Raw genomic sequence first — 57,671 nt, 5'->3', positions numbered from 1 at the left:
CCACGGCAGTCTCCGCCATCCCTGAGCTGATCATTCCCGGCAAGACGGGCGTGCTGGTGCCGCCGGCCGATCCGAAAGCCCTTGGTGTGGAACTCGGCAAGCTGATTGCTTCTCCTGCCGAACGCGAGCGCATGGGCAAAGCTGCTGCTCACCACGTGCGTTGCCACTTTGCCACCGAACCGGGGCTTGACCATCTGGCGGAAAAGTTCAGAAAGGTTCTGTGACCCACGGACCCCGCTCATGAAAATCTCCTTCACAGCGCCGATGAAGCCGCTCGATCATCCGGTCCCCTCTGGAGACCGGACCATGGGACGGCTGATAGTTCGGGCTCTGGAAAGCGCTGGGCATGATGTGCGGATCGCCTCCAGCTTTCGCAGCTGGACAAAGACTGGCGACGAAAATGCCCAACGCGCCATTCGGGCCAATGCCCTTGAAGAAGCGGACAGGATCGACGCGCATTGGCAGGATGAGGGCTACAGACCGGACATTTTCCTGACCTATCACCTCTACCACAAGGCCCCGGACTGGATCGGCCCCACACTTGCGGACCGTTTCGACCTTCCCTACGCCATTCTGGAAGCGAGCCGCGCGCCGAAGCGAAAAACAGGCGACTGGGCCTTCGGTTTTGCAGAAGCCGACAAAGCCCTCCAGAGAGCCGATATGGTCGGCGCCCTTCACAATGCCGACGCCGGTTGCCTGAAACCTGTCCTGCCGCAAAACAGGCTTTCCGTCATCCTGCCCTTTATCGACGCGGCACCCTATCAGACCGTCGAGAGCCGTCCGCCCCCTTCCATTCCACTGAAGCTGCTGACTGTGGGCATGATGCGCGCGGGCGACAAGACCCGCTCCTACCGGGTGCTTGCACAGGCCCTTGCCGAGGTGTCGGACCTCCCCTGGCACCTGACCATCATCGGAGATGGCGAGGCACGAGATGAGGTTCTGGCCCTCTTCCCGAAAGCCCGCCTTACATGGCTCGGCGCATTGGCGATGGAAGAGCTGCCCGCGCACTATGCCGCCCATGACCTGTTCGTATGGCCCGCCATTCGCGAGGCATTCGGCCTTGTGTTTCTGGAAGCACAGGCCAGCGGACTGACGGTTATTGCCGGAGACACGTTTGGTGTACCCGATATCGTGAAAGATCAGGTCACAGGACTGCTGTCAGCGGAAGGAGATGCGGTTTCCTTTGCCGGAAACCTCCGCAAGATGCTAGAGAATCCGGCACTGACCCAAACAATGGGACAAGCAGCCGCCCGTCACATTTCAGCCAATCATACCCTCCAAGCCGGAGCACGGCGGCTGGATGACTTCCTTGCCCGTGCCATTGCAAATCACAAGAGCCGGACCACATCCTGATCATGTCTTTCAACGTTTTCATTCATGTCCAGCACCTCTTGGGCACCGGCCACGCGGTGAGAGCCGCAAGTATCGGCAAGGCATTGATGGAACGCGGCGCCAGGGTCACCCTTGCGACCGGCAATATGTTGCCGCCAACGCTGGATACGGGTGATCTCAAGATCGTCCAGCTGCCGGCAGTGCGCAGCCCCGATGCCGTCTTCAACCGCCTTGTGACGTTGGACAATGAAGATATTGACGATGCTTGGAAAAAGTCCCGTCTTGAATCAACACTTGAAGCCTATCAGGCAGAGCCATTCGACCTTCTGCTGACTGAAACCTACCCCTTTGGGCGCCGTCAGTTCGAGTTTGAACTGAGCGAATTGCTCAAGCTTGCCAAGGCCCGTTCGCAACCTCCGCTGATCGCAACGTCAATCCGCGATATCCTCGTGCGCAAGCAGGAGCTCTGGAAAGAGGAATGGATGGCCGATCAGGCGCTGACCCACTATGACCGGGTCCTTGTTCATTCCGACCCGGACTTTGTGCAGCTTGGCGACAGTTTCCCCTTCGCAGACCGGGTGGAGCACCTTGTGCGCTACACGGGCTATGTCGGTGGCGGAGAGCGTCCGGAGCCCCCGGAGGGTGTGGGCGAAGACGAAGTAATTATCTCCTGTGGCGGAGGTGCTGTTGCGGAAAACCTGCTTTCGGCAGCCCTTGAGGCCCGCCCACTATCCCGACGGGCGGATGACGTTACGTGGCGCATTCTGGTCGGCCATGACGTTTCGGAACAGGCCTTCCAGATCCTGAGGAAAAGCGCCACAGAAGGCCTGATTGTCGAGCGGGCGCGCAAGGATTTCCCGGGCCTGCTGAAGCGGGCGCGGTTGTCGGTCAGTCAGGCCGGTTACAACACGGTGCTGGATATCCTCATTGCCAGCGTGCCTGCCGTCTTTGTGCCCTTTGCACAGGTAAAGGAAACCGAACAGGCACAACGCGCAGATGCCCTTGCCGCTCATGGCCGTGCCGTGGTGACGCCAGAAAAGGATCTAACCCCGGAACGGCTTGCCGCGGCCATCGACGATGCCCTCGCGCTTCCCCGCTCCGGCCACAAGGTGATGCTGGGCGGCGCAGAAAAAAGCGCGGACATCCTGATGAACGACCTCAAGGAGCGGGCCGCATGAGCTATGACCTTGCCCGCTTCCGCAAAGAGCTGACCGAACACCTCGACTGGTTTGCCGAGCGCGGCCGCAAGGTCCGCTTCTGGTGGCGCGATGATGACGCCGTCGAACCGACGGAAGATCTCGACCGGTTGCTGGCCATCGCCAACGCCCATCAGGTGGATGTCGCCCTCGCCGTGATCCCGAAAGATGCGACCGAGGCGCTTGCAGAGCGTCTGAAGAACGAACCGCACGCGCTTGTCCTCCAGCATGGCTGGCAACACAGGAATTTCCAGCGCAAGGATCTTGGCGAAAAGGCAGCCGAACTCGGCACGCGCCGCGACGCCGACGAACTGATGGACCAGCTGGCACAAGGCAAGGCGCGGCTGATCGAATTGTTTGGCGAGAAATTCGTGCCGGCCATGGTGCCGCCATGGAACCGGATTGCGCCGGAAATCTCCCGCCGCCTGCCCGGCATTGGCATCACCGGGCTTTCCACCTTCACATGGTTGAATTTCCCTCGCCCAGGACAGGTTCAGTCGCATGTGGACATGATCAAGTGGAAGAAGGACCGCCGTTTCATCGGCTGGGAAAGCGCCCGCGCACGGCTCGACCTGCAGCTCTGCCGCCGCCGCACAAACCCGTCAGAACCGCTCGGCATCCTTTCCCATCACCTTGCACATGACGATGGCTGCTTCGCGTTTCTCGACGAACTCCTGACCATCGCCGCCCACCACGAAGGCGCGGAATGGCCACGGGTGAAATCGCTATTCTCCTGATTGTCTCCCTCATCGGATCTGAGTGAAAATGACCGACACGCTCTACATTCTCGACAACACTTTTGCCGACCCTGCCCATGGCGGGAAGGTTTTTTATTGCGAGCATTGCATCATCATGGAAGGCCTGCTTGCCGCCTATCCGCAGCTTGCTGAAAAACTGACCGTTCGCCGGATAGACTGGCCACGCCCGCGCAAGGAGATTGTCGAGCTTCTGGGCGAGGAAAACCAGAACCTGCCCGTTCTGGTGCTCGCCGAAGGGGGCTTCATCAACACCAAGGATGACATCCTGAAAGCCCTGAGCGAGCGCCACGGCATTCCGCTTCCTCATCCATGATCGCTTTCGAGCTCTGGTTTCGCGGACCTAAAGCATTTCCAGGCGAAGTGGATACCGGTTCGCCGTCAGGAAATGCGCCAAATCAGATATTTAGAGCACGTCGAGTGATTCAGTGAATGCGAGACGTGCTCTAACTGCCGATCAGCTCCACCTGCTTAAGCTCGCTGGCAAACGCGTAGCGGTTCTTTCCCTGTGCCTTGGCTAGATACATGGCCGAATCCGCAAGTTTCAAGAGGTTGGTTACTTTGGTTGCATCTTCGGGAAAAACAGCGATCCCGATGCTGACGCCGAGACGGATCGGGTGTCCGTCCTGACCAAATGGCAAACCCAACGACGAAATCAACGCGTTCGCGGTCTCAGCAGGCTTCCGCTCGCCCTGCCTGTGCTGCAGAACAATCAGAAACTCGTCACCGCCCAACCGGGCCAGGAAGTCATTCTCATCGAGGCAGCTCTTGAACCGCTTGCCGATCGTCTTGAGAACTTCATCTCCAAAGTCGTGACCCAGCTTGTCATTTGCCTGTTTGAAGCCGTCCAGATCACAGAACAGGATTGAGACTTCCCTACCCTCCCCCTCCCGTGCCTCGGCAACTGCCTGCCCGATATGGGTGAGAGCAGATTGGCGATTGGGAAGGTCCGTAAGCCCGTCATGGTTGGCCATGTAGAACAATTGTTGACGCAATTGCTCCCGATCTGTCGCAAATTCCTTCAGGTTGATCAACGCCCGTGCCATCAGCCCCACTTCATCCTTGCGATCGCTGACAGCGACATTGGTGCTCAGATCATTTGCGGCCAACCTCTGCATGGTTCGCACCATCGACATGATCGGCGACGAGAGGTCGGTTGCCAGCAAATATCCCAGAACTGCAATAAGGAGGCCGAGCGCAACACCAATCACCCCCAGATACCGGCTGAGCTGACCGACCGGCTCCACAACCTCCGCCTCGTCGATCTCTGCCAGAACGGCCCACCGAACGCCCATGACATCCAGCGGTTTGTAGGCGGAATAGACCGAAATACCTCGATAATCGGGGGTGATATGGACCCCTTCTTCGCCACCGAGCGCAGCCCGCACCGATGCGGTATCAACGGTGCGCCGCAGGATGCTGTTTGAAACAAAACGGGAGTCGCTACGCATGAGTTTGCCAGGGCCAACCAGATAGGTCTCCCCGGATTCTCCCATCCCCGCCGTCACATGCATGATGGAATTGATCAGGTCGATGGAAATCTGGAATGCCAGAACTCCGAGAAGCTCACCCTTCTCATCAAAGACAGCTTTGGAAATGAACCCAGCCGGTTCGTTGCCGCTCGGTGCATAGGGCAGGAAGTCGGAGAACGACGGCTCCAGATTGTTCTGGCGTTCAATCGCCAACTTGAAGGCTATGCCAAGGCCCGTCGGCCGGTCCGTTTCCAGAACATTTGTCGCGAAATCGTTTTCCTTTAATGCCGTGTATACAATGTTACCTTCCACATCGATAAGAAAGATGTCGTAGAAGTTCGCGGTAACGATCAATGTATTGAAAATCGGGTGGTATTTTCTGTGAACGTTGCTATAGGCAGAACCATCAACCGCCGAAAGGTATTTGTTCTTCTGTCCGGCGGAAAACGGATTATCCGTGATGTATTTCTTCTGCAGATACTGCGAACGATTTCCTTCAATATCCTTCCAGGCAACATTGAAGTCATTGAAGGACGACCGGATCAGCGGGCTCTGCGCATGGAAAATCAACTCGCTTTCCACGTCACCAAAATACCTGGCAAGGGTTTGCTCGCGAGACTCTAACAGAGCATAGAGATGAGATTTGGCTCCGTCATAAAGAGCTGACGTTGCCTGAAGATATGCAACGGTTCCGGTAACCAGCGCTGCAAGAAGCGCAAAACAGATCATCACTAGAGGAAATTTAAGTGTGATCCTGACATCTCTCAGCATGAACACATTATCCCAACTCTACTGCCGTCAATTCGGCTCTCGCCACCTGTTTCAAGCGACTTAAGGTTTGTTTCCAGAACGAAAAACAAAAGCTCAAAAAAACCCACTACCGGAGGACAAAAACGCGAGGACAAATGCAATCATTAATAGAAATGATTACAAGGAAGGACTAAAAAAGCAATATTTTCAGAGGATTTTGAGCAACCAACAATCGCAAAAAATCGGGAATAACTTTGAATATTTCAAGTGCATCTACGTAATTTACAATTCAGGATTGTCCTACATGTTCTGTGAACTGCTTTCTGAGAAGAGTGAGTTTAGGGTCGATATAGGTCTGGCAGAACGGTCGTTCGGCGTTTTTCTCGCGGTAGTTCTGAAATCGCTCGTCAGAAGCGCGAAAGCCGCGATGCTCCAGAACCTGCGTGACCAGCGGCTCGTCAAACCCCTCCTGAAGCCTCGCCAAAATGCGCTGCACCTCGGCTGACTGGTCCTCATCAAAGACATAGACCGCGCTGCGATATTTGCCGCGCATTTTGTGATTGGATGTGGAGGCGTGAGTGCGCAGGTGAATCTCGGTCAGAACCTCCAGTGGAATGATCCCGGGATCGAAAATCACGCCAACCGCCTCCGACCAGCTGTCATGCGGTGCGTCGGACATCATGAAACCCTGATCGACCTGGCTCACGCCGGATAGCGCCTGAAACACAGCTTCGGTACACCAGTGGCATCCGCCGCCAAATCCGATTTTCTGAAGCCTTTTCATTGCCCTGCCCCATGCTTTGAGGTTTCAGATTTGTGATCTCGCAGCGGCCTTGGCAAGGGCAGGTCAAAACAACTCTTCATCACCGGGAGTTGACAGGAGGAATAGTTCCGAATTGAAACACTTAGCAACCATTCTCGTTCCCAAAGGTCCCGCATCAAGTGCGGGACGGCACCTTGCAAATCCGCCCCACCGTCCCGGCCTTAGCGCCGGGACCTCCACCTTGGATGTACGCACCCAAATGCGCTTCAATCCAATAACCCACTTGGATCATCGGCAAATCACCGTAAGATCAGCCCTCTGTGTTTTTTGTGCAATTTTCAGGAGCTCCCATGTCGCACGATCATGACCACGATCATTCCGAGCTTTCGGAAATCGAATTGCGTGTCCGGGCGCTGGAAACGCTGCTGACGGACAAGGGCTACATTGATCCACCTGCACTGGACGAGCTGATCGAGACCTACGAGACACGCATCGGACCGAAGAACGGCGCGCGGGTGGTGGCCCGTTCCTGGATTGATCCCGAGTATCGGCAACGCCTCATGAGCGATGCGACAGCGGCCATTGCGGAATTCGGTTTCACCGGCCGTCAGGGCGAGCACATGGTGGCGGTGGAAAATACGCCCGACACCCACAACATGGTCGTTTGCACCTTGTGCTCCTGTTATCCGTGGACCGTGCTCGGCTTGCCCCCTGTCTGGTACAAATCCGCCCCTTACCGCTCCCGCACCGTGCGCGATCCGCGCGGCGTTCTCGCCGAATTTGGCGTCACCTTGCCGAAAGAGACCCAGATCAAGGTCTGGGACTCAACGGCGGAAGTCCGCTATCTGGTCGTGCCAATGCGCCCGGCGGGAACAGACGGCTGGAGCGAGGACAAGCTTGCCGAGCTTGTGGTGCGCGACAGCATGATCGGCACCGCCCTCGCCCTTGATCCAGCCAAACTGGAGACAGCGGCATGAATGGCGCACAGGATCTCGGCGGCCAGATGGGCTTCGGTCCCATCGAAATCGAGGAAAACGAGCCGAACTTTCATGCCAAATGGGAAGAGCGCGCCTTCGCCCTCACCCTTGCCATGGGTATGACCAGCAGCTGGAACATTGATACCTCCCGCCATGCCCGCGAGACGCTGCATCCGGTCGATTATCTTTCTTCCAGTTATTACGAAATCTGGACCAAGGGTCTGGAAAAGCTGCTGCTGAACGCGGGGCTGGTTTCAGCGGAAGAACTGAAGGCCGGAGCGGCGCTTGGCCCGGCAGCTCCGGTCAAGCGCATCGCCAAGGCGGAAGACGTTGCCACGATCCTCGCCAAGGGGGGGCCTGCTGACCGCCCGCAAACCCAACCGGCGCGCTTCAAGGTGGGCGATAAGGTACGCACCAAACGCATGCATCCGGAAGGCCACACCCGCCTTCCGCGATATGCCCGTGACTGCATTGGCGTGATCGAGGCCGTTCACGGTGTTCATGTCTTTCCGGACAGCAATGCAGCCGGAAAAGGCGAAGCTCCGACCTGGCTCTACAACGTCACCTTCAGGGGAACGGACGTCTGGGGCGAGGACAGCGACCCGACACTGACCCTCCAGATTGACCTGTGGGAGCCCTATCTTGACCTCGCCTGACCTTCTCGCCGCCCTGCCCGCCATTCCGAAAGATGACGGCGGCCCGGTTTTTGCCGCGCCGTGGGAAGCCCGTGTCTTTGCCATGACCATAAAGGCTCATGAGGCAGGCCTCTTCAGCTGGAACGAGTGGGCGGAGACCCTTGGTGCCGAGTTGCACAAGGACGATGACCTGCCTTTGGGCACAGCCGCCCCCGGCTATTACGATCACTGGCTCGCCGCGTTCGAAAAACTGCTGACCGCAAAAGGCGTTGCAACAGGGTCAGTCTTGTCGGATCTCAAATCCGCATGGGACAATGCAGCCAAATCCACACCGCATGGTCAACCGATTGTGTTGGAGCGATAAGTTCGATGCGGCGTCGGGCCCCCCCCCATATTTCCTGAAAATTTCATCCCGGCTAAGCAAAGCGCGAGCCGGGATCGGGGGGCCCGGATCTCAGCAACATCAGTCCACCTGACTGGATTTGGAAATATTTAGATTTTCACTGCCAATTTCTCTGGCAGCATGTCTGAAGGCCCAATCCGGAATATCTGGCGCTTCCTCAGCGGCATTATTGAGCTCGATTTTAATCGAATTTATTTTTTCCAAAATTACTGCTGTCAAATTAAGGTCACCATCGACCGCGAGCACCTCAAGCTTGATCTGCTTCGCGTCACGCCTGACGCGAATATATTTATTCGCTGCCACACGATGTCTTTGTGACCTCAGACTCCAATTGATCGCCGCATTGAGCAGACTGAGCACCAGCCCTCCAAACGCGATAACCTGAGTAAGAGGAACGATGATTGAAGAACCAAGACCAAGATAGTCAGTCAGTCCCTTCAGAGACTCAAGGCCGAGTGAGGCCGTCAGAGCCGTTGATACAACCAAAGGGTAGGTTACGAAGTAGTCTTGACGCTTTGCGAAAACATCTGACGCATAAAAATGACACGTCAAAGACCACCGACAATCGTTAATATGCTCATCCAGCTCCAGCAGGAGCTTCTCTTTTGCGAGCGTGTATTTTGGAATGCTTCCTGACAACCAAGAAAGCACCTCTTTGGCAGCGCTGACTGACCGAAAAACATACGGGTTCGCCGAAAAATCATGGTCGTCAAACTCGACTATAATTGAGACATGATAAAGTTCGACTAAGGCCTGCGCTATGTCCCTCCGGGGGCACTGCCTTATGAATTCGAAAACCGCACTTTCAGTGGATCTATACACAATACCTTTCTCGTCGAGACGCGAGAAAATGCTTCGTCGCACGCTTATCCAAAGCAACGAAATGCACGACCGATAGTCGCCTTGGCGTTCGGCGTTTAGCGCAGCCTGCAAATAGGCATTGATCTCAGGCTTCAGCATATTCAGTTCGCCCAGAAATAACGTTCTTTACAAATGCTGTATCCGCACGAGCGTACTTGGACCGCTTTATAGGTGTGCAAGTAACTAGCCGACCTTCTTGAATGGATAGATCCAGAAGCGTACCGGAGAGCATCTCTATAACAAAAAGTGGCGATACCTCATCATCGGTCAGGACGGCAAGGTCAACGTCGTTCTCTGAAATCTCGAAAACGAAAACTTCGACATTCAAATTTTTTAGATGACGCACGATCTCGCGGCTGAGGCGTGAGCCAACGCCACCCCCCGCAGCTTCGGCGGAGTTCTCACCATCAGTCATGTTGTCGAGCCCCAATTGTCATGCAACAGATACGGATAGTCACCACGTTTGACAATTCCCTTACCAGCCTAAAACGCCCCGCCTTGTAGGTAATTAATGTGATACAACGTTAGGAAGTATGGCCCCAGCCCGCATCGTGGCTCACCGATCCCGCGTCAAGCGCGGGATGACGAAAAAGCAGTTGGGAAAGTCCTACCTCACCGGCTTTACAAGCCGCATGCGCCAGGTGACGTTTTTCTTGTCGGAGGTCAGGCGGTAGTCGTCGAGAACGTCCCACTTTGTCTCGTCGTCCGTCGACTCCCAAAGCTTGGCAATCAGCTTGTTTGCTCCGGAGGTTGGCTTGTTCGGCGCGTACATGGAAAAGGCGATGACGCCGTCTTCCTTGAGGAACGGCACGTAACGGGCAACAACCGCGCCGGGATCTTCGGCAAAATGCAGCACTTCGTTGAAGACGATCGCCGAAAAGGTTTCGCCCTCGTTCGGCGCGAAGGAGTGCATGTCCCCTGCCCGCAACGAGGCAATCGCCGGATCGACATTGGCGATCTTCAGCGAAGCCGGGGACAGGTCAACGCCGACATAGCGCTTGAGGCCCATCGGCGCGAGGCGCTCGTACAAAAGCCCTTCGCCGCAGCCGATATCCAGAACTTCGGCATTGCTGTTGGTCAGGTTCAGCCACATGCCAATGACGCCGTAGCGCCCGCTCTCGGGCAGCGAACGCAGAAACGCCCAGCGTCCGGCCTCGTATTCCTGATCCCACCCTTCGGCGGTGCTGGCGTTCTTGGACATGAGGTACTCCAAACCTGAAATAAATCACGCCCCGGCGATGTGCCGGGGCCTGTCTGCAACTGTCAGACTGTTCACTTATAGGGATCGGCGGCGTCGCGCAAACCATCTCCGAGGAAGTTGAACGCCAGAACCACAATAATGATCGGGATAACCGGCGCCATGAGCCACGGATAGACCGTCACCACCGAGATGTTCTGTGCCTCGTTCAGGAGAACGCCCCATGAGACAGATGGACGACGCAGCCCGAGATTGAGGAAGGAAAGCGCCGTTTCGCCGAGGATCATGGAGGGGATGGACAGGGTCGCCGAGGCAATCACGTGGCTGGTGAAGCCCGGCAGCAGGTGCCGTGTGATAACGCGCTGTGGCTTTGCTCCCATCAGGACAGCCGCCTTGGCGTATTCTTCCTCGCGAAGAGAGAGAAGCTTGGAACGCACCGCACGGGCAAGCCCCGGCCAGTCAAGCAACCCGAGAATGATGGTCAGGCCGAAATAGATCCAGACCGGGCTCCACGTCACCGGCAAGGCCGCAGACAGCGCCATCCAGAGCGGCAGTTCCGGCAGCGAGCGCATGATTTCGATCACACGCTGGATCAGGTTGTCGGCAAGGCCGCCAAAATAACCCGCGATACCGCCAAAGAAGAGGCCAAGCACGATGGAAATCGTCACGCCGACAAGGCCGACGGTGAGCGACAGACGTGCGCCATAAACCAGACCGGAGAATACGTCGCGGCCCAACCGGTCCGTTCCCAGCAGGAACAGAGTGCCGCCTTCCGCCGGACAGAACAGATGGAAACTGCCATCCACCAGTCCCCAGAACTTGTATTCGTCGCCAAAACAGAAGAAGCGGATGGGCTGCACCTGAGACCGGTCCTCGGTGAAGACCCACTTCATGCTGTTGAGATCGACTTCCGACTTCTTGCCGTAAACGAACGGTCCGACAAACGACCCCTCGTGGAAGAGGTGGACACTTTGCGGTGGTGAATAAAGATGCGCGTTGTCCCGCGTGTTGGCCGTATAGGGCGCGATGAATTCGGCGAAAGGCACACAGAGGTAGAACAGGATCAGCACCACGCCGGACCAGACGGCGAGCTTGTGGCGCTTGAACTTCCACCACATGATCTGCCACTGCGAGGCCTGATAGTAGCGCTCCTGTTCCGGCGTCATCTCCTCGGTGGTCACCGGATCAAACGGGGTCGGATCAACATAATGCTCAACGACGCCACCCGGTTGCGGCTGGTTCTTGTCCAGATGATCGGTCATTGTGATGCCCTCCCGCCGAGACGAATTCGTGGATCAAGCACCGCAAGTAGCAAATCCGAAATCAGCATGCCGACCAATGTCAGCATACCGACGAACAACAAGATGAACCCGGCCAGAAACTGATCCTGGCTTTGCAGGGCGGTCAAAAGCACCGGCCCGACGGTGGGCAAGTTCAGAACAACCGACACGATGACCGACCCTGAAACAAGCGACGGGATCAGGTTGCCGATGTCGGCAATGAACGGGTTCAGCGCCATGCGCAGCGGATACTTCACCAGAAGCTCGCGTTCCTTCAGGCCCTTGGCACGGCCCGTCGTCACATATTGCTTGTGAAGTTCATCCAGCAGGTTCGCCCGAAGACGGCGGATCATGGCCGCGGTACCCGAAGTTCCGATAACGATGGTCGGCACGATCAGGTGCGCCAGAACGGACAGGGCCTTATCCACGCTCCATGGCTGGTCGATATATTCAGGCGCCATCAGGCCGCCAACCGACAAGCCAAACCAGCGATTGAACAGATAGAGCAGGATCAGACCGAGAAGGAAATTCGGTGTCGCAAGACCGATATAGCCGAGGAAGGTGAACCCGTAATCCCCCCAGGAATACTGGCGCGTGGCAGAATAGATGCCGATGGGGAAGGACAGCACATAGACAAAGAGGATGGTGGCAAAGTTCAGCAGCACGGTAAGGGGCAAGGTCGGTCCGACCACCTCCGCCACCGGCTTGTCGAATTCGAACGACCACCCCCAATTGCCTTGAAGAAGGCCGTCAAATCCATGCGGCCCCGGCCACATGCCGATCCACACGAGATAGCGTTCGAAAAACGGGCGATCGAGCGCAAATTCGGTCCGCAGGAATTCCAGCTTCGCAACGGAAGACTGCTCGCCGGAAGACTTCAACGCGGCAATCTGGTTCGAAATATAATCACCGGCGGGCAATTCGATAATGAAAAAGGTCAAGAAACTGATCACGAACAAGGTCGGGATCATCATGAGTATCCGCCGAAATATGTAAAACAGCACCTTGTCCCCGTCCCCTCGTCACTTCGGCTGGGTTTACCCGCAGCCCTTGCCGTTTATCCGGCATCTTTTTCAATTCAATCATGGCCCGAAGGCAAGGCAGCTGCCCTGCGCCCTGCCTTCGGGGTGTTACAAGGTCCGTTTATTTTCCGGACAGGAAGAACTCGTCCATCCGGTGAACGCCGAACTGTGCGCCCGGATCCCAGCCGTAGAATGTATCAACCGGCACATTCTTCAATCCGTTGACCACCACAGGCTGGCGAACAGCCGAAACGAGGCCGATCTGGATCGTCTCTTCCGCATGGATCTGAAGGATCTCGGTCCAGATCTTCTCGCGCTCTTCGCTGGAGCGCGAAGACAGCCAGCTGTCGTACAACTCGGTCAGGCGCACCGCAGGAGCCCAATCCGGCTTTTCACCACCCGAGCCGTTGGTCTCATAATAGTCACCCCAGGCAAACCAGTTGAGACGCTCACCCAGAACCGGAGCGTAATCGACCGGTGGCATGTCAGCTGTCGGAATACCGTTCTCGAACCCCGGCCAGACCGACATCACCAGCTCGCCGGAAATGGCCCGTTCACGCAGGATGTCGCGCTGGCTCGGCTTGACGAACAGCTTGATGCCGATTTCTTTCCAGGTTTCGGCAACCAGCTCCAGCGCGTCGGCTTCAGTCTGGCTTTCACCAGCCGTCTCGATGATGATTTCCATCGGCCGTCCGTCCGGCAAAAGCCGGATACCGTCACCACGACGCTCAGTCAGACCGATTTCATCCAGCAGAGCATTGGCCTTTTCAACGTCATAGTCGGCCCACTTGGTCACATATTCGGGCATGAACAGCGGGCTTGCAGACAGAACCGTGTCATTGCCCGGACGGCCGAGACCGAAAAACAGGATGCGGTTGATCAGTTGCCGGTCAATGCCCAAAGACAAGGCGTGGCGGAAACGGCTGTCGCGGTTCAATTCACGCCAGACCGGGTCTTTCACAGTCAGGTTCGGCAGGATCGAAATTTCCGATCCCTTCGTGTTCAGCCAAAGATTGGTCGAATAACCCTGCTGTGCCTCGCCCTGCTTGAGCACGGTGATGTCGGCAAAGGACAGATTTCGTGCCTGAAGGTTCACTTCCCCCGCCTGTGTCTTGGCGGGGATCAGCTTGCCGTCGGCAACCGTCATGATGATTTCATCGACATAAGGGAGCTGCTGACCGGTGTTGTCGACACGGTGATAGTAGGGATTGCGCACCAGCTTGAAGCGACGGTCGCTGTCATCGCTCAAGCGCATCCACGGCTGCAGGCTCGGAAGGTCGACATTCTGTGCATTGTACATGTCGTCCTTCTTGTTGTGCAGCGGCGCCCAGCTGCGCGCCTTCACATCACCTGCCTGCTGTTCGATGAAGGCTTCATCGCCGTATTTCTCGTGGAACTGTCGCAGGTAATGCGCCGGGCGATAGATGAACGGAGGCCGTGCCTTGGCGAGTTCCGGCAGGAACAGCGGGTTCGGGTCTTCCCAGCTGTAGCGAACCGTCGTTTCGTCAATCACCTCGAATTTCGGGCCCTTGCCGTTGGCCAGAAGGAACGGCGGCAAACCGGACGGCGTCAGGCTTTCATTGGAGACGACATCTTCGAAAAAGTACCGAAAGTCCTCAGCCCCAAAGGGGTGACCATCGGACCACTTGTGACCGGCGCGGGTCTTCAGGGTGAAGATGCGTCCATCCTCAACATCCACGGATGCGAGAATGTCCGGCACAAGTTCCAGCTTCTCGTTATAGCCGACAAGGCGGGCATAGCCCCACACATTGATCAGTCGAACGTCCTTGGAGCGACCGATCAGCGTGTTGATCGCGCCGCCCTGTTTGCCAACTTCTCGCCCCTTGGCTGCCATATCGACAACAAGTGGCTCGATTGGAACCCGTTCGGCTATGGGCGGCAGGGACGGATCAAGACCCGGCGTTTCCTTCAGCTCCAGCGCGGAGGCCGAAGACAGACCGAGTGATGCTGCGATCAATCCAGCAAACCCGGCAGATTTCCAAAACTTCATGCTGCTGTTCCCTCCAGTGCCCGGGCGTCTTGAAGGCCCGGTGCACAGACAAAATGATCCGGCTCCATCTCCACGAGAACCGGCGGGGTTCCCGTTTCGAGGCGGAACGGTTCTGGCCATGATGCTGGATCGGATGCCCGGTTGGCATCAAGGGCCGAAAAGTCGAGCGGCGCGTTCAGGTCCGGTTCCGGCACAGCTGACAACAACGCCTTCGTATAGGGATGAAGCGGATTGGAGACGACTTCCCGTGTCTCTCCCACCTCCACCACACGCCCCCTGCACATGACCGCGATCCGGTCCGCGATGTAATCAACCACGGCAAGGTTGTGGCTGACAAAGAGATAGGTCAAACCGAGATCGCGTTTGAGGTCCTGAAGGAGGTTGAGGATTTGCGCCTGAACCGACACATCCAGCGCGGAGGTTGGCTCGTCGCACAGCAAAAATTCGGGGTTGAGCGCAAGCGCACGGGCAATTCCGATGCGCTGGCGCTGACCACCGGAGAAGGAATGCGGATAGCGCCGCAGGAACCGAGGGTCGAGGCCAACCAGGGCCATCAGGCTGCGTGCCCGCTCCGCCCGTTCGGCAGGTGTGCCGATGCCATGGATTTCCAGCGGCTCGGTCAAAATGTCGTTGATCGTCATCCGTGGATTGAGGGAGGAAAACGGATCCTGAAAAATCAGCTGCACCCGGCGGCGATAGTCGAGCAGGCGATCTCCCACAAGCTTGGACACATCATGCAGGCCATCGCCGTGGTTATAGGAGACGGTCCCCTCATCGATGCTCATGGCACGAAGGATTGCCTTGGCGGCCGTTGTCTTTCCAGAACCTGATTCCCCGACAAGACCGAGGCACTCCCCCCGGCGGATGGTCAGGGAAACCTGATCCAGCGCGGTGATGGACGACTTGCTGCCGCTGAAAAGCCCACTCTTGCGCAACCCGAACCGCTTCGTGACATCGCGCATTTCAACCAGCGGCTCACCCGGCGCGACCTTGCAGTCGGTTCGTCCCTTTTTCAGGTCTTCCGCATTGACAGTGATCGGGCGGATGGGAACAAGGCGATCGTCCTTGTCCATGTTGAAACTCGGCACCGCATTCAGCAGTGCCTTCAGATAATCATGTTGCGGATTGGAAAACAGCTGTTGTGCCGTTCCCCGCTCCATGATCCGCCCGTGATAGATGACGACCACCTCATCAGCCATGTTGGCAACCACGCCGAAGTCGTGCGTGATCATCAGGACGGACATCTTAAGTTCGGCCTGCACATCCTTGATAAGTTTAAGGATTTCAGCCTGGATGGTCACATCGAGTGCGGTCGTCGGCTCATCGGCAATCAGGAGGGCCGGATTGCAGATCATTGCCATGGCGATCATGGCGCGCTGGCGCAAACCGCCGGACAATTCGAAGGGATAGGCATCAAGACCGCGTGCCGGGTCCGGAAAGCGAACAAGACGCAGCATTTCCTGCGTCAGCTCACGAGCTTCCTGGGCATTCACGTTTCTATGAAGCAGCGCAGCCTCGCCGATCTGGTCGCCAATCGTGTGAAGCGGCGAGAGCGACGTCATCGGCTCCTGAAAGATAATCGACACCCGGTTGCCGCGCAGCGCCCGCATTTGCGGCCCCTTGCGATCAAGGCTCCCAATGTCGACAGGATCGATCTGTCCGGACGGGTCGGAGAGGATCACCTTCCCGGATGAGATCTGGGCCGCAGGTGGCAGCAAACCCATAATTGTCTGGGATATAACCGTTTTTCCAGAACCGGACTCTCCGACGAGTGCGACCGTCCTGTTTTCCGGAACCGCAAAGGACACATCATTTACCGCGGTGACCTTGCCTTCGGCCGTATGAAAATCGACAGTCAGTCCCTCGACTGAGAGAACATTCACGATGCAGTTCCTCCCGACATTGGCTGCCAAGACACTAAGCCCTTAGCCGCAGGAAAAACAACCACATTTGCAACCTTGGGCGCAACGACTTATCGGCAAAAACATCAATAAACATCGGGAGGTAGCAGGAACGACCAGCTACAACACCCTGACAGGGACCATAGGAAACAGTTATGCAGCCGGAACGCGCATGTTGCTTCCGGACTCAACGGGAGCCTCAAGCTCCCCGATACCGGGCTCCGGATCGATCGACCAGACATCCAGACTGCCGGACTTGCCGCGAAGGTGAACAGCTCCGACAGGGGTCTTGGCAATGTGGTCGGGCAGCTGTTCTGCCGTGGACGCACTGACGAGAATGACCGCTTCCGCGCCCGCGCCAAACTCCTTGCCCAGCGCCTGCAGCCTGTCCGCCGTATTCACCGTGTCGCCAACAACCGTGTAGTTCCATCGATCCAGAGCGCCGACATTGCCGACAACAGCAGTCCCTGTGTGAATTCCGATCCGGACGTAGAGTTCCGGCTCCCCGGTCGCCCGTGCCCCGTCATTCTTGATCTTCAACTCGCAGGCGATCTTGCGCGCTGCCCTGATCGCCGCCGCAGCGTGATCTGCACGGGTATCCGGCGCGCCCCAAAAAGCAAGCATGCCATCGCCGATAAACTTGTCGACGGTACCGCCCTCTTCCTCCACAGCCCTGACGAGGATCGCAAAGTGGTCATTGAGATGCCGGGCCGTTTCCGAAGCGGACATGTTTTCAGACAGAGCCGTGAAGCCGACAATGTCGGAGAAGAGAATGGTCAACTCCGCCTCTCGCGCCTCGGCAGCCCCCTGCCCGCCCAACCGCATGAGCTTTGTAAACAGCGACCGGGGCACATAGGTGTTCATTGCCTTCAGGCCCTCAACCATGGCGTTGAAGGCAAGGGCCACCTGATCAAGCTCGGCAACGCGGCTTCTGGGCAGCGGTTCAACCTCATCCAGCGCCAGCGATCCAACGCGGGCAGACTGACGGGCAAGATCGCGCAAGGGGCGCGCGACCCGCCGCCCGATCCACACGGCAACGAGCACTGCGATGACAAGCGCAAAGAACCCGACAAAGGCCGAACCGGAAAGACGCTCAACCTCACGCGAGATGGAAGTGCCACGAATATACTGACCGATGGTCCAGGGCTGGGTGCTGTAGCCGGGGATGACCGCCCGGATCATGATGAATTCCTTGTCCAGCACATCGATCATGGACACCTTGATGCCCTGACGTGCAGCTTCGCGGAACTCGGACAGCGTGACGTCTTCATTCTTGCCCAAGGCAGCCAGAACCGGATCGCCAAATTCATCGCGCGGCATCGGCATGGCGCCATTCGGCTTGCCACCTGTCTGCAGCAGATTGGTGTCCGAATGCATCACCACGCGATCACCATCGGCGATGATGAAGGTTGTCATATCGACCCCCTCATCCAGATTGGCCACTGCCCGTTCGACCGATTCCAGAGCCGCCGCGGCGGTCAGGGTCCCGTAGACCTCGCCGTTTCGAACGAGTGGCACCGACACATTCGCAAAGGTACCATACTCGTTGCGGATAAGATCTCCCCATGTCGGACCACTCTCCGGCGTCAGTCGCGGCAACTGCACGACATCCTTGCTCTGCTCAGGCATTTCGCCGTTGAACATGCCGATCGTGCCGTCGGCTGCGCGATAGGCACCGAATTCCCGCTCGCCCTGCCGGCTGACAACCAGCACGTTCAGCACCGGATTGGCGGCAACGATGTGCTCCAGCGTTCGGGACGTTTCTTCAATGTTTTCGAAACCCAGATCACCACGATCAAAATAGGGCTTCAGATTGACCACAGAGAGAGACAAGGCATCGAAATAGCTGCGCAGCTGGCCTTCCATCGACCTGGTAATCAGGATCGCCTTGTCATTGAGCAGCGAAAAGGTGTTCTTGAAATTGGCCATTACGGAAAGGCCGAGGACCAGCGCCAGAGCAAGGGCGACAAACGCACCGAAGCCCAGGCCGATCAATCGGCTCAGCGATACGTTCATCCGGCGTTTAAATCGTCGGAGCCCCATGGCCATGGCGTTCAACCTTTACATCACACAAGACCGGTGCGGCTCGTGACAAGCACCGTTCCTCCAGCCCTGCATGCCGAAATCGGGTCAAATATGGCAATGCAATCAAGATTTCGCAATCTAGCAGCGAATCTCGCAAAAATGTGTCCTGAAAATGTAACGAACTGTCAGCCGACACATCCCGGATTGGATCAATCCGTGTTCTGTGCCAGTTCACGCAGGATTTCTTCCGTGTGTTCGCCAAGTCTGGGCGCCGCCCGGTTGAGGCGGAGCGTGCTGTCGGAAAAGGTGATCGGAGTGCGAATGGAGGTCATCTGACCACCGGCAACATCGGTCGCCGGCAGGCTCACCTTGAGCCCCCGATGCTCAACCTGCGGGTCCGCGAAAACATCGGCAACGGAATTGATCGGACCAGCCGGCACGCCCTTGGCTTCCAGCTGGTGCAACAGCTCATCCCGGGTGAAGCCAGCAAGTCTAGGCAGCAAAAGCGCAACCAGCTCGTCCCGCGCCCCGACGCGGGCCTTGTTCGTTGCGTATTTCGGGTCGCCTGCCAGTTCGGCACAACCGAGCACGTCGCACAAACGCGCGAACTGGCTGTCATTTCCAACGGCAATGATCAGGTGGCCATCGCTGACCGGAAACACCTGATAGGGAACGATGTTCGGATGCGCGTTGCCAAGGCGTTTCGGGGCCTTGCCGGACACGATATAGTTCTGCGCCTGATTGGCGAGAACGCCCACCTGCGCATCCAGCAACGCCATGTCGACATGCTCACCATGCCCGGTCGTATCGCGCCGGTGAAGCGCCGCAAGGACACCGATCACTCCATATAGTCCGGTGAAGATGTCGGCAAAAGCCACCCCGATCTTCTGAGGCTCACCTGCCGGGTCGCCTGTGAGATCCATGATCCCGCCCATACCCTGGATCATGAAATCATAGCCGGCACGATGGGCATAAGGACCGTCCTGACCAAAACCGGTCACGGAACAGTAGATCAAGCGCGGATTGACTTTGGCAAGGCTGGCATAGTCCAGCCCGTATTTCTGCAATCCACCGACCTTGAAATTCTCGACCAGGATGTCGGCACCAGCAACCAGCTTGCGCACAGTTTCCTGCCCTTCCGGGGTACGGAAGTCGATGGCGATGGATCTTTTGCCGCGATTGCAGGAGTGGAAATAGGCGGCATCCAGATCTTCGCCGCTTTCACCTTTCACAAAGGGAGGGCCCCAACCGCGCGTATCGTCGCCGTCCGGGCTCTCTACCTTGATGACGTCAGCTCCAAGATCAGCGAGCGTTTGCCCGATCCATGGCCCGGCCAAAATCCGAGCCAATTCGATGACCTTCACCCCTTCGAGCGGCGCTGACATTCCTCAAGCTCCCGTCTTCGTACTTCTCCTCAGAGACCTTCTGATAAAGATAGTACCGGCCCGGACGAATCCCGTCCGGCATCGGGAACTCCGTAAACCCTTCAAGCTGCAGGGGCAAGCCGGAGAGTACATAGCCGTCGTCGGCAAGATGCTTGTCAATCAACGGCGAAAGCCAGCTGGATGTGGCAAGGTCGGTTGTCGGATCGCCCGAGCCAAGATCGGCGTGAACAAAGGCTGCCTTGGTTTTGATGCGCGGACCACAAAACGCCAGCGTTTCCCGGATTTCACCGAAAATCATGTGCTCGCTGTCCGGAATGCAGCTTGGATGACAGGCAAGATCACGGTCAAAGACGTAGATTTCGCGTTCAGGAAGGATTTCGCGAAGGTGAGAATATGTGCGGCCATTGCCGAGCCCAAGCTCCAGCACACATCCATCCAGCCCTTCAAGACGTGCGGCAACATCCTCAAGCAAGTGTTTCTGGGCTGTTAGACGACGAATGAAACTGTCCAGACGGCTCATGATAAAATCTCGCTTTTGGTTGAAAAACGACCCCGTGATAACCGCCATGGTTGTCGAGATCAAAGTGGGTTTAGAACTTTTTCACCTCCTATATTGGTGTTTCCTATGGAACATTCTATCGTCATTTCCTGCGGGGAGGACAAAATGACGCTGGAATCAATCACCGATCTGGAAGCTGAATATGACAATCGGGCCCGGGTTCCCGAACACCCCCAGATACTTGAGCGCTGGCTGAAGGAAGCGTCAGATTATCGCGAAGAATGCTTGTCCGATAACAGAGCGACCCTGGATATTCCCTACGGCCCGGACGGACGGCACACATATGACCTGTTCAAAGCAGTTCGAGATGCGATCCCTGCCCCGAAAATGGCATTGTTCGTACATGGTGGATACTGGCGAGCGCTCGACAAGTCTTACTTTTCCCATGTGACCCGCTCACTGACCGCCCGCGGCTTCGATGTCGCGGCAACAAACTATCGCCTCTATCCCAATGTCACCGTCAACGACATCATCGAGGACGTTCGATCGGTCACGCAGCATCTCCACAAGACGCACGGACGCAAGATCGTTCCCTATGGCCATTCAGCTGGCGGACACCTCGTCTCAAGCCTTCTGGCAACAAACTGGGGCACATATGGATTGCCCGAAGACCTCACAGATGCAGGCATGGTCGTTTCCGGCCTCTATGACCTTACACCTCTGCTGAGCATCAGCGTGAACGAAGACCTACATCTGGATGGAGACAGCGCCCGCGCAGCTTCGACGCGGTTCTGGCCCGACATATCCATCCGGGATCTCGCGATCGTTGCCGGCGCGGACGAGAGCGCAGCCTTTGTGGGCCAAAGCACGGGCCTGCACGAGGAATGGACGGGAAAATGCGAGAAGGTCACGCTCGATATTGTCGATGGCGCAAACCATTTCACCATTGTTGACCCGCTGGCCGATCCGCACAGCCCGATGTCCCGCCGCCTCGCCGAACTTGCTTCTGGAAGGTGAGCCGTTATCACCTGTAAGGTTGCCTGCGTCTCTTTTTTTGAAGGTTTCCCGACCGGCGGAACAAGCCGGGGTTCCCAATTTGTCGCGAACGCCTTATTTGCAGAGTGGCGAAATTTGAAACGCGTCCCGCTTGGACCGTTTGGAGGAATAATTCATGCGCCCGGAAGCCCCGGTGACCATTCGTCTGGAAGACTACAAGCCCGCCCCCTACAAGGTTGAAACGGTCTATCTGGATTTCAGGCTGATGCCGACGGCTACCACAGTCGACGCCCGCATGATCTTTCAGCGCGCGGACGGGACACCGATCGGAACACCTCTGGTTCTTGATGGCGACGAGCTTGAATTGACCGGACTTTCCCTTGACGGACTGCCGCTTCAGCCAGATGACATTAGCGTAGCGCCGGACAGGCTGGAAATCCGCACGCCTCCAGCAGATCGTTTTGAGCTGAAAATCCAGACGAAAATCGATCCAAGCGCCAATTCCAAACTTGAAGGGCTCTACCGCTCCTCCGGCACCTACTGCACCCAGTGTGAGGCAGAAGGTTTCCGTCGCATCACCTATTTCCCGGATCGTCCGGACGTTCTCGCCGTCTACACCACCCGCATCGAGGCCAGAAAGTCGGAAGCGCCCGTCCTTCTCGGCAATGGCAATCCGGTTGAAAGCGGTGACATTGCCGGGACAGACCGCCACTTTGCCGTCTGGCATGACCCTCACCCCAAACCGTCCTATCTCTTTGCCCTTGTGGCCGGTGATCTTGCAAAAGTATCCGACCGATTTGTCACGACGTCCGGCAAGGATGTCGCGCTCAACATTTATGTCGAACATGGCCGCGAAAGCCTGTGCGACTGGGCAATGGATTCCCTGAAGCGGTCGATGAAGTGGGACGAGGACACGTTCGGTCTGGAATACGATCTCGACGTCTTCAACATCGTCGCCGTTTCCGACTTCAATATGGGGGCGATGGAAAACAAGGGCCTGAACATCTTCAATGACAAGTATGTTCTGGCAGACCCGGAAACAGCGACAGATCAGGATTACGCAAATATCGAGGCCGTGATCGCGCACGAATATTTCCACAACTGGACCGGCAACCGCATCACCTGCCGCGACTGGTTTCAGCTGTGCCTCAAGGAAGGGCTGACCGTGTTCCGTGATCAGGAGTTTTCCTCCGACATGCGATCACGAACCGTGAAGCGGATTTCCGATGTGAAGCTGCTGAAAGCGCATCAATTCCCTGAAGACGCCGGCCCGCTGGCGCACCCTGTTCGCCCACGCGAATACAAGGAAATCAATAACTTCTACACCGCTACCGTGTACGAAAAGGGTGCCGAGCTCATTCGCGTTCTCAAAACGCTTCTGGGTAACGAAGCCTTCGCGCGCGGACTTGAGCTGTATTTTTCCCGCCACGACGGGGATGCCACCACCATCGAAGCCTTCATCGCCTGTTTTGAGGAAGCTTCCGGAAGAGATCTTGCGCTGTTTGCTCGCTGGTATGATCAGGCAGGCACGCCGCTTGTGGCCGTTGAAAGCCATTATGACAAGGATGCCGCTACGCTGACCCTGAAGCTTGCACAGAGCTATCCGGCCATAAAGGGGCAGCGCAAGGCAAAGCCTGTGGTGATCCCACTGCAGTTCGGCCTTCTGGACAGCAAGGGCCAGGATATGACGCCTTCGCAAGTTGACGGCGCCACCGTTGAAGGTGATGTTCTGCTGCTGGAAAAGGCCGAGCAAACCGTTCGGCTTTCCGGATTGAACGAAGCTCCCGTCCTTTCAATCCTGCGCGGCTTCTCCAGCCCCGTGCGGCTGGATTTCGACCAGTCGGCAAGTGACCTGCTGTTTCTTGCCCGTCATGACAGCGATCAGTTCAACCGCTGGCAGGCGCTTCAGACACTCGCGACCCGCGAACTCATCCGCCTGACCAAGGCAGCAAGAACCCGCGCCCGCCTGAAGCCGGACGCAGCCCTGGTGGACGTGATCGCCGAGGTTCTGGATCAGGCTTCAGCCGACCCGGCCTTTTGCGCACAGGCCCTCACCTTGCCGAGCGAACAGGACATTGCGCGCGAACTCGGGCAGGATGTGGACCCGGACGCCATTCACAAGGCGCGCAAGTGCCTGACGGCCGCTATTGCCAACGCGCATATGGCGCAGTTTGGCAACCTCATGAACCAGACTGCTTCCGGCGCCTTTTCTCCCGATGCAACCTCGGCAGGCAAACGCGCCCTCGCCAACAGGGCCCTCGCCTTCTACGCCCAGTCCGATGCAGCAGATGCCGCTGACAGGGTTGCCGCGGCCTACCACTCTGCCGACAACATGACCGACCGGATTGCCGCCCTCACGCAGTTGGTCAATCAGGACCTGCCGGGAGCCGAAAAGGCCCTCGCAGCCTATCGCCAGCGCCATTCGACATCCTCGCTGGCCATGGACAAGTGGTTCCATGTTCAGGCCACCGCGCCTCATGACACTTGCCTTGACCAGATCGACGCGCTGATGCTCGATCCGCTCTATGACGGCACCAATCCCAACCGAATCCGGGCCCTAGTGCATGCCTTTGCCGCTGGAAACCCGACCCAGTTCGCCCGCAAGGATGGCCGTGGATTTGAATTTGTCGCTGATATTATTCTCAAGGTCGATCCGCGAAATCCACAGGTAGCTTCGCGGCTTCTCACCAGCTTCCGCTCGTGGCGGTCACTGGAAGAATGCAGGGCAATTGAAGCGAAAAAGGCACTTTTACGCATTTCAGACATGGCAAATCTGTCCAGAGACTGCCGTGAAATCGTAGATAAGACCCTGAAATAGTAGGTTCTACTTTAAATCCTTAACAAATAAAGCCAAATCAGCCTGATCCATTAACCATTTTTTTCCTTTGGTGCTCTAGACAAATGAGAACCCTTGGATTCAAATGAAGGTGATTCGGGGGCAGAAACGCCCCTTGTGACGAACCACCAGAAAGTCGGGAAGCTTCCGATGGCGCGGGCAATTGCCGGCAGCGCGTCCTCGCGACGTGCTGACCAAAATCAGGTTTCCAAACAAGAAAAACGGACCCTGACCGGGCAACTTGAACTGTGGGCTGCGCCTGCATACCGACGCCTCCTCAAGTCTGAAAATCTGTTCCGCCGATTGGTCCCTATCCTGTGCCTGATCTTCATCGGCACATTGGCAACCTATCGCGCCGTTGAACTGTTCAAGGACCACGATCAGGTTGACCTGATGGTTCGCAATGAACTTGGCCTGATGGCAACGATCATTTCGGAACATCTGGAAGATGAGGAAGCCGCCCTGCCCGACGCGGGGTACAAGTCCGCTGTCCAGCGTATACTGGCAGAAAGCCTTCCCGTCGGTGCGACCAGCAACAGCCGCATGATCCTGGTGACCGACGACAATTCCCGGATCATCGCCAGCGCTCCACTTAATCCCAGCCTTAACGGCCGCCCGATCAGCGACATTTTCGGCGCATCGCAGCCGCTCACGGTCTTCGGCGAACGCGCAGGCATCATGGAGGTCGATATCGACCTCTACGGCCGCGGCGAGACGATCAACACCTACTCCACCGTCCATCATCTGGACGGTCGGCTCGGCATGGTCGCACTCGTTCAGCCGACGTCGGAAATATTCGCCGATTGGCGCAGCGATGTTTCGGCGAACGTCACCCTTTTCGTCGGCACGGCATCGATCCTGATTGTCCTGATTTACGCCTTTTATGCTCAGGCCCTGCGGGCTGAACAGGCTGATGACATTTATGCCGCCAGCCGAAGCCGCATTGACACCGCGCTCAATCACGGTCGATGCGGCCTGTTTGACTGGGATCTGTCCCGTGGCCGCATTTTCTGGTCGTCTTCCCTTTATCAGATGCTCGGCCATTCGCCCAAGGAGCACCTCCTGAGCTTTGCGGAAGTGGCAGACCTGACCCACCCGGAAGATGTCGACCTTTACGAACTGGCGACCGAACTTCTGGAAGCCGGTGGCGGCATCGTCGACAAGATGTTCCGCATGCGCCACGCCAATGGCAGCTGGATCTGGCTGCGCGCCCGCGGCGAAATCCAGAGCGAACCGGGTCGCAGCGAGCCGCACCTCATCGGCATCTGCATCGACGTGACCGAACAGCATCAGCTGGCAGAACAAAGCCGTACTGCTGACCTCCGCCTGCGCGATGCCATCGAGACGATTTCGGAAGCCTTCGTTCTCTGGAATTCCAACAACGAGCTGGTGATCTGCAATTCCAACTATCAGGAACTGCATGGTCTACCGACGTATGCAGTCAAGCCGGGCACACCCTACAAGGATGTGATGGCAGCTGCGGAGAACACACAGGTTGCCCCGCAACCGGTGAAAATCAGCCAGCGCCTGAATGCACCGGAAGGCAGCTACGAAGCGCAACTGGATGATGGCCGCTGGCTGCAGATTTCGGAACGCCGCACCAAGGATGGCGGTTTCGTGTCGGTCGGCACGGACATCACCGCGCTGAAGCGTCACGAAGAGCAACTGATTGATCGCGAAAAAAAGCTCAACGTCACCGTTGATGACCTCACCCGGTCCCGCAAGACCTTGCAGCTGCAGGCAAAGCAACTGGAAGAGCTGGCAGACAAGTTCTCCGAGGAGCGAAACCGGGCCGAGAATGCGAACAAGGCGAAGTCCGAGTTCCTAGCCAATATCTCACACGAGCTGCGCACGCCGCTGAACGCGATCATCGGATTCTCCGATATCATGAACAAGGAAATGTTCGGCCCGATCGGCACCTCGAAATATTCCGACTACTGCCGCGACATTCATAACAGTGGCACCTACCTGCTGAACGTCATCAACGACATTCTCGACATGTCGAAGATCGAAGCAGGCCGCCTGTCCATCGAAACGGAAGACCTGTCCGCGAACGAGGTTGCAGAAGACGCAACCCGCATCATGTCCACTGCAGCGCGCGAGAAAAACATCAAGGTCACCTGCGAGGTCAAGGACGCCCTTCAGGTTCGTGCCGACCGCCGTGCCCTCAAGCAGATCCTGCTTAATCTCCTCGCAAACGCCGTGAAATTCACTCCGGAAAACGGCAAGGTCAGCCTGAGCGCTGCAAAGCAGGACGGACGCATCCGCTTCGAAATCGCCGACACCGGCATCGGCATCTCCGACAAGGACATTGCCCGCCTCGCCCAACCGTTCGTGCAGGTGGAAAACCAGTTTACCAAGACCCATCAGGGATCTGGCCTTGGCCTTGCGATCGCCCGCTCCTTGATCGAGCTGCACGGCGGCAAACTTGAGATCAAGTCGGAGCTGGGCAACGGAACACGTGTCAGCTTCCTGCTCCCGGCATCCGCTGACGATGCCCCGGTGCAGCCCGAACTGATCTGACAGAAAGCTCACATTTCCCGAAGATGTCCGCCGGCGTCTGTCGGCGTTTTCATTTGTCTTCGACGATCTCTACCGGACCGACAATCCGTTCAAAGGCGGAGCGCACCGCGATCTGGGTTTCAGACAGTTCCAGTTCCAGCCGCTGGAGATCAGGGGCAGCTCCTGCCTTGACCAGAAGATCAAGCACACCACGCGGAGCTTCGCTGGCGACGAACTTGCCGGTGAGCACCATGCGCAGCACCTGGGTCAGACGCTGGTAAAGCCGCAGCGCGTTGACCAGGAGGTCCGCATCATCCGGAGACAGCATGTCCGCAGCCCTGAGTTTGGTAAGCGCGTCGTCCGTGCCTTGAGCAAAGATATCCTCCTTGCTGGTCGCGTTCGCCAGCTGCAGGAACTGGGCGATGAACTCGATATCCACCAGTCCGCCGGCAACCTGCTTCAGTTCCCAGATATCCTTGGTGCCCTTCTCCTTCTCGATCCGGGCGCGCATGGTTCTGACATCATCGGCAAGCTTGGCCCTGTCGCGTTGTTGCGCCAGCGTTGCCCGCAGATGATCGTTGATCTTGTCACGGAACGCGGTGGACGTTGAAGCAATCACCCGCGCCCGAGTGAGCGCCATGTGCTCCCAGGTCCAGGCATCTGTCTTTTGATAGGACAAAAAACCGTCGAGATGCGTTGCCAATGGCCCCGCGTTGCCGGATGGGCGCAGACGGAAGTCCACCTCGTAGAGGCTGCCTTCGGCGGTCGGTGCGGACAAGGCGGTCACGAGCCGCTGGGTCAAACGGGTATAGTACTGGCTGACCGCCAATGGACGCTTGCCGTCCGACTGCGTCGCGTCTTCCGGCGGCTCGTAAAGCAGAATGAGGTCAAGGTCCGAAGACGCGGTCATCTCCCGTCCACCGAGTTTGCCCATGGCCAACACGGCAATTTCTCCCCCTTCAATCCGGCCATGGCTTTCGGCAACGTGATCGATCACCCGCGATAGCAGTCGATCCACGACCACCTCCGCCAGCCGCGCCAAGGCAAATCCGACCTTGTCCGAAGACAGCGTGTCTGAAAGAAGCCGCAGCCCGATCAGGAACTGCTGTTCCTGCGCAAAGATACGCGCCCGGTCGAGCGCTTCTTCGTAAAAGCGCGCCTGTGCAAGCGTAAGGTCCAGCCCATCCCGGAACTCGACCACGCTCGGCATTGCGCCAAAAAACGCAGGATCAAGCACACTGTCGAGAACATGAACGCGGCGCGACACGGTTTCAGCAAGGCGCGGGGCAGCCCCCATGACAGTTGCCAGAAGATGCAGGAGTTGCGGGTTGGACCTCAGAAGCGCAAAAAGCTGCACGCCAGCGGGAAGCTTGGAGAGAAACCCGTCGAAGGCCCGAAGCGCCACATCCGCATTGTCCGTATCTGCCAGCGCCTTGATCAACACCGGATGCAGTTCCGTCAAACGCTCGCGCGACTTGGTGGACCGCACAGCCGGATAGCGCCCGAAATGCCACGCTTTCACGATGCTGGCTGCATCAGACGGTTGCTTGAAACCAAGGCGAGACAGGGTTTCAAGCGTATCCGGATCGTGGTCATCGCCGGTGAAAACCAGATTGCCCAGTTCAGAGGACAGCGCAGGCTCATCCTCGAAAAGCTCGGCATAATGACGTTGCACCGTCTTGAGTTGGTGGACCAGCGCGGTTTTGAAGGCCGCAAGGTTCGCAAAGCCCATCAGCCAGGCAATGCGGGTCAGCCCTTCTTCATCCTTGGGAAGCAACTGGGTCTGTTCGTCGTTGAGCATCTGAATGCGATGTTCAACGGAGCGCAGGAAGATGTAAGCCTCCGTCAGCTCGTCACGCGCGTCATCCTTGATCCATCCGGCTTCCGTGAGCCGTTCCAGCATGTGCAGCGTGCGACGACCGCGCAGCGCCGGGTTGCGCCCACCGGCGATCAGCTGCTGGGTCTGGACGAAGAACTCCACCTCGCGAATGCCTCCCCTGCCCAGCTTCACATTATGCCCGGCAACCGCAATCGCGCCGTGTCCCTTGTGCAGGTGGATCTGACGTTTGATCGACTGGACATCGGCGATGGCCGCAAAATCCAGATATTTTCGCCAGACGAAGGGGGTGATCTCGTGGAGAAAAGCCGTGCCTGCCATGATGTCCGCAGCGCAAGGCCGTGCCTTGATCAGCGCCGCCCGCTCCCAGTTCTGGCCAAGCGCCTCGTAATAGGCGAGCGCTGCAGGCACGGACATGGCGAGCGGCGTTGCTCCCGGATCCGGCCTCAGCCTGAGATCGGTGCGGAAGACATAGCCGTCCGCTGTCCGGTCCTGCATGATCTTCACAAGGCGACGCGTCAGCCGCACAAACTCCACCGGAGCTTCCGCACCGCCCACCATCGGCGCCTTCGCCGGATCGTAGAGAATGATCAGGTCAATGTCAGAGGAGTAGTTCAGCTCCATCGCACCGTGCTTGCCCATTGCAAGAACGATCAGACCGGAGTCGCGGCCCGGATCTTCCGGGTCTTCGGGAGCAAACTTGCCCTTGGCCGCAAGATCCGAAAGGCAGAAGTTGATGGCGGCATCAAGCGACACATCAGCGAAGGAGGACAGCGCAGCTGTCACCGTCGTCAGCTCGACCGCGCCGCTAATGTCGGCCAATCCCAGCGTCAGCGCCAGATCCTGCTTGAGCAGACGCAGCGAGCGCATTAGATCAGCTTCGCTGTCAGCGTTCAGATCGTCCGTTTGCTTCAGGATATCCTTGATCCGTGCTTCCGGGCTCGCCATGAGGATATCCACCAGGCGCGCGCTGTCGGAAATCGCCAGTTCCCGCAGATATGGCGAGTTCCCGAACACACCCAGCAGGAACGGTTTCAGGTTCGGGATTTCATCAATCAGGTCAGCTAGGGCAACGGCGGCCTTGTCATCGGGGGCCCGTTTCAGCACATCATCGAGGAACAGCTGCGCATGCGCCGCGTCCTTGCACAGCGGAACCGTATTCAACCGCTCCATGACCGGGCCCGCTTCAACAGTCGAGGAAAAGGCTGCGGTACCCTGTTCGTGCATCTGGTTTCATTCCTTGCTGGTTTTCCCGATGGGAAGATCAATACAAGCTTTTAATCCCGGCTGCGCATCGCGCAAGGCCAGTTCGCCACCATGAAGGCGCGCAACAGCCTGAACAAGACTGAGGCCCAGCCCATATCCAGGTGCTGTCCGGCTTTCTTCAAGACGCACGAAGCGGTCGCGCACCCGGTCACGGTCATCGGCGGGAATACCTTGGCCATGGTCGCAGACGCCGAGGATAATGCGGTCGCCTGCCTGTTCTGCCTTGATCTCGATCACAATAGAGCCGTCTTCACCGCGGCCGTATTTCATCGCATTTTCAATAAGATTGACGAGCACCTGCGAGATGAGGTCCCGGTTACCGCGAGCAACAAGCCCGGTTCCGGCATCCACGGTCAAACTGCCCCCCTCGTCCTCGATCACGGGGTCATACAATTCGCCGATTTCAGCCGCGATTTCGGAGATGTTGATCTCGTCCATCCCGGCCTCGGGCGTCATCGCCTCGATCCGGGCAATCCTCAGCAGGGCGTCGAAGACACGGATGAGATTCTCGCTGTCACCTAGCGTTGCCTCCAGAGCCTCACGATAGGCCTCTTCGGATTTCGCCTCCCGCAGCGCAGTTTCAACACGCCCGCGCAGGCGGGTGAGCGGTGTTTTCAGATCGTGGGCGATATTGTCCGTCACATCCTTCATGCCACGCATGAGGAGTTCTATGCGCTCCAGCATGTCATTCAGGTTCACGGCAAGACGATCAAACTCGTCGGCTGTTCCCTGAATCGGCAAACGTCTGGAAAGATCCCCCTCCATGATTGTCTTGCTCGTAGCGGAAATCTCGTCGATGCGCTTCATGATGCGACGGTTCACGAAGAACCAGGTGATCACCGCCATGATGACCACAGCGCCGATCCAGACCCGGCGGGCTTCTTCCAGAATGCCGACAAAATGGCGCCGCTCTCCAAGATCGCGCCCGACAAGCAGGCGATATCCACCCCTCAGGTCAAAGGTCCGGATCAGCGCCTCGCGCTTGACTTCCTCCCCTTCCGCATTCAGCCGGTAGTATTGCACGCGCTGCACCCCGCCATCTCCTTCCTCGATGAAGAGGCGCGGCATTTGCGTGATGTTTCCCGCAATCGCGTTTCCGGCAAAATCCGTGAGGAGATAAAGGCTAGCGTCAGGTCTTCGGGCGCGGCTGTCGATGGCCGCCACCAGAGCACGCACACCGCCGCGCGCATATTCTTCCGGCAGGCCGGTGATCTCCGCATCCAGCGTCTGCGTCACCTGAGCCAGCATCAGCTGGTTGGTGTTCTGGGAAATGTAAATCAGCAGGAAAGCCGAAAGGGCCGTGAAAACGGCCAGATATAGCAGAGACAGCTTGAAGGCTGTCGTGCGGTAGATCCTAGCGAGCCGGTTCACGGATCGTGTACCCGGCGCCACGGATTGTCTGAAGCAACGGCTTGTCGAAGTCCTTGTCGATCTTGGATCTCAGCCGCGAGATGTGAACGTCGATGACGTTGGTCTGCGGATCAAAATGATATTCCCAGACGTTTTCCAGCAACATGGTCCGCGTCACGACCTGACCCGCATGCTGCATGAGATATTCCAGCAGGCGGAATTCCCTCGGTTGAAGCGGAATTTCCACCTCTCCACGGCGGCAGGAATGCGCCAATCGGTCCAGAACAAGATCGCCAACCTGATAGGTCGTTTCCACTTCGCCGGACGCCTTTGGACGGCGGGCAAGCGCCTCCACCCGTGCCTGAAGCTCGGTGAACGCGTAGGGCTTGGGAAGATAGTCGTCACCCCCGGCCTTCAGACCCTTGACCCGGTCATCCACCTGGCCCAGTGCAGAAAGGATCAGCACAGGCGTATGGTTGCCGGAGGCGCGCAAGGTGGAGATCACCGAGAGGCCATCGCGCTTGGGCAACATACGGTCGACGATCAAGACGTCATAGGGACCGGACATGGCCTGCTCAAGACCAGCCTCACCATCCGCAGCGCGGTCGGCGACGTGGCCAAGCTCGCTCAAACCCTTGGCGAGGTAAGCCGCAGCTTCCGCATCATCCTCGATGATCAGAATTCTCAGCATGGACAAGTCTTCCGCAAATTCGAATCTCTTTTGGCACAGCATAGGCAAAACACGCGAGCAGCGGCGACCGTTTTATCGGTCGCCGCCGGCGGTCGCAACAAGGAGAGCGTCAGGGGGGCAGAGGGAACACGGCTCCTTGTTGGATTTCAACCCATTGTCAATCAGCTGACCTTCATCGGCAGGGCGACAAAGCGGGTGTTATCATTGCTCTCCACCCGGAAGAGCACAGCCTTGCGACCGTCGTCTTCGGCGCGCTTGATGGCGTCGACAACATCATCCGGACTGGTGATCGCCTGACCGGCCACTTCCAGAATGCGGTCGCCTCGGCTGAAGCCCTTGTCCGCTGCCGGACCATCGGGATCAACCTCGGAAACAATCACGCCGTCACCCTCAAGTCCGGCGGCCTTTGCCGTCGTCAGAACAAGGCCAAGGTCCTCAAGGCTGGTCTCGGTCGGGCTGACTTTCACAGCCGATGCAACAGATTCCGGCTCCTTCAGGCTGCCGAGCTTGACGGCAATGTCCTTCTCGGCCCCATCCCGCCACACGGTGATATCCACCTTCGTGTCCGGGTCGAAAGCCGCAATCATCTTGGAAAGGTCACGCGGGCCTTTTACCTCATTGCCTTCCACTGCAAGGATCGTGTCGCCGGAGCGCAAGCCAGCATCGGCTGCGGGGCTACCCGGCTGAACTTCGGAAACGATCGCACCGCGTGCTTCCTTCAGGTTCAGGCTCTCGGCAATGTCCTCGTTCACGCCCTGGATCTGGACGCCAAGCCAGCCGCGAGACACCTTGCCGCCGTTCTCAAGATCCATGATCACGTCGGTCGCGGTGGATGCCGGGATGGCAAAGGCGATCCCCACATTGCCGCCGGACGGGGAGAAGATGGCCGCATTCACGCCGATCACCTCACCATTCATGTTGAAGGCAGGACCGCCGGAATTGCCCCGGTTGACCGGTGCATCGATCTGGATGAAGTCGTCATAGGGGCCTGCGCCAATGTCACGGCCACGGGCAGAGACAATGCCGGCAGTGACGGTGCCGCCGAGACCAAACGGATTGCCGATCGCAACGACCCACTCACCGACTGTCGGTGCATCATCCGCGAACTTCACATAAGTGAACTTCTCGTCCGCTTCGACCTTCAAGAGGGCAAGGTCAGTGCGGGCATCCGCGCCGATCAGACGAGCGTCATACTCCTTGCCATCATGGCCAATCACGGTGAACTCCGTGCCCTTGTCGATCACGTGGTGGTTGGTGACCACATAACCATCATCGGAAATGAAGAAGCCGGAGCCCTGTGAAAGACCATATTGCTTGGGCGAACCGCCACGGCGACCTTCGCCCTCACGTCCACCGAATTCCTTGAAAAAGCGCTGCAGCGGATGATCGTTTGGCAGGTCGCCAAAGAACTCGCCAAAGCCGCCCTGGCCGTTGAAGTTCATCATGCGTGGGCTGGCTTCCTGCTTCACGCGGACGCTGACCACTGCCGGCTGAACCGCCTGAACAACATCGGAGAAATCAGCAGGCGCATTGCGTTCCACGCGCACCGGATCAGCAAGGGCAAACTGTGATGGAACAACGGTCTGAACCGTCATGAGACCAGCTGCGCCAAGCGCCATGGCACCGGCCAGAAGGCGCGCGCGGCGGGACATGAACAGGGAACGCTTGGTCGAAGGGTCCTGGGTATTCTGCATGATGTCTATCCTCAAAGTGACAAATTGGAGGCCGAGAGACTTCGCGGGGACGTGCTGTTCTCTCGTGTCACTTAAGAAGATAGGAACGCCTACCTTACAGTTGCCTGTCGGTCAGATTAAGGTTTGGTAAGGTTGGGTCACGCAGCGTTTTTGCCGAAAAAAACCGGCGGATTTCCGGCATTCCAGCGCTCATATTTCCCCATCATTGCAGTGAATTTGTCCGACGTTTCGAACCTCTCGAGCCATGAACGCAAGGCGTCCCATGGTTCTGCGTCGAACCACTCCCGCCCGGAATTGGCGAATTGGCGGACAAAGGGAAGAATCGCATAGTCAGCAAGCGAAGCCCGGTTGCCAAAGAGCCACGGGCTTTCCGCAAGCTGCTCGTTGAGCTTGCGAAGAAATTGCGACGCCCCTTCCCGCTCTTCGTGCTTGTCAGCCCCTTCATAGCGGCTGTCATACTTGTAGCGGTCAAGGTGACGCTTGAACGGCCCGTCATTTTCAGCAATCAGCGAAAGCATCGCATCAAGATCGCCAATTTCCGGCGTCAGCCAGCCTTCGGGGTCAGACCTGTGCAAGGCCCAGAGCATGACATCAAGGCTCTCGTCCACAACGCCGCCGTCAAGGTCGACAAGGCACGGCACTGTGGCCGACGGAGAAACAGCCAGAAATTCCGGCGCCTTGTCCCGAAGCACAATTTCCCGCAACTCCACCGTCAGGCCGGACGCCGCAACAGCCAGCCGCGCCCGCATGGCATAGGGACAGCGCCGAAAGGAATAGAGGATGGGAAAATCGGTCATGGCGACGGGTTCTTCCTGACTGTATTTTTTCAAGCAAGGAACCCGTCGATCAGATCAATGTCAAGTCGAGGGCTTCTCGCGTGTGACGACCGCAGACCCGGCTTCAAGGGTCTTGTGGACCGGGCACTTGTCAGCGATCTCCAGAATACGAGCGCGGGTTTCGGCGTCCACATCGCCGTCATAGGAAATCTGACGCTCGAAACGATCGATCCTCCCGCCCTTCTCCTGCGCTTCATGCGAACAATCTTCGCAATCCGGCGCGTGAACCTTGTTGTGAAGCACTTTCGTGGTGATGTTGCTGATCGGGAGGTTCTTGCGATCAGCATAGAGCCGGAGGGTCATCGTGGTGCAGGCGCCAAGCGCTGCGGACAGATAGTCGTAAGGGGTCGGCCCACTGTCGAAGCCGCCATAGCTGACCGGCTCGTCAGCAAGCATCCGGTGCGAGCCCGTTGCCACCGTTGACTGGAACTTGCCAAGCCCAGTTTCGCGAACTTCGACGCCGTCCACCTGCTCCGTCTCGGTTGCTTGATTTTCAGCATCGATATAGCCGCTGGCCCAAGCCGCAATCACACGGGCGGCATAAGCAGCATCTTCCTCCCGGCTGAGCAGGTGATCTGCCTTGTCGAGCGACACGAAGCTCTTGGGGTGCTTGGCGGCAACAAAGATGTTCGTGGCGTTTTCAATGCCCACAGTGGCATCGAGCGGCGCGTGCATCACGAGCAGCGCCTTTCCCAGAGCACCAACCCTGTCGCGCACCATTTGGGCTTCGAGGTTTTCGACAAACTCGCGGCGGATCGTGAAGGGGCGTCCGGCAAGATCCACCTCGCTTACGCCCTTTTCGCGGATTTCATCCAGCTTGGCACCGAAGTTGTGAACCACATGGTCCGCATCGGACGGAGCCCCGATGGTCGCAACGGCCCGAACCTCGGGAACATCACCGGCAGCGGCCAGAACGGCTGCACCGCCAAGCGAATGCCCGATCAGAAGCTGAGGGGCCTCGAAATTTTCGCGCAGATAGTCGACGGCACGATTGAGGTCCTCGATGTTGGAGGAGAAGTCGGTGGAAGAAAAGTCGCCCCCACTTCCACCGAGGCCGGTGAAATCGAACCGCAGAACCGCGATCCCCTCGGCGCTCAGGGCACCAGCAATATGGCGGGCGGCGGCAATATCCTTGGAGCAGGTGAAACAGTGGGCAAACAGGGCATAGGCCCGGACTTTGCCGGCAGGCATATCCATTCGTGCCGCCAGTTTCGCGCCATGCGCCCCGTCGAATTCCACCTTGATTGGACGATTTGCCATGTCTGCCGCTCCCTGTCGATTTTCTCAAGTGTGCGACAGAAATAGGGATTTGGCCAAGCCAATCAAATCACGAGAAGTTTTACGCTGCGTGAGGTCAGCTGTTTTCGCTCTTCAAGAGCGAGTCCAGTCTGGCCTTTTCAGCATCGCTCAACGGCACAGAGGCGACCGGATCGGATGTCATCTGCTTGCGTCGGCGAACGGCCATGAAAATCCCGATGGCTCCGGCCAGAAGCACCACGGGAGCCGAGGCCCAGAGGATCAGCGTATGACCACCAAAACGCGGTTTCAGCAGCACGAACTCACCATAACGATCCACCAGATAGGTGATCACCTCGTCATCACTGTCCCCGGCAACAAGGCGCTCGCGCACCAGAACGCGAAGGTCCTTGGCAAGCGGCGCATCGCTGTCGTCGATGGACTGGTTCTGACACACCATGCAACGCAGATTGGCCGACAGCCCCCGCGCCCGTGCTTCCAGCGCAGGATCGTTCAAGATCTCGTCCGGCGCAATGGCAAAGGCGGAGCTGGTCGCAATCAGCAGGCCGAGAAGCAGCGTAGAAAGAAACCGCATCACATCACTCCGCCGGTGTCGCATCGGGAATGGCCTGACGCCGGGCTGCAGGCTTGGGTGCCCCTACCCGCAGTCGACGGTCGGCGATGGAGAACACCGCACCAACGGCCATGATCAGGCTGCCGATCCAGATGAGCGTGATCAGCGGCTTGAAATAGACGCGCACATCAATGGAAGCTCCGTCACGTGGTTCGCCAAGCGAAAGATAGATTTGCGAGAACCCGATGGTGTGAATGCCTGCCTCGGTCGTCGGCATCTGCCGCGCCGTGTAAAGCCGCTTCGAAGGGTCCAGTTCAGCAATCACGATTCCGTCCTGTCGGATAACAAAATGGCCGACATCCTCGCGATAGTTTGGCCCCTGACGCGGCGCGATGCCATCAAAGGTGATCTCATAACCTGACACGGACACCGTATCGCCCGGCGCCATGGTCAGCACTTTCTCATCCTGAAAGGCCGTTGCCGTGACAATGCCAAGCGCGGTAACGCCAATGCCGAAATGGGCGATTGCCGTTCCCCATGCAGACCCCGGCAGGCCTTTCAGACGACTGAAGCCACGCACGAGGCCAACTTCGAAAAGCTTCACGCGGGTCACGATCTCGACAATGGCACCAACCATCACCCAGACGGAAAGCCCAACGCCAAGCGGTGCAAGCACGCGCTCCATGCCCCACAGCCAGAATGTGAAGAGCACCAGGAGGATCGCAACGCCGAAGGCGGCATAAAGGCGTTGTGTCGCCGCCAGCAAGTCCCCCCGTTTCCAAGCCAGAACCGGGCCGAAGGGAACCGCCATCAAGAGCGGGATCATCAAGGGGCCGAAAGTCAGATTGAAGAACGGCGCACCAACGGAAATCTTCTCGCCAGTCAGCGCTTCAAGGGCGAGAGGGTAAAGCGTGCCAACCAGAACGGCAGCGCAGGCTGCTGTCAGGAACAGGTTGTTCAGAACCAGCGATCCCTCGCGGCTGATCGGCGCAAACAGGCCGCCCTGCTTCAGCAATGGCGCGCGCCATGCGTAAAGCGAGAGTGACCCGCCAATGAAGATGCACAAGAGGACCAGAATAAACGTTCCACGGGCGGGATCGGTGGCAAACGCGTGCACACTCGTCAGGACGCCCGAGCGCACGAGGAAAGTGCCCAGCAGCGACAGAGAGAAAGTGAAGATCGCCAGCAACACGGTCCAGATCTTCAGCGCCTCACGCTTTTCCATGACGATGGCGGAATGCAACAGGGCCGTTCCGGCAAGCCACGGCATGAACGAGGCATTTTCGACCGGATCCCAGAACCACCAGCCACCCCAGCCGAGCTCGTAATAGGCCCAGTAAGAGCCCATGGAGATGCCAAGCGTCAAAAACGCCCAGGCAAGAAGGGTCCACGGCCGTACCCACCGAGCCCACGCCGCATCAATACGGCCGAGCAGGAGCGCAGCAACTGCGAAGGAGAAGGTGATGGAGAAGCCGACATAGCCGACATAGAGAAGCGGCGGATGGATCGCCAGACCGATATCCTGAAGGATCGGATTGAGATCGTTGCCCTCGATTGGCGGGTTGGGAATGCGATTGAACGGATTGGACGTCGCCAGCAAGAACAGCAGGAAGCCAGCGCTTACCCAGCCCTGAACACCGAGCGTGGCGGACCGGAGCGGCGCAGGCAGATTGCCGCCGAATATGGCAACCAGAGCGCCGAAGAAGACAAGGATCAGCACCCACAGAAGCAGGGATCCCTCATGGTTCCCCCAAACGCCGGTGATCTTGTAGATCAGCGGTTTGGCCGAATGGGAGTTCTGCCAGACATTTTCGACCGAAAAGTCCGAGTTGAGATAGGCAACCGTCAACGCCGCGAAGGAAATCAGCACGAGAAAGAACATGGAGACCGTTACCGGCGAGGCAACGGACATCATTTTCTCGTCTTCCTTCAGGGCGCCCCACACAGGCACCACAGACAGAATGAGTGACAGCACAAAGGCCAGCACCAGTGCAAAATGTCCCAGTTCAACGATCATGCGTCTATCCCGCGTCCGTCCAGGTCAAGGCTCACCAATTCGGGGCCTATTGTTCACCGCCCTGCCAATGCCCCTGTTCCTTCAGAGCATCTGCCACTTCCTTGGGGATGTAGTTCTCATCGTGCTTTGCCAGAACATTATCTGCAACAAACACGCCGTCAGCGCCAATCACACCTTCGGTAACAACCCCCTGCCCTTCACGAAAGAGGTCGGGGAGAATGCCCGTATATGTCACGGCAATCGTATTGGCGGTGTCCGTGACACGAAACTTCACCCGTGCATCATCGAAGCGCTCAAGCGAGCCGTCTTCGACCAGTCCACCAAGGCGAATACGCTGTCCCTGCGGGATCTGCTTTTCCGTGATGTCAGTCGGGCTTTGAAAGAAGACGATCTGGTCATTGAGTGCAAAGAGCACCAGCCCAAGCGCCACCGCCAGCACAGCGCCTGCTGTGCCGATCATCGTCAAACGTCGTTGTTTTCGCGTCATCGCAAATGCGTCCGTCACTCACTGCAGGTCCCTCCACCTGCAGATCGGTTCATCCTTGCCCTATTGACCTGCTAACCCAAGTTCGGCGGCCATCGCATTGATATTGCCCAAACTCTCTGCATTGTCGGCAAAGGCTTCCCTGGCCTTGCCGAGAGCGTCTGCGGCCTTCGCATTTTCCCCAAGAACCATATAGGCGCGGATCAGTCTTTGCCAATCCTGCACGCTGCCGCCCTCTCCGGACAGGCGGTCAGCCAGGCCTTGAACCATATTCTGGATCATGGCCTGCCGGTCTTCGGCATTCATTTCCCCGGCGGCTTCCACCTGCTCGCGGGTGGGTCCTTTCGGAGTTTCCGCAGCAGACGAAACAGTTCCCCCCACCTTGCGCAACTCCTCCTGGGCGGCAGGAACCCAGAATGCCTTCGGATCGGCATCGGCCAGAAGGCTTTCCCACGCAGCAATCGCCGCTTCCTTCTTTCCTTCCTGCCCCAGGGCAAGAGCAATGAAAAAGCGCGGTTTCACAGCTTTCGGTTCAAGCTTGACCGCTTCCTCGAAAGCCTTGCGAGCGTCGGCAGTCACGATTCCCTCGTTCGCAACGGTCAAGGCTTCACCCATGTCGGTGAGGTAGGTCGTTGTCGGACCGAGCAGCCTTATGGCATTGGAATAGGCATTTGCAGCCGCTTCAACATTCCCAAGACGCATGTAGATCGGCGCAAGAACTTCCCAGCCCTTTCCGTCTTCCGGATTTTCAGCCAAGTGCCGTTCGGCCTTGGCGACCAGCTCGTCAATCGTCTGGTTTTCCGCCGGCGCTGCCAATCGCTCTTCAAGAGGCCGGTCAGGCATGTCGGGAGAACCAAGGGTCAGATAGAGGCCGAGCGCACCTGCAGGAATGGCCAAAATGGCCAAAAGTTGCGTGAAGCGCACCCCGAACATCGAACCGAGGCTGCTCGCCTCACCATCCCGGCGTTCATGGGCAGCAAGAAGACGGCGCGCAATTTCGGTACGGGCGGCTTCTGCAGCCGCTTCATCGATCAGGCCCCGTTCAAGGTCCCGGTCGATCTCTTCAAGTTGCTGACGATAGACTGCCTGATCCGCAGCCGAAGTCGTGCCCGCAGTCTTCCGGGCGCGGGCCAGTGGCAAAAGGATAGACAGGGACGCAGCAGCGGTCATTGCCGCAATCAAAATCCATAGCATCATGGGCGCACTATAGACATTCCAGCAGCGGGAAACGCAAGCCCGTAATCGTGTGACCAGCCGTCGCGGGAGACGATATCCAACAGGCAGGCAGGAACGCCTTTAGGTCAGTTTGCTCACCGGTTTACGCGCAGCCGCACTGCTCGGCTTTTTTGCCTGCGATTGCGGAACCTTGAGGCCCAGCGCCGCTTGGCGGCTGCGCCGCAGCTGCGCGGCATATTCACCGCCATAGTAGAGTTCGCAGAGCATGATGGCTGTATCGACGGCACCCAGAACCGCTTTTTGCCGCGCGCCGGAAGCCGATGACAATTCGTTGATCAAGCCGCGAGTCATGATTTCCAGCATCTGCTCCACAGCCTGCCGGGTGCGCTTGTTCAAATCATTGACCGCAAATGTGTCCGGTGCGTTGCGCACCATGACAAACACACGAAGGGCTCGAATGGCATTGTCAGCAGTAGCCGCGTCAACGCGGAAGGTTCCATCCTTGTCGACAACCGGAACCTGAATGGCCTTGCGAAGCAGACCGGGAACCGATTCCAGTTCCTTGGCGACAAGTGCGCTCATGGTCCGCTTGATCTGCGTCAGGCGTTCACGCCATGTCCGGCTTTGGGAGAAGTCCAGATCAACTTCCAGAGCCTTGACCTGTTCGTGATAGTCCGAAAGGGCGACGGAGAAACCGATCGGATCGGGATTATACTTGCGATGCTCCTGCGCAAGAATCGAAAGCCGCTCGACCTCCGAAAGCGCCACATCCATCAGTGGCGCATAGCGGGACTTCGCCAGCTCGGCGAGATCATCTGTCTTTGCCAGACGCATTCCAAATACGGCAAGCGCAGCCGGATGGCTTGTGCGAGACAGCAGACCGGTCGCCAGAATATCCATGTCCGACGGGTGTTTCGCGAGAAACTCGGCTGTGCGTTGCATGAGGTCGGTATCGACCTTGAAGCGGTTGGGATGCAGGGTTTCGGAATAGGGTTCGAAAAACTCGAGAAGATCGGTCTCCAGCGCAAAAATGCGATAGATGTCGATCAGATCGGCAAGCCCCCGCGCGCCGCCCATCTCGGTCGACAGGCGCCGCTTGCTGACTTCGGCAACTTCCGAATTGTCCAATGCACCCCGGAAGGCTGCAAGGGCCCTCTCCTGCAAACCGTCGATCTCGACAGCCAATTCCTCATTCGAACAGGAGTTATCTGCGGCCCGATCCGCAACACGCGCTATTTCATTAGGCAGAACATCGCGCTTCAGCCAGACCCAGGTCTTGTTCAGGATGGAGCGATGAATGCGACCGGATTGCTTTTCCTTGAGTGTCTCATCAAGCAGATAATCATCCAGCGGACGGAAGAACATGCGCTGCAACTGGCTCTTGCGGATGGTGCCCGCGCGCTCGTTCTTGAAGGTCTCTTCAACCTTGTTGACTGGCTTCTCACCCCGGATAAGTCCAACGGATGCTTGAAGAATTACGTCGACATTCGGATCCACCCCGCCCTGCGACTGGGTCTTCTCCAGTCGGCTGACCAGCGACTGAACCGCACGCGGACTCAGCTCACCGAGGTAAGACTGGATCTTGTCCGAAACTAGCTTTGCATTCTTCATGATCTGAACTTTTCGGCCGAATAAATGGCCGTGTCAGTATTATGCGCAAAGCTTAAATAATTATTGACCTTACAAGGTATGCCCTTGAAGACACACGTAAAACGCGAACACTGAAAACAATCGGGAAAGCTACCGACACATTAGGCTCAGCTGAGCGTCTGCCAATTGCCGTTTTCGCTCTGGCAGGCTGTGCCGCGCGATTTCACTGTCTGGCCGCCAAGAGCCATCTCGTGCACGAACTCGCGGCACGTGGTGTCGTTGACGTGATAGACAGGCCCGGGTCGCACGGTGCCGCTGCGGCCCGTTTTCTCGTTTTTCCAGCCGATGGCAGCGCCAACGCCGTCCGTGCGCAAGGCCTGGCTTTGCGCTTCGGCAATCGCGCGATGATCTGAAGATTCCAGACCACGGGCAAAATCCTTGTTCAGGAGATTGGAAATGGCGGATTTGCCCTCATTTCCAGCCAGCGCACTGCCTGCTGCACCAAAGGAGGAATTGTATTGACCACCAGAGTTTTCAGCCGCGGTCAGCGAGGAACACCCGGCCAACCCCGTTAAGAGCATCAACAATGTGGCAACACGCGCTGACATTCATTTCCTCCGTCAGTATTCGCCGCCTACGTCAAACTTCCGCAACGACACGGACCTTGCAAGACCAATGTGGCCGAACTGCGCCCTAGGATGAAAACTATCCCTGACAAATATCACGAAACTCCTAAAGAGCCGGAAGCACGAGGCGTACTTTCAGCCCTCCAAGGCTGGAACGATCAAGATCCAGATGCCCACCATAGAGAGCGGACAGGTCTGCTACAATGGACAGGCCAAGCCCGGTGCCGGGAACGGTTTCATCCAACCGCCGCCCCCGTTTGACAGCTTCGCGCCTTTCTTCCTCGGAAAGACCCGGACCATCATCCTCGATCACGATTTCGAGCATTTCCCGGCCGCCACCTTCCGTCAAGGGCGTAGCGCGGGCAGTTACGGTCGAACTCGCCCATTTGCAGGCATTGTCGAGCAGGTTGCCGGTCATTTCCTCAAGGTCCTGACTTTCCCCGCGGAACCGCAGTTGGCGGGGCGCAGAAAGGTCAAGATCAAGCGCCCTGTCCATGTAGATCTTGTCCATCGCCCTTACAAGACGGCCCAGCACCGGTTCAACTTCGCAGGAGACGCCAATAACGCGTCTTTGCGCCGCCATCCGCGCCCGCTCGAGGTGATGCTGGATCTGGGTGGACATGATCCCCGCCTGCTCTCCCACCTTTTCGGCGAAAGCTCCTGAATGGGTCCTCGCTTCGTTCGAGATCACACTAAGAGGGGTTTTCAGGCCGTGCGCGAGATTGCCGACATGGGTGCGCGCGCGTTCCACGATTTCGCGGTTGGAAGTGATCAACGCATTCAGTTCAACAGCCAGCGGGGCGATTTCGGTCGGCAGGTTTTCATCGATCCTCTCCGCATCCCCCTTGCGCACATCGCTCAGGGATTGACGAAGACGAACGAGTGGACGCAACCCCACCCGAACCTGAAGGAAAACGGCACCGACAAGCCCGAGCCCGAAGAGGATCAGTGTCAGCGCAACCTGACGGGCAAATTCCGCGACCTCGGCCCTGAAATCGGCAGTGGCGACGGCAACCGCAATAATCATGCGATCAGACCCGAACTCGATCAGGCTCTGGTAATAGCGGACCTCGTGATTGGACTGGTCCTTGGCGAACCCGCTGAGCGACTGCTCCCCATCCAGTGGAGGAAGCGGCAGCGGGTCCCCGACCAGCGAAAGGGACGCGAACAGGATTTCACCGCTATCTGCCTTGCGGATGGTCCAGTACCAGCCGGAAAGTGGCAGGGCAAAACGCGGCTCACCAAGGCTGCGCGGCGCGCGAAAGGCGACCGGGGCATCGGCAGTATCGCTTTCGACCACCATATCCGCGACGATGGATTTTACATAAACCTCAAGCTGCGCATCAAAGGCCCGTTCCCCGGCAGCCCGATAGAGACTGACAAGGAAAAAGCCGGCAATCGCCAGCGCCAGTGTTGACCAGACGGCTGCCACAAATACAAGGCGTCCTGCCAGAGAGGTCTTTCGAGACGATGGGGAAGACGCAGGCGCAGAACTGTCCGGCTGGGCCTCTCCACTGCCCCCCGCTTCAAGCGTCACCGGCTTCCCCCATCCGGTATCCCAGACCACGAATGGTCTCGATCGTGTCCGAGCCGATCTTCTTGCGCAAACGCCCGACAAACACTTCGACCGTATTCGAATCCCGATCGAAATCCTGATCGTAGAGGTGCTCGGTCAGCTCGGTTCTCGAAATCACCTTACCCTGATGATGCAGCAGATAGGACAGCAGGCGATACTCGTGAGAGGTCAGCTTGACCGGGGAACCATCGACCGTCACCCGGCCCGAGCGGAGATCGAGACGCACGTTGCCGCAGGTCAGTTCGTTGGAGGCATGACCGGCAGCGCGGCGCACCAGCGCCCGCACCCGCGCCAGAACTTCTTCCATGTGAAAAGGCTTGGCCACATAGTCATCCGCCCCGGCATCAATCCCGGCTACCTTGTCGGACCAGCGATCGCGGGCTGTCAGGATGAGGACCGGCATGGTCCGACCGTCGCGCCGCCAGTTCTCAAGCACGGAGAGGCCGTCAAGCTTGGGAAGCCCGAGATCCAGAACGACCGCGTCGTAAGGTTCGGTGTCTCCAAGGAAATGCCCTTCTTCGCCATCAAAGGCGCTGTCGACCACGTAATCAGCCTCCTCGAGCGCTGTTACCAGCTGGCGGTTCAGGTCGGCATCATCTTCAACAACAAGAAGGCGCATCTCGGAAATCCGTTACTTTTAAAAAAGAAGAAGGGGAGCGTCAGTTTGCGCTGACGACCTTGGTCGTTACCTTGCCATCAATGAGGACAGACAAACGGTAGACATAACCGCCGCCTTCCTGACAAAGCTGGGCCTTGACGATTTCACCGCCAGCCTGAGACTGCACGGCAGCCAGTGGCTTTGCCTGTCCGGAGGCCACCACATTGCGGGCCTCTCCTTGAGAAAGACACGCGGCACTCGCCGGTCCGGCGAGGAAGAACACTACAGAAAAAAACGCAAGCAGTCGTGTCACGGGAAATCTTCCAGGTTTGCCGGTCAATCCCAACCGGTGGTTGGTACCCTTGTAGTTATATCTGGCTGAACATGACCTGAACGGGCGGTTCATGGCAAATGGAAATAGGTTAATGCCTTAAGCCAAGTATTTCCCGTTTTCCGGCCCTCGCCGCTCCGCTCTTTTTTCCTACCCTGCATGTTCCCCCGCCTATCCTGCGCATGACAGCTGTTCCAGTGTCGTGATACAATCATGTCGTTAGGGTATTTTACCAATATATATTGTTAAGGAATTCAATAATGGCTGATTATTTTCTCGCTTTCTGGAATTTGGAAAACCTTTTTGGTCCGGAAAATCATGCACATCGCCTGCCTTGGGTAGCAAGCCAGATCGCGAAGGATCTGAACGGATGGACACCGGCACTCTACCAGACAAAGCTCCGCCAGCTGGCCAGCATCATCCGCCAGATGAACGGCGGCAATGGTCCGGACATTCTCGGCATTTGCGAGGTTGAAGACCAGCATGTGCTGAAGGACCTCATTGCCGTCCTTGCCCCGGACTTGCCCAACCGCGACTATGATGTCATCGCAGAGACCAACGACCTCAGCTATCGCGGAATTGATACGGCCTTTTTGTATGACAAGACGCTGTTCAGCGTGGACCCGGCCCTTGTGTTCAATCACCGGGTCATGCGCAGAACCGGCACCCGCGATATCCTGCAGGCCACCTTCCGGACACAACAGAGTGGAAAGGAGCTGGTTGCGATGGCAAACCATTGGCCCTCGCGCCACGGCGGCGCAGGCGCCGAGGCCAGTGCCGGGTTCCGGGCGACCGCCGGCGAAACCCTCTCCTATTGGCACAGCCGCATCTTTGAAGAAGCTGCCAAGAAGGACCGCACGCCCGTCATTGCCTTTGGCGACATGAATGACGACCCATGGGATCGAAGCCTGACCATCAATGCCCTCGCCACCCGCGAACTTGGCGATGTGGAGCGGGCGAAATCACCGAAGTTCTACAATATTGCCTGGGAATACCTGACAGCGCAGGCAAAGGACCACAAGGGCAACGACCGGCTTCTGGAAGGCACCCTCTATTTTAACGACAACGGCAACGTATTCGACCACCTTCTGGTCAACCGCCCGCTGGTTGATCGCAAAACCGACAGCGAATTCAAGTATGTCGGCGGCAGCGGCGGCATTATCGCATTTCCGGAAATGGTGTCCCACAGGACCGGAGAAGGCCCGATTCGTTTCGGCCTGCCGAAAGGAAACGCGGCCAAGAATGTCAATGAAACAGGCTTTTCGGACCACTTCCCGGTTGGTTTGAAAATTCGCGAAGTCTAGGGCCAGCGCGAATTTGCTTCGTGCGCTCACCGAGCGCCGTCAGATCACGTTGCGTGTGGAACCAAGCCCCCAGTCGTCGTGATCTGACGCTTCTTCAAAACCGTCGCTCGGGATTTCCTCGCGCCACCGGTTTCGGCCGTCTTCCTTGGCCCTGTAGAGAGCCCGGTCGGCGGCTGAGATCGCAAAATCAATCGGGCTGTCCGTCGTATGCTCGCTCAGTCCGATGCTCACCGAAACGGATAGGCGTTCGTCCCCTACAACAAATCGCAGCCGCGAGACCTCGCTGCACAGCCTTGTGGCGAATTCGCCTGCCCTATCCCGGTTCACGTCCGGCAGGTAGACAAGAAACTCCTCGCCGCCCATACGGGCGACGATATCCCGGTCGCGCACAGTTTCCATGAGTGTTGCCGCGATCTGCACCAGCACCTCGTCCCCGACCGGATGACCAAACCGGTCGTTGATTGACTTGAAGTGATCAACGTCAACCATCATCACTGCGGCCTGTTTGACATTCATCTCCGCCTGCAATTCAAAGAACCGGCGGCGGGTGGTCGCACCAGTCAGTGCATCGGTCGCGTGCAGAAGCTTGATTGTCTTGTGGGCCAGTTGCAGATGCATGATCTGGCGGCAGGCAAAGAGCGCCATTGAAGACCCAAGCAAAAATGCAATCGTCGCCATGACGGGAATGGCGACCGCAAAAACATCTTCGGGAAGCAACAACCAACCGATAAGCGCCGTGGCAGCCATGGCAATGAATACACAGACGGATGTCCAGAAAAACACATCCTTCATGTTTCTCATCCGAAGCCTGTGCACACCCTTTATCACACGACCTACCTCAGAGTTATTCGCTACCTATAATTGAAAATACTCGGAAATATTGCTGAATTCCATAACATCGGTTGCATTTATCAACTTATAGATTTTAACTGATTGTTCTAAATACCTTCCTGATGCGCGCGATATGTGGAAATCTCTTGCAAAAGGGATAGCAGGATCGATTCATGCCTTCGCTCGCCGGGCTGGTCGAAAATCTCGCCAACAGATATGCTCGGCTAATAGCAACCTCAAAAGATAAGAACCTATCTGACCGTGTTTGGAGACTGTTCGGCAAGGAGCAGGTTGCAGGGCGATATGGTTTATCGTTCAAAACCTGCAACGCAGTAGAACTGTGTCCAAACGCGGCCTTCGGTGGCTTGCTCCGGCTCGCCGGACGGTGTTGCGCTGCTTGAACGGCCAGTCAGGCCGCCCTACGCAGCGCGCCTTGCCGGACAAACCGGACCAGAGCCATCAGATGGGTTTTTATTTTTTGAGGTTGGTATAAAATCGCGATCTTCAAAGGAATGCGTCGATGGTCGGGCGTTTCATCAAGACTGCTGCCTTGGGGCTCGCGCTCCCTTTTGTGACTGCCGCCAACAGCTCAGCCGCCTGCTCTCTGGCCCTCGTTTTGGCCATGGATGTGTCGGCCAGCGTGAATGACCGCGAGCATGACCTGCAACTGAAGGGCTTGTCCGGCGCACTGACAGACCCCTCTGTCATGACCGCGATCAGAAATGTCGGGGGCATCTGGCTCACCAGTTTCGAATGGAGCGGACGCTACAACCAGATTTCCCAGATCGACTGGCGTTTTGTCCGGGCGGAGGACGAAATTCACGCCGCAGCGGACCAAATTGCAGCCCAGCCCCGCTCCCAGACCGAGTTCCCCACAGCGCTTGGCCACGCCCTCGGCCACGCCTCCATCCTGCTTCAAAATGCACCTGAAACCTGCGCACGCAAAGTCATCGACGTGGCCGGGGACGGCATCAACAATGAAGGCTTTGGCCCTGCCAGCGCCTATGGTGCCTTTCGCTTCTCAGACGTGACGGTCAACGGTCTGGTGATTGCCGAAGATCAGGACACGGAGCGTTACTATCTTGAGGAAGTCATCCATGGTCCCGGAGCGTTCGTTGAAGTTACCCGCAGTTTCGAGGACTATCGGGACGCCATGACTCGAAAACTGCTCCGTGAAATCCGCGGCGACCAGTTTGCTTCCATCCACCACTGATCTGAATTGACTGATGAACGAACCTTTGCTGAACGCGCTTGGCCAACCGATTGGTGCGCCGGTTTCCCAGACATTTCCGCGCCCGCGTCCTCCACGCACGCAGATGACGGGCCAGTTCTGCTCCCTTGTGGCTACAGACCCGAAAGCCCATGCTTCAGCCCTGTTCGAGGCCTTTGCAAAGGACACGGACGGGCGAAACTGGACGTATCTGCCCTATGGCCCGTTTGAGCAGGAAAAGGACTTAGCCAGCTGGATGGCAGCTGCTTGCGCCGGTCAGGACCCGCTGTTTCATACCATCCTTGACCCCTTAGGCACGCCAATCGGACTGGCGAGCTTTTTGCGGATCGATGAAAAGGTCGGCAGCATCGAGGTGGGGCACATCCATTTTTCGCCCCTGCTCCAGCGCCACCCGGCAGCGACTGAGGCCATGTTCCTGATGATGCGGCGGGTGTTCGATGAACTGGGCTATCGCCGCTACGAATGGAAATGCGACGCGCTCAACGCCCCCTCCTGCAAGGCAGCAGAGCGGCTCGGCTTCCAGTATGAGGGCACGTTCCGCCAAGCCACCCACTACAAGGGCCGCAACCGCGACACAGCCTGGTTTGCGATCATCGACACCGACTGGCCCGCTATAAAAGCCGCGTTCGAAGCCTGGCTTTCACCGGAGAATTTTGACGATACGGGTCAGCAGAAGACCCGCCTGCAGACGATGAAGAGCTGAGCCTCAAGCTCAGCTCCTACCCATGCTGCAAGCGGCTGCGCAGGAGTTCGCCGCGCTCTTCCAGGATCGGATAGCCGATCATGGAGAAAGACGTGTTGATGAGCTTCAGGGTGTTCAGCACATCGAGATGGAAGGCGCTGGTCTCGATGGACTCCGAATTTCCCGCCCCCAGCCGCTCCATGTGCTGCTTTTGCAGATTGTTCAAAAGCTGCCGGGTCCGCTCTTTCTGCTGCACCAGATGCCGCGCGGATTCCGGATTTTGCGTCAAAAGCACATCGATACCCAGCTGGATATTGTGCAGGACGAGGTCAAAAAACTCGTCCAGTTCCGCCCGCCCTTCGGCAGAAAACTGCAGCTTTTGTTCCTTGAGCCGCAGAAACACCCGCAAAAGCTTGTTGGACATGAGGTCCGTTGCCGTTTCCAGACTGATGGCGGTGGATGTCAGCGCCTGTGCCTTATGGATCTCCTCCGGCGTGCACTTGCTGGCCTCGATCTTGGCCAGAAAGAACTTCAGCTCCTGAAACCGGCCCAAGACCTGAACCAAAGCCCGGCGGATGCGCTTGCTGTCTTCCTTGGTCATGTCGGGAGACTTGCTCCAGATTTCCCGAATACCGGCCTCCAGCAACTCCGCAAGTCGCAGGGTCTCGCGAACAGCCCCCGTCATGGCGCGCTGCGGATCGGAAAGGGCCTCCGGATTGAGAGCCGTCACGCTTGAAAAAAGGTCCTTGTCCTCGTCCTTCTTGTCCTCGGGCACGATCTGTTTGGCCAGTTTCGCAACCAGCGACACGAAGGGCAGCCCGAGAACCAGCAGGCAGGAATTGAACAGGAGGTGGAAGTTGATCACCTGTTGTGCGGGCGAACCACCGGGAATGTCAAAGATATAGCCAAACCGGCTGAGCAGGATCAGAACGATCGCAGCCCCGCCACCGCGTAGCAAAAGGTTGCCGAACACCATCTGACGCGAGGCCGCTGGCGCCGAGTAGGTCAGCACGAAGGCGATGAAGGCGCCGCCGAGGTTTGCCCCCAGCACCATGGCAAGCGCAGCTGGCATTGGCAGGATGCCCTGCCCGGCCAGTGTCACCCAAAGGAGAACCGAGGCAACGCTGGAATGCACCGCCCAGGTGAACAGGGCCGACACCAGAAAGGCCACGGCAAGATCGCCGCTGAGATAAACCATCACCAGCTTGGCCGTCTCGCTGTGCTGCAGCGGTGCGCTTGCCTGCCCCAAAAGATCAAGGGAGAGAAAGATCAGCGCAAGGCCGATCATGATCCGGCCCGTTTGCCGCAGCCGCTCCGTCCGCCCCTTCAGATGCAATCCGCCGCCCAGCAACAACAAGACGGGCATGGCGAAATCCGGCCGGGCAATCAGAAGCTGGGTCACCGCAGCCGACCCGAGATCTGCGCCAAGCAGGATGGCAAGCCCGGCGGGCGCGGCAAAGAGACCATTTGCCAGAAAGCCGGAAGTCAGGACAGCAACGGCCGTCGAGCTTTGCAGAAGCAGCGCAGACACCGCGCCGGTCAGCGCTGCCCGGAACCTGTTTTTGGTCGAATGCCGCAGCCATTTGCGCAAATCGCTGCCAAGCGTTCGCTCAAACCCGGTCCGGACCAGCCGAACGGCCCAAATGAGAAGCGCAGCCGCACCGGCCACCTTGATTGCAAAACTGAAAAAGCCGAATTCGTTCATTGTTGTCCTTCTTGGCGGCTTGCTGAAAAAGCGCACATTGTACGCTTTTCTTCGCCAATCTAGGCATTCTCATGACGAAAGGGAAGTCCCCTCGTCAGATACCCAAATCAGCACCAGACGCCTGAAAAGGATTTCACTTTTTGGCCGCTCCGTCCAACAACGAGCCCCCGCAGGCCTCTATCTGAAGCTGCATTTTTTGGGCTATCCACCAGTTTCGGAGTTTTGGAACAAAGACGGAAAATGTCTTACGTCCGGGGAAGCGAGAACCGTGCAGACATATGGGAGATTCAAGTCCCCCCAAACGGGAAAGAGGAACTCGTCCAAGCGGGCTTGATCCATCGCGCAATTTTCAATGGTGAGATTGGATTACCGCCCGAGCAGCCGCTTGTGCTTGTCGGCGGGGCCCATTTCCATGACCTTGTCGAACAGGAAATTGGTGATTTCCTTCTGGTCCTTGAAACCGGACAGGGTTTCATAGGGAATGGCTGCGCCCGCGCGGGCGGTGATGACATGGCCGATGATGCGGCGGAACTCGCGCACCAGAAGAGCAAGGCGCAAGGTGAGCGAAAAGCCGCTGACCCAATGAAACAGCCACGAGTTCTGGCCTTCAAAATAGATTGGCAGAACCGTTGCCCTTGAAGACCGGATCAGCTTGGCGGTGAAGGTCTTCCATGGAAACTCCTCGGCTCGGCCGAAAGGTTTGGGCGCGGTCGCCACCCCGCCGCCGGGAAAGACGATGATCGTCGTCCCGTTCGCCAGAAGCTCCAGCGCCTCCTTGCGGGTGTTCATGTTGGTCCTCAGCGCTTCCTTCGTTTCCTCAAAATCAACGGGAAGCGAATAAGGCCGAACCTCCGGCACCTTCAAAAGCTCGTTGTTGATCATGATCTTGAAGGGGCGACCCAGCTGCTCGGCAAGCGCAAGGATCGCAAGGCCGTCGCCAATGCCATAGGGGTGGTTGGCAACAATTACCAGCGGCCCTTCGGGAAGGTTCTTGGGCGGCCACTCCCCTGCGCTGACCGAAACGCCGACATTGATCAGGGCGAGCAGATCACTCCAGATATGCTCGGACGTGCCGACGATGGACGTGCGCCAGATCTCGTAAAGATCCATCAGCTTGCGGCGACCAGACAGGCCTTCGATGGTGCGGATCACCATGCGCTTGTGCCAGGGGTGGTCGGGATTGGCGTAGCTGAATTCGGCGTGATCCAAGTGGGTCGCTCTCGCTCGGGCAAAGTCTCTGTTTCATCCGGCATACATGCGCGAATGTTTCAACTTCATGACAGCCTACATAAGAAAGGGGAAAGTTCATCACAAGATGACGAACTTTCCCCTGTTGGTGCTAAACAATTCCTGACGGAATTACTTCATATCCGGCGGAACGGCTTCCGAACGGAAGGCCTCGATGGCCTCGTCCAGCGTCATCGCCGTCTGGTCCTTGGACCCGAGGCGGCGAATATTCACCGTCTTTTCTTCCGCTTCACGCATGCCGCAGACCACGATGGCCGGAACCTTGGCCAGCGAGTGTTCGCGGACCTTGTAGTTGATCTTCTCGTTGCGGAAATCCGTGTCCACCTTGAGACCCGCAGCCCGCAGCTTGTCGGCAACTTCGCGGCCATAGTCATCCGCCTCGGAGGTGATCGTCGCCACCACCACCTGCAGCGGCGCAAGCCACAGCGGGAAGTGTCCGGCATAGTTCTCGATCAGGATGCCGAGGAACCGTTCCATGGAGCCGCAGATTGCGCGGTGGATCATCACCGGCGTCTGCTTCTCGCCGTTGTTGTCGACGTAAAACGCGCCAAAGCGCTCCGGCAGGTTGAAGTCGACCTGCGTGGTGCCGCACTGCCATTCACGGCCAATGGCATCGCGCAGGGTATATTCGAACTTCGGACCGTAGAACGCGCCCTCACCCGGCAGAATGTCGGTCTCAACCCGGCCACCGGACTGTTCCTTGATCTGCTCCAGAACCTTGCCCATCACCTCTTCGGCATGATCCCAAAGCTCGTCCGAGCCGACCCGCTTTTCCGGGCGGGTGGAGAGCTTCACGACGATCTTTTCAAAGCCGAAATGCTCATAGACCGACAGGATCAGGTCGTTGATCTTGAGGCATTCCGCCGCCATTTGCTCATCGGTGCAGAAAACGTGGGCATCGTCCTGCGTGAAGCCGCGCACGCGCATCAACCCGTGCATCGCGCCGGACGGCTCGTAGCGGTGAACCACGCCGAACTCGGCCATGCGCAGCGGCAGGTCGCGGTAGCTCTTCAGACCGTGCTTGAAGATCTGGATATGGCCCGGACAGTTCATCGGCTTCAGCGCGAAGACGTGGGCGTCCTCGTCTTCCGGATCTGCGCCCTGAACGGCAAACATGTTTTCCTTGTACCAGGCCCAGTGACCGGAGGTCTCCCACAGCTTGGTGGACAGAACCTGCGGCGCGTTGACTTCCTGATAGTCGCCAGACAGGCGCCGACGCATGTAGGACACCAGCGTCTGGAACAACCGCCAGCCCTTGTCATGCCAGAAGACAACGCCCGGCCCCTCTTCCTGGAAGTGGAACAGGTCCATTTCCCGGCCAAGCTTGCGGTGGTCACGCTTTTCGGCCTCTTCCAGCATGTGGAGATAGGCCTTCAGGTCCTTGTCGCTCGACCAGGCGGTGCCGTAAATGCGCGACAGCATCGGGTTGTTGCTGTCCCCGCGCCAATAGGCCCCGGCCACCTTCATCAGCTTGAAGGCGGTGCCGATGCGGCCCGTTGCGTCCATGTGCGGACCACGGCAGAGGTCGAACCAGTCGCCCTGCTTGTAGATCTTGATGTCCTGACCTTCCGGGATCGCGTCCACAAGCTCAACCTTGTAGTCCTCGCCCATCTCGGCAAAGACCTGCTTGGCCTTTTCGCGGGACCACAGTTCCTTGGTAAAAGGCTGATTGCGCTGGATGATCTCGCGCATCTTCTTCTCGATCACTTCCAGATCGTCGGTCGTGAACGGCCAGTTTTCCTTGGTCTCGGGATGAACGCGCTTGAAGTCATAGTAAAAGCCGTTCTCGATCACCGGACCGATGGTCACCTGCGTGTGCGGCCACAGCTCCTGCACCGCTTCGGCAAGAACATGCGCGGAATCGTGGCGGATCAGCTCAACCGCGCGCGGGTCGTCACGGGTGACGATCTCGATGGCGGAGTTTTTGGAAATCGGATCGGCGAGATCGGCCAGTTCCCCGTCCAGCGCAACGGCAACGGCCTTCTTGGCCAAAGACTTGGAAATGCTGGCAGCCACATCGGCGCCGGTCACCCCGTCTTCAAACTCGCGCACGGAATTGTCGGGAAAGGTCAGCTTAATCATGCATTTTCTCCTGCTCACTCCTGCAGACAAGGCAGGTAAGCGATTGGTGTTCAATGGGCGGGGCAAGCTTTAGGGGATTTGGGGACCAAGGGCAACAGGCGCAAGGGCAAATGAAAAGTACGCGCCTCTCGCCGCTTGACAATTATACACTTTTGAATAAATTCAATTTTGAATAATCTCAATCATAGGTTTCTTTCATGCATAACAGAATAAAAGAACGTGCATTGCTAAAACGGAAATTATCGGCTGGCGTAAACATACAAATGCCCGCACCTCGTAGAATCGGAAAGACATGGACCGCTGGAAAACTTGCTGACGACCTTCGAAAAGAAGATTGGGCTGTGGTCGAACTTGACGTTGAAGGGATGCGAACCATCGAAGAGTTCGCAAGAAAACTAGCAAAAAAAATCGAAGGACAATCAAAGCTCAAGGATCGCTTTCTGGCTCATGTCAGCACCCGTCTCGACAATCTGCTAGGCGGCAATTGGGGCACAAATCCCATTGATGCCTTGAGTAATATAGACCCGGTAGAATTTCTCGAGACACTGATCGAAGCGTTGAATGACAACAGTTTCCCGACTGTTATCATTATAGATGAAATCGCATATTTCATACTAGCGCTCGCGGAACAAGATCAGACCTCTGCTCACGGGTTCTCTTACAAACTGCGCGGCATCCAACAGCAATTTAAGAATGTACGCTGGTTGCTTACTGGCTCTATCGGGCTCGATACCATCGCCAGAAGGTATGATCTTGAAGGCGCATTTGTAGACTTCGAAAAATTCGTTCTCGAGCCGTTTACAAAGGGCGAAGCCCGTTCATTTTTGCTAGACGAAAAAATTCAAGAACTTTTCAATCACAAGTTCACCGCCTCTGAGAAAGTTCTCGATCAAATGTTTGATGAACTCGGATGGCTTGCGCCTTATTATTTAAAACTGATCGCAAACGAAATCCGACCCTCGATCAACAACTCTGACAACGGACCGGACGAAGCCACACGGGAGGATTTTGAAGCAGCGTTTGATAAGTTGCTTCAACCTTCGCGCAAATCCGACTTTGCAGTCTGGCGCGAACATGTACGCAAAAACCTTACAAAGTCTGACAGCGATCTGGCCATGCAGCTGTTGCATAAGCTTTGCGAACAAACATCAGGCGAAACAATTGAAACTTTACTGGCATCACTTTCAAAGCCGAACAGGCGGTCAATCAAGGATACGCTCGACATCCTTGTAACCGACGGGTTGCTAGTAAAGAACTCAGGTAGATTTGCATTTCGATCAGGATTGGTGCGTCGATATTGGCAGGAGTACGAGGCATGAAGACTGTCATCCCCAATCCGGCTCTCTACAATCAATCCACATTGAACGACGACGATTTCGTTGAGAGTTTTGTCGCCAGACATAAAATCCTGGAAGCCTTGCTTCGCCGTCTGCGAGCCCAAAATCAGGACGAAGCAGGACAGCACGACCTCCTTGTTGGCTCCAGAGGCATGGGCAAGACCTCCCTCCTTAGAAGACTGGCGATTGGTATTTCGAGAGATCCACATCTCTCAACCCGCTTCATCCCTCTTCGTTTCAGGGAAGAGCAGTATAATGTTCTTTCACTCGGAGATTTTTGGCGGAACTGCGGAGAATCTCTCGCAGAATGGGCAGAAGAAAACAATCAGCAAGAGTTGGCCGACCAACTAGACGAAGAAATGGTCTCCGAAAAATGGAAGTCTGACGGTGGAGCCGAAGAAGCATTCCGCGAAGCTTTACGCTGCCTCAACCGGCGCGCGATCCTGCTCGTGGACAATCTTGATCTCATTTTGGATGCGTTGAGAGACGAAGAACATTGGACTTTGAGGCGCCACCTGCAGGATAGGGAAGGCTCAATTCTCATTGGCGCAGCAACCCAGTCGCTTCAGCAATCCGCGGACAGCAAGGCGGCGTTCTATGAATTTTTTCAGCCACATCACATGGATCCGCTGGACGCACGAGAAACAGAAGAGTGCATGCGGTCGTTGGCTGAAAGACGCGGCGAGCATGGTGAACCTGTAATCCAGATCCTGGACACCCAACCGGAACGCCTGAAAGTTCTGCACACATTAACCGGGGGCAATCCCCGCGTTCTTACCTTGATTTACCGGTTGCTTGAAACGGAGGAATCCGACGCTGCAATGGCCGATCTTGAGCTTCTGCTTGATCAGGTAACACCCTACTACAAGGCACGTGTGGAGGAGTACCAAACCCCGCAACAGCGCGCAATCATCGACGCGATTGCACTCCATTGGGACCCGGTCACCACGGGAAAATTGAGCGAAATTACAGGCATCACGTCCACGACTTTGTCGCCTCAACTGAGCCGTCTTCGAAAGGACGGGTTGATCGAGAGCGTAGAGACATCCGGCTCCTACAAAGGACACCAGATTACTGAGCGCTTCTTGAACATCTGGTATTTGATGCGCCACGGGACACGCCGCACCAAACAAAAATTGCGCTGGCTGGTAAGCTTTCTGACCTGTTTTTATGCGCGAAATGAATTGGATATTATCGCCGCTAAGTTTAGTGCATTAGCTCAACGAACAGATCGGCAGAAGCAATTCAAAACAGCACTGGACATTGCACTCGAACAGTCGAGCGATGTACATCAAGCTGCACAACGTATAAAAGATTTTATCGTAGAAAAACCAACAGAAAGCCTAGAGATAAAGAAAAAATTTATAAAAACCCTAAGAAAAAAGAATGACATATACTTTTTCTCAGGATTAATGCTTTTGGATTTCACCAATGAATACAACATAGCAAAAGACATGCTTTCATTTATAGAATATGAAAGTAGCGATTATTATAAATTTGAACTAGCTTGGGCCTATTTACTTTCTGATGAATCTGCAAATATCAAAATAACAAAAGAAGAAAAAAGCAACAATAAAACAAGAGTGCAATTCATCCAATCTGCAGAGTTCATACTAGAAAGAAAAATCGATAAATCATTAGAATATCTAGGAAAAATCCTCAACGAAAAGGAGTTTCAGCTTACCATTTTTAATCAAATTGATTGCGTAAGACTTTTTAGATTATTTGAAATGCACGGAGAGGGCGAAAATTTACTTTCATGGTTGAAAGAAACGGGACAGGCGGAAGTTAATACCCCGCTGTTCGTTGCGTACAGCGCTTATCTCTATGGAAAAGACCAAATCAAAGATGTCAACCCCGAGGTCAGAGCCACCGCGCAAACTCTGTTCAACCTGCTTGACGCACCGAGACAATATGCAAAAGTTTCTGGCGACAATGAACGTTGATGAATGGGTGAATATCAAAACTCGCAAATATTAAGATCTCAACTTAGGTAAATCCCCTTCACCTTGCCTCCAGCCTGCGAACAAACCAGCGGATCATCTGGTCCCAGACGGCGTCTTTTTCGGCGACGTCTTCGCAGCCGTGGTCGAGGTTGGGGTTGTCGTTGACTTCGATGACCACGGCGCGGTCGCCGAAGACTTTCATGTCGACACCGTAGAACCCGTCACCAATGAGACGCGCGGCGCGGACGGCGATGTCGATGACAGCGGGCGGGGCCTCGGCAAGGGTGACGGTCTTGAACCCGCCCTCGACGGATTTCTTGCCCTCCTGGTGGCGCACGATCTGCCAGTGTTTCTTGGCCATGAGGTATTGCACGGCGAACAGCGGCTCGCCGTCCAGAACGCCAATGCGCCAGTCAAAATCGGTCGGGCAATATTCCTGCGCCAGCACGATAGCACTGTCCTGAAACAGGCTCTTCACCCGCGCCTTGATCTCCGCGTCCCCCGCCTCCTTGAAGACACCGCGGCTGAACGAGCCATCCGGGATTTTCAGAACCACCGGCGAGCCCAGCTGGACACCCGCAAAAACCCAATGATTTTGGCTTGGCCTTTTAGGAGCAGCCGTTT

The 57,671-nt window shown here is 57.2% G+C and carries 48 protein-coding genes (1 of these 48 running past the window's edge); 16 read left to right on the top strand and 32 right to left on the bottom strand.

Going from position 1 to position 57,671, the window contains the following annotated elements:
- The 5 genes in view from F0155_RS13365 to F0155_RS13345 are tightly spaced (at most 28 nt apart) and all read left to right on the top strand, a layout consistent with a single transcriptional unit that may run on beyond the window.
- Positions 1-224: the 3' end of a glycosyltransferase family 4 protein gene (locus F0155_RS13365; protein WP_150525029.1), read on the top strand. It extends 997 nt beyond the left edge of the window; 224 of the gene's 1,221 nt are visible here — the last part of the coding sequence; its start codon lies off the left edge, out of view; its stop codon occupies positions 222-224.
- A 16-nt stretch (positions 225-240) separates the two neighbouring features.
- On the top strand, positions 241-1,353 hold the full coding sequence (locus F0155_RS13360; protein ID WP_150525028.1) for a glycosyltransferase family 4 protein: 1,113 nt from the start codon (positions 241-243) through the stop codon (positions 1,351-1,353).
- Between the two features lie 2 nt (positions 1,354-1,355).
- The gene (locus tag F0155_RS13355; protein WP_150525027.1) at positions 1,356-2,510 is read left to right on the top strand and encodes a glycosyltransferase family protein; all 1,155 of its coding nucleotides are present in this window, start codon (positions 1,356-1,358) and stop codon (positions 2,508-2,510) included.
- Complete coding sequence (locus F0155_RS13350) at positions 2,507-3,265, top strand: polysaccharide deacetylase family protein (protein ID WP_150525026.1); 759 nt, start codon at positions 2,507-2,509, stop codon at positions 3,263-3,265. The genes F0155_RS13355 and F0155_RS13350 overlap by 4 nt, the downstream gene beginning before the upstream one ends.
- A 28-nt stretch (positions 3,266-3,293) precedes the next feature.
- A complete protein-coding gene (locus F0155_RS13345; RefSeq protein WP_150525025.1) occupies positions 3,294-3,599 on the top strand; it encodes a DUF3088 domain-containing protein in 306 nt (101 codons plus the stop codon).
- A 130-nt stretch (positions 3,600-3,729) separates the two neighbouring features.
- Here the strand turns inward: F0155_RS13345 and F0155_RS13340 are convergent, their stop codons facing one another.
- Both F0155_RS13340 and F0155_RS13335 read right to left on the bottom strand, forming a co-directional pair.
- A complete protein-coding gene (locus F0155_RS13340) occupies positions 3,730-5,526 on the bottom strand; it encodes a diguanylate cyclase domain-containing protein (protein ID WP_150525024.1) in 1,797 nt (598 codons plus the stop codon).
- Between the two features lie 268 nt (positions 5,527-5,794).
- On the bottom strand, positions 5,795-6,289 hold the full coding sequence (locus F0155_RS13335; RefSeq protein WP_150525023.1) for a peptide-methionine (S)-S-oxide reductase: 495 nt from the start codon (positions 6,287-6,289) through the stop codon (positions 5,795-5,797).
- 329 nt (positions 6,290-6,618) lie between these two features.
- Between F0155_RS13335 and nthA the strand changes: the two genes are divergently transcribed.
- From nthA to F0155_RS13320, 3 genes are read left to right on the top strand one after another with little or no spacing between them, the layout of a single operon-like run.
- A complete protein-coding gene (nthA, locus tag F0155_RS13330; protein WP_150525022.1) occupies positions 6,619-7,245 on the top strand; it encodes a nitrile hydratase subunit alpha in 627 nt (208 codons plus the stop codon).
- The gene (nthB, locus tag F0155_RS13325) at positions 7,242-7,901 is read left to right on the top strand and encodes a nitrile hydratase subunit beta (protein WP_150525021.1); all 660 of its coding nucleotides are present in this window, start codon (positions 7,242-7,244) and stop codon (positions 7,899-7,901) included. Before nthA ends, nthB begins: the two co-directional genes overlap by 4 nt.
- On the top strand, positions 7,888-8,244 hold the full coding sequence (locus F0155_RS13320) for a nitrile hydratase accessory protein (protein WP_150525020.1): 357 nt from the start codon (positions 7,888-7,890) through the stop codon (positions 8,242-8,244). Before nthB ends, F0155_RS13320 begins: the two co-directional genes overlap by 14 nt.
- Before the next feature lie 99 nt (positions 8,245-8,343).
- Here the strand turns inward: F0155_RS13320 and F0155_RS13315 are convergent, their stop codons facing one another.
- The 10 genes from F0155_RS13315 to F0155_RS13270 form a co-directional block, all read right to left on the bottom strand.
- Positions 8,344-9,243, bottom strand: a complete 900-nt coding sequence (locus F0155_RS13315) for an SLATT domain-containing protein (RefSeq protein WP_150525019.1) — start codon at positions 9,241-9,243, stop codon at positions 8,344-8,346.
- Positions 9,230-9,559 (bottom strand): hypothetical protein, encoded by a 330-nt coding sequence (locus tag F0155_RS13310; RefSeq protein ID WP_150525018.1) that lies wholly within the window; start codon positions 9,557-9,559, stop codon positions 9,230-9,232. Before F0155_RS13310 ends, F0155_RS13315 begins: the two co-directional genes overlap by 14 nt.
- Positions 9,560-9,751: 192 nt before the next feature.
- Entirely contained in the window at positions 9,752-10,345 is a 594-nt protein-coding gene (locus F0155_RS13305; protein ID WP_150525017.1) for a class I SAM-dependent methyltransferase, read from the bottom strand.
- Between the two features lie 71 nt (positions 10,346-10,416).
- Positions 10,417-11,604, bottom strand: coding sequence for an ABC transporter permease (locus F0155_RS13300; RefSeq protein ID WP_150525016.1), 1,188 nt, complete (start codon positions 11,602-11,604; stop codon positions 10,417-10,419).
- The gene (locus tag F0155_RS13295) at positions 11,601-12,626 is read right to left on the bottom strand and encodes an ABC transporter permease (protein ID WP_150525015.1); all 1,026 of its coding nucleotides are present in this window, start codon (positions 12,624-12,626) and stop codon (positions 11,601-11,603) included. The genes F0155_RS13300 and F0155_RS13295 overlap by 4 nt, the downstream gene beginning before the upstream one ends.
- 139 nt (positions 12,627-12,765) lie before the next feature.
- Positions 12,766-14,655 carry an ABC transporter substrate-binding protein gene (locus tag F0155_RS13290; protein WP_150525014.1) on the bottom strand — a complete coding sequence of 630 codons (1,890 nt, stop codon included), beginning with the start codon at positions 14,653-14,655 and terminating at the stop codon, positions 12,766-12,768.
- Positions 14,652-16,538, bottom strand: coding sequence for an ABC transporter ATP-binding protein (locus tag F0155_RS13285; RefSeq protein WP_150525013.1), 1,887 nt, complete (start codon positions 16,536-16,538; stop codon positions 14,652-14,654). The genes F0155_RS13290 and F0155_RS13285 overlap by 4 nt, the downstream gene beginning before the upstream one ends.
- Positions 16,539-16,709: 171 nt before the next feature.
- Positions 16,710-18,572 (bottom strand): adenylate/guanylate cyclase domain-containing protein, encoded by a 1,863-nt coding sequence (locus F0155_RS13280; RefSeq protein ID WP_208999268.1) that lies wholly within the window; start codon positions 18,570-18,572, stop codon positions 16,710-16,712.
- A 218-nt stretch (positions 18,573-18,790) separates the two neighbouring features.
- Entirely contained in the window at positions 18,791-19,966 is a 1,176-nt protein-coding gene (locus tag F0155_RS13275; RefSeq protein ID WP_150525011.1) for a CaiB/BaiF CoA transferase family protein, read from the bottom strand.
- The gene (locus F0155_RS13270) at positions 19,884-20,486 is read right to left on the bottom strand and encodes a class I SAM-dependent methyltransferase (RefSeq protein WP_150525010.1); all 603 of its coding nucleotides are present in this window, start codon (positions 20,484-20,486) and stop codon (positions 19,884-19,886) included. Before F0155_RS13270 ends, F0155_RS13275 begins: the two co-directional genes overlap by 83 nt.
- A gap of 144 nt (positions 20,487-20,630) precedes the next feature.
- On the opposite strand from F0155_RS13270, the gene F0155_RS13265 reads away from it, so the two are divergent.
- From F0155_RS13265 to F0155_RS13255, 3 genes are all read left to right on the top strand, one after another.
- The gene (locus F0155_RS13265) at positions 20,631-21,482 is read left to right on the top strand and encodes an alpha/beta hydrolase (RefSeq protein WP_161599810.1); all 852 of its coding nucleotides are present in this window, start codon (positions 20,631-20,633) and stop codon (positions 21,480-21,482) included.
- Positions 21,483-21,636: 154 nt separating this feature from the next.
- Positions 21,637-24,279 carry an aminopeptidase N gene (pepN, locus tag F0155_RS13260; RefSeq protein ID WP_150525008.1) on the top strand — a complete coding sequence of 881 codons (2,643 nt, stop codon included), beginning with the start codon at positions 21,637-21,639 and terminating at the stop codon, positions 24,277-24,279.
- A 168-nt stretch (positions 24,280-24,447) separates the two neighbouring features.
- The gene (locus F0155_RS13255) at positions 24,448-26,820 is read left to right on the top strand and encodes a PAS domain-containing sensor histidine kinase (RefSeq protein ID WP_150525007.1); all 2,373 of its coding nucleotides are present in this window, start codon (positions 24,448-24,450) and stop codon (positions 26,818-26,820) included.
- 49 nt (positions 26,821-26,869) lie between these two features.
- Here F0155_RS13255 and F0155_RS13250 read toward each other — a convergent pair whose 3' ends face one another.
- From F0155_RS13250 to F0155_RS13180, 15 genes are all read right to left on the bottom strand, one after another.
- A complete protein-coding gene (locus F0155_RS13250; protein WP_208999267.1) occupies positions 26,870-29,863 on the bottom strand; it encodes a bifunctional [glutamine synthetase] adenylyltransferase/[glutamine synthetase]-adenylyl-L-tyrosine phosphorylase in 2,994 nt (997 codons plus the stop codon).
- Positions 29,864-29,869: 6 nt separating this feature from the next.
- Entirely contained in the window at positions 29,870-31,273 is a 1,404-nt protein-coding gene (locus F0155_RS13245) for a HAMP domain-containing sensor histidine kinase (protein WP_150525006.1), read from the bottom strand.
- Positions 31,257-31,943 (bottom strand): response regulator transcription factor, encoded by a 687-nt coding sequence (locus F0155_RS13240; RefSeq protein ID WP_280177002.1) that lies wholly within the window; start codon positions 31,941-31,943, stop codon positions 31,257-31,259. Before F0155_RS13240 ends, F0155_RS13245 begins: the two co-directional genes overlap by 17 nt.
- Positions 31,944-32,104: 161 nt before the next feature.
- Positions 32,105-33,637 carry a Do family serine endopeptidase gene (locus F0155_RS13235; RefSeq protein WP_192913812.1) on the bottom strand — a complete coding sequence of 511 codons (1,533 nt, stop codon included), beginning with the start codon at positions 33,635-33,637 and terminating at the stop codon, positions 32,105-32,107.
- A gap of 137 nt (positions 33,638-33,774) precedes the next feature.
- Positions 33,775-34,434: a glutathione S-transferase gene (locus tag F0155_RS13230; protein ID WP_150525004.1), complete on the bottom strand. Its 660-nt coding sequence runs from the start codon at positions 34,432-34,434 to the stop codon at positions 33,775-33,777.
- Between the two features lie 60 nt (positions 34,435-34,494).
- Positions 34,495-35,733, bottom strand: a complete 1,239-nt coding sequence (locus F0155_RS13225; protein WP_150525003.1) for a bifunctional alpha/beta hydrolase/OsmC family protein — start codon at positions 35,731-35,733, stop codon at positions 34,495-34,497.
- Between the two features lie 94 nt (positions 35,734-35,827).
- Positions 35,828-36,304 (bottom strand): cytochrome c-type biogenesis protein, encoded by a 477-nt coding sequence (locus F0155_RS13220; protein ID WP_150525002.1) that lies wholly within the window; start codon positions 36,302-36,304, stop codon positions 35,828-35,830.
- 4 nt (positions 36,305-36,308) lie between these two features.
- Positions 36,309-38,300 (bottom strand): heme lyase CcmF/NrfE family subunit, encoded by a 1,992-nt coding sequence (locus F0155_RS13215; protein WP_150525001.1) that lies wholly within the window; start codon positions 38,298-38,300, stop codon positions 36,309-36,311.
- A 46-nt stretch (positions 38,301-38,346) separates the two neighbouring features.
- Positions 38,347-38,787: a cytochrome c maturation protein CcmE gene (ccmE, locus tag F0155_RS13210; protein WP_150525000.1), complete on the bottom strand. Its 441-nt coding sequence runs from the start codon at positions 38,785-38,787 to the stop codon at positions 38,347-38,349.
- Positions 38,788-38,847: 60 nt separating this feature from the next.
- The gene (gene ccmI, locus F0155_RS13205; protein ID WP_280177004.1) at positions 38,848-39,978 is read right to left on the bottom strand and encodes a c-type cytochrome biogenesis protein CcmI; all 1,131 of its coding nucleotides are present in this window, start codon (positions 39,976-39,978) and stop codon (positions 38,848-38,850) included.
- 102 nt (positions 39,979-40,080) lie between these two features.
- Positions 40,081-41,571, bottom strand: a complete 1,491-nt coding sequence (locus F0155_RS13200; RefSeq protein WP_150524998.1) for a hypothetical protein — start codon at positions 41,569-41,571, stop codon at positions 40,081-40,083.
- Between the two features lie 146 nt (positions 41,572-41,717).
- Positions 41,718-42,158: an RT0821/Lpp0805 family surface protein gene (locus F0155_RS13195; protein ID WP_150524997.1), complete on the bottom strand. Its 441-nt coding sequence runs from the start codon at positions 42,156-42,158 to the stop codon at positions 41,718-41,720.
- Between the two features lie 124 nt (positions 42,159-42,282).
- On the bottom strand, positions 42,283-43,629 hold the full coding sequence (locus F0155_RS13190) for an ATP-binding protein (RefSeq protein WP_244303516.1): 1,347 nt from the start codon (positions 43,627-43,629) through the stop codon (positions 42,283-42,285).
- A gap of 73 nt (positions 43,630-43,702) precedes the next feature.
- Positions 43,703-44,371 carry a response regulator gene (locus F0155_RS13185; RefSeq protein ID WP_150524995.1) on the bottom strand — a complete coding sequence of 223 codons (669 nt, stop codon included), beginning with the start codon at positions 44,369-44,371 and terminating at the stop codon, positions 43,703-43,705.
- Between the two features lie 40 nt (positions 44,372-44,411).
- Positions 44,412-44,663: a PepSY domain-containing protein gene (locus F0155_RS13180; RefSeq protein WP_150524994.1), complete on the bottom strand. Its 252-nt coding sequence runs from the start codon at positions 44,661-44,663 to the stop codon at positions 44,412-44,414.
- Positions 44,664-44,941: 278 nt separating this feature from the next.
- Here F0155_RS13180 and F0155_RS13175 point away from each other — a divergent pair, with 278 nt between their 5' ends.
- Positions 44,942-45,985 (top strand): endonuclease/exonuclease/phosphatase family protein, encoded by a 1,044-nt coding sequence (locus F0155_RS13175; protein ID WP_150524993.1) that lies wholly within the window; start codon positions 44,942-44,944, stop codon positions 45,983-45,985.
- Positions 45,986-46,024: 39 nt separating this feature from the next.
- Here the strand turns inward: F0155_RS13175 and F0155_RS13170 are convergent, their stop codons facing one another.
- A complete protein-coding gene (locus F0155_RS13170) occupies positions 46,025-46,777 on the bottom strand; it encodes a GGDEF domain-containing protein (protein ID WP_161599809.1) in 753 nt (250 codons plus the stop codon).
- Between the two features lie 559 nt (positions 46,778-47,336).
- Here F0155_RS13170 and F0155_RS13165 point away from each other — a divergent pair.
- Positions 47,337-48,029, top strand: coding sequence for a DUF1194 domain-containing protein (locus F0155_RS13165; protein WP_150524991.1), 693 nt, complete (start codon positions 47,337-47,339; stop codon positions 48,027-48,029).
- 13 nt (positions 48,030-48,042) lie between these two features.
- Positions 48,043-48,750, top strand: coding sequence for a GNAT family N-acetyltransferase (locus tag F0155_RS13160; RefSeq protein WP_150524990.1), 708 nt, complete (start codon positions 48,043-48,045; stop codon positions 48,748-48,750).
- Between the two features lie 16 nt (positions 48,751-48,766).
- Here F0155_RS13160 and F0155_RS13155 read toward each other — a convergent pair whose 3' ends face one another.
- From F0155_RS13155 to thrS, 3 genes are all read right to left on the bottom strand, one after another.
- Positions 48,767-50,434, bottom strand: coding sequence for a Na/Pi cotransporter family protein (locus tag F0155_RS13155; RefSeq protein WP_150524989.1), 1,668 nt, complete (start codon positions 50,432-50,434; stop codon positions 48,767-48,769).
- Positions 50,435-50,800: 366 nt separating this feature from the next.
- Positions 50,801-51,643 (bottom strand): lysophospholipid acyltransferase family protein, encoded by an 843-nt coding sequence (locus F0155_RS13150; protein WP_150524988.1) that lies wholly within the window; start codon positions 51,641-51,643, stop codon positions 50,801-50,803.
- Positions 51,644-51,793: 150 nt separating this feature from the next.
- The gene (thrS, locus tag F0155_RS13145; RefSeq protein ID WP_150524987.1) at positions 51,794-53,764 is read right to left on the bottom strand and encodes a threonine--tRNA ligase; all 1,971 of its coding nucleotides are present in this window, start codon (positions 53,762-53,764) and stop codon (positions 51,794-51,796) included.
- Between the two features lie 197 nt (positions 53,765-53,961).
- Between thrS and F0155_RS13140 the strand changes: the two genes are divergently transcribed.
- Positions 53,962-55,083 carry an ATP-binding protein gene (locus F0155_RS13140; RefSeq protein ID WP_150524986.1) on the top strand — a complete coding sequence of 374 codons (1,122 nt, stop codon included), beginning with the start codon at positions 53,962-53,964 and terminating at the stop codon, positions 55,081-55,083.
- Positions 55,080-57,047 carry an AAA family ATPase gene (locus tag F0155_RS13135; protein ID WP_150524985.1) on the top strand — a complete coding sequence of 656 codons (1,968 nt, stop codon included), beginning with the start codon at positions 55,080-55,082 and terminating at the stop codon, positions 57,045-57,047. Before F0155_RS13140 ends, F0155_RS13135 begins: the two co-directional genes overlap by 4 nt.
- A gap of 58 nt (positions 57,048-57,105) precedes the next feature.
- Here the strand turns inward: F0155_RS13135 and F0155_RS13130 are convergent.
- The coding region (locus tag F0155_RS13130; RefSeq protein WP_425299928.1) for an ATP-grasp domain-containing protein at positions 57,106-57,671 on the bottom strand (566 nt) is incomplete at its 5' end.

It is taken from the genome of Roseibium sediminis (genome assembly GCF_008711325.1).
GTDB classification, from domain to species: domain Bacteria; phylum Pseudomonadota; class Alphaproteobacteria; order Rhizobiales; family Stappiaceae; genus Roseibium; species Roseibium sediminis.
The sequence above is the reverse complement of the archived record's forward strand: the minus strand, read 5'-3'. Positions and strand labels throughout refer to the sequence as shown.

Bases quoted from the DNA above. Each gene is read 5' to 3' on its own strand.
- F0155_RS13360 (WP_150525028.1), top strand. From the start codon at position 241: ATGAAAATCTCCTTCACAGCGCCGATGAAGCCGCTCGATCATCCGGTC.
- F0155_RS13355 (WP_150525027.1), top strand. From the start codon at position 1,356: ATGTCTTTCAACGTTTTCATTCATGTCCAGCACCTCTTGGGCACCGGC.
- F0155_RS13350 (WP_150525026.1), top strand. From the start codon at position 2,507: ATGAGCTATGACCTTGCCCGCTTCCGCAAAGAGCTGACCGAACACCTC.
- F0155_RS13345 (WP_150525025.1), top strand. From the start codon at position 3,294: ATGACCGACACGCTCTACATTCTCGACAACACTTTTGCCGACCCTGCC.
- F0155_RS13340 (WP_150525024.1), bottom strand. From the start codon at position 5,526: ATGCTGAGAGATGTCAGGATCACACTTAAATTTCCTCTAGTGATGATC.
- F0155_RS13335 (WP_150525023.1), bottom strand. From the start codon at position 6,289: ATGAAAAGGCTTCAGAAAATCGGATTTGGCGGCGGATGCCACTGGTGT.
- nthA (WP_150525022.1), top strand. From the start codon at position 6,619: ATGTCGCACGATCATGACCACGATCATTCCGAGCTTTCGGAAATCGAA.
- nthB (WP_150525021.1), top strand. From the start codon at position 7,242: ATGAATGGCGCACAGGATCTCGGCGGCCAGATGGGCTTCGGTCCCATC.
- F0155_RS13315 (WP_150525019.1), bottom strand. From the start codon at position 9,243: ATGCTGAAGCCTGAGATCAATGCCTATTTGCAGGCTGCGCTAAACGCC.
- F0155_RS13310 (WP_150525018.1), bottom strand. From the start codon at position 9,559: ATGACTGATGGTGAGAACTCCGCCGAAGCTGCGGGGGGTGGCGTTGGC.
- F0155_RS13305 (WP_150525017.1), bottom strand. From the start codon at position 10,345: ATGTCCAAGAACGCCAGCACCGCCGAAGGGTGGGATCAGGAATACGAG.
- F0155_RS13300 (WP_150525016.1), bottom strand. From the start codon at position 11,604: ATGACCGATCATCTGGACAAGAACCAGCCGCAACCGGGTGGCGTCGTT.
- F0155_RS13290 (WP_150525014.1), bottom strand. From the start codon at position 14,655: ATGAAGTTTTGGAAATCTGCCGGGTTTGCTGGATTGATCGCAGCATCA.
- F0155_RS13280 (WP_208999268.1), bottom strand. From the start codon at position 18,572: ATGAACGTATCGCTGAGCCGATTGATCGGCCTGGGCTTCGGTGCGTTT.
- F0155_RS13275 (WP_150525011.1), bottom strand. From the start codon at position 19,966: ATGTCAGCGCCGCTCGAAGGGGTGAAGGTCATCGAATTGGCTCGGATT.
- F0155_RS13270 (WP_150525010.1), bottom strand. From the start codon at position 20,486: ATGAGCCGTCTGGACAGTTTCATTCGTCGTCTAACAGCCCAGAAACAC.
- F0155_RS13265 (WP_161599810.1), top strand. From the start codon at position 20,631: ATGACGCTGGAATCAATCACCGATCTGGAAGCTGAATATGACAATCGG.
- pepN (WP_150525008.1), top strand. From the start codon at position 21,637: ATGCGCCCGGAAGCCCCGGTGACCATTCGTCTGGAAGACTACAAGCCC.
- F0155_RS13255 (WP_150525007.1), top strand. From the start codon at position 24,448: ATGGCGCGGGCAATTGCCGGCAGCGCGTCCTCGCGACGTGCTGACCAA.
- F0155_RS13250 (WP_208999267.1), bottom strand. From the start codon at position 29,863: ATGCACGAACAGGGTACCGCAGCCTTTTCCTCGACTGTTGAAGCGGGC.
- F0155_RS13240 (WP_280177002.1), bottom strand. From the start codon at position 31,943: ATGCTGAGAATTCTGATCATCGAGGATGATGCGGAAGCTGCGGCTTAC.
- F0155_RS13235 (WP_192913812.1), bottom strand. From the start codon at position 33,637: ATGCAGAATACCCAGGACCCTTCGACCAAGCGTTCCCTGTTCATGTCC.
- F0155_RS13230 (WP_150525004.1), bottom strand. From the start codon at position 34,434: ATGACCGATTTTCCCATCCTCTATTCCTTTCGGCGCTGTCCCTATGCC.
- F0155_RS13225 (WP_150525003.1), bottom strand. From the start codon at position 35,733: ATGGCAAATCGTCCAATCAAGGTGGAATTCGACGGGGCGCATGGCGCG.
- F0155_RS13220 (WP_150525002.1), bottom strand. From the start codon at position 36,304: ATGCGGTTTCTTTCTACGCTGCTTCTCGGCCTGCTGATTGCGACCAGC.
- F0155_RS13215 (WP_150525001.1), bottom strand. From the start codon at position 38,300: ATGATCGTTGAACTGGGACATTTTGCACTGGTGCTGGCCTTTGTGCTG.
- ccmE (WP_150525000.1), bottom strand. From the start codon at position 38,787: ATGACGCGAAAACAACGACGTTTGACGATGATCGGCACAGCAGGCGCT.
- ccmI (WP_280177004.1), bottom strand. From the start codon at position 39,978: ATGCTATGGATTTTGATTGCGGCAATGACCGCTGCTGCGTCCCTGTCT.
- F0155_RS13200 (WP_150524998.1), bottom strand. From the start codon at position 41,571: ATGAAGAATGCAAAGCTAGTTTCGGACAAGATCCAGTCTTACCTCGGT.
- F0155_RS13195 (WP_150524997.1), bottom strand. From the start codon at position 42,158: ATGTCAGCGCGTGTTGCCACATTGTTGATGCTCTTAACGGGGTTGGCC.
- F0155_RS13185 (WP_150524995.1), bottom strand. From the start codon at position 44,371: ATGCGCCTTCTTGTTGTTGAAGATGATGCCGACCTGAACCGCCAGCTG.
- F0155_RS13175 (WP_150524993.1), top strand. From the start codon at position 44,942: ATGGCTGATTATTTTCTCGCTTTCTGGAATTTGGAAAACCTTTTTGGT.
- F0155_RS13170 (WP_161599809.1), bottom strand. From the start codon at position 46,777: ATGAAGGATGTGTTTTTCTGGACATCCGTCTGTGTATTCATTGCCATG.
- F0155_RS13165 (WP_150524991.1), top strand. From the start codon at position 47,337: ATGGTCGGGCGTTTCATCAAGACTGCTGCCTTGGGGCTCGCGCTCCCT.
- F0155_RS13160 (WP_150524990.1), top strand. From the start codon at position 48,043: ATGAACGAACCTTTGCTGAACGCGCTTGGCCAACCGATTGGTGCGCCG.
- F0155_RS13155 (WP_150524989.1), bottom strand. From the start codon at position 50,434: ATGAACGAATTCGGCTTTTTCAGTTTTGCAATCAAGGTGGCCGGTGCG.
- thrS (WP_150524987.1), bottom strand. From the start codon at position 53,764: ATGATTAAGCTGACCTTTCCCGACAATTCCGTGCGCGAGTTTGAAGAC.
- F0155_RS13140 (WP_150524986.1), top strand. From the start codon at position 53,962: ATGCATAACAGAATAAAAGAACGTGCATTGCTAAAACGGAAATTATCG.
- F0155_RS13135 (WP_150524985.1), top strand. From the start codon at position 55,080: ATGAAGACTGTCATCCCCAATCCGGCTCTCTACAATCAATCCACATTG.